Source organism: Paraburkholderia sp. BR14320, assembly GCF_040948665.1.
Lineage (GTDB): Bacteria > Pseudomonadota > Gammaproteobacteria > Burkholderiales > Burkholderiaceae > Paraburkholderia > Paraburkholderia youngii.
Genome location: NZ_JBFPKG010000049.1, coordinates 1 through 54,808 on the forward strand (window position 1 = coordinate 1; position 54,808 = coordinate 54,808).

The 54,808-nt window shown below is 64.2% G+C and carries 46 protein-coding genes and 1 tRNA gene; 30 read left to right on the forward strand and 17 right to left on the reverse strand.

Annotation, left to right across the window (positions count from 1 at the left end; genetic code table 11):
• Nucleotides 1-754 (forward strand): hypothetical protein (locus AB3X89_RS31305; protein ID WP_368586727.1); only part of this gene is annotated, 754 nt, incomplete at its 5' end.
• Complete coding sequence (locus AB3X89_RS31310; RefSeq protein WP_368586728.1) at nt 751-1,239, forward strand: metallophosphoesterase family protein; 489 nt, start codon at nt 751-753, stop codon at nt 1,237-1,239. The genes AB3X89_RS31305 and AB3X89_RS31310, both read left to right, overlap by 4 nt.
• A gap of 66 nt (nt 1,240-1,305) precedes the next feature.
• On the opposite strand, the gene proP is transcribed toward AB3X89_RS31310, so the two are convergent.
• The 3 genes from proP to argA all read right to left on the reverse strand — a co-directional run bounded on the left by proP (nt 1,306) and on the right by argA (nt 5,306).
• Nucleotides 1,306-2,775: a glycine betaine/L-proline transporter ProP gene (proP, locus tag AB3X89_RS31315; RefSeq protein ID WP_368586729.1), complete on the reverse strand. Its 1,470-nt coding sequence runs from the start codon at nt 2,773-2,775 to the stop codon at nt 1,306-1,308.
• A gap of 738 nt (nt 2,776-3,513) precedes the next feature.
• Complete coding sequence (locus AB3X89_RS31320; protein WP_026228676.1) at nt 3,514-3,786, reverse strand: oxidative damage protection protein; 273 nt, start codon at nt 3,784-3,786, stop codon at nt 3,514-3,516.
• Between the two features lie 131 nt (nt 3,787-3,917).
• Nucleotides 3,918-5,306, reverse strand: a complete 1,389-nt coding sequence (gene argA, locus AB3X89_RS31325; protein WP_368586730.1) for an amino-acid N-acetyltransferase — start codon at nt 5,304-5,306, stop codon at nt 3,918-3,920.
• A 210-nt stretch (nt 5,307-5,516) separates the two neighbouring features.
• On the opposite strand from argA, the gene AB3X89_RS31330 reads away from it, so the two are divergent.
• A complete protein-coding gene (locus AB3X89_RS31330; RefSeq protein WP_368586731.1) occupies nt 5,517-5,657 on the forward strand; it encodes a hypothetical protein in 141 nt (46 codons plus the stop codon).
• On the forward strand, nt 5,654-9,991 hold the full coding sequence (hrpA, locus tag AB3X89_RS31335; RefSeq protein WP_368586732.1) for an ATP-dependent RNA helicase HrpA: 4,338 nt from the start codon (nt 5,654-5,656) through the stop codon (nt 9,989-9,991). Before AB3X89_RS31330 ends, hrpA begins: the two co-directional genes overlap by 4 nt.
• 83 nt (nt 9,992-10,074) lie before the next feature.
• Here hrpA and AB3X89_RS31340 read toward each other — a convergent pair whose 3' ends face one another.
• Genes AB3X89_RS31340 through AB3X89_RS31355 form a run of 4 tightly spaced genes read right to left on the reverse strand, consistent with a single transcriptional unit; the run spans nt 10,075 to nt 12,172 of the window.
• Nucleotides 10,075-10,368, reverse strand: coding sequence for a YadA-like family protein (locus AB3X89_RS31340; RefSeq protein WP_368586733.1), 294 nt, complete (start codon nt 10,366-10,368; stop codon nt 10,075-10,077).
• Nucleotides 10,365-11,039, reverse strand: coding sequence for a hypothetical protein (locus AB3X89_RS31345; RefSeq protein ID WP_368586734.1), 675 nt, complete (start codon nt 11,037-11,039; stop codon nt 10,365-10,367). Before AB3X89_RS31345 ends, AB3X89_RS31340 begins: the two co-directional genes overlap by 4 nt.
• Nucleotides 10,966-11,481 carry a hypothetical protein gene (locus AB3X89_RS31350; RefSeq protein ID WP_368586735.1) on the reverse strand — a complete coding sequence of 172 codons (516 nt, stop codon included), beginning with the start codon at nt 11,479-11,481 and terminating at the stop codon, nt 10,966-10,968. The genes AB3X89_RS31345 and AB3X89_RS31350 overlap by 74 nt, the downstream gene beginning before the upstream one ends.
• A gap of 10 nt (nt 11,482-11,491) precedes the next feature.
• Complete coding sequence (locus AB3X89_RS31355; protein ID WP_368586736.1) at nt 11,492-12,172, reverse strand: hypothetical protein; 681 nt, start codon at nt 12,170-12,172, stop codon at nt 11,492-11,494.
• Between the two features lie 205 nt (nt 12,173-12,377).
• On the opposite strand from AB3X89_RS31355, the gene AB3X89_RS31360 reads away from it, so the two are divergent.
• The 5 genes from AB3X89_RS31360 to AB3X89_RS31380 all read left to right on the forward strand — a co-directional run bounded on the left by AB3X89_RS31360 (nt 12,378) and on the right by AB3X89_RS31380 (nt 16,584).
• Nucleotides 12,378-12,560, forward strand: coding sequence for a hypothetical protein (locus AB3X89_RS31360; RefSeq protein WP_368586737.1), 183 nt, complete (start codon nt 12,378-12,380; stop codon nt 12,558-12,560).
• A gap of 25 nt (nt 12,561-12,585) precedes the next feature.
• Nucleotides 12,586-13,605 carry a beta-propeller fold lactonase family protein gene (locus AB3X89_RS31365; protein WP_368586738.1) on the forward strand — a complete coding sequence of 340 codons (1,020 nt, stop codon included), beginning with the start codon at nt 12,586-12,588 and terminating at the stop codon, nt 13,603-13,605.
• Nucleotides 13,606-13,687: 82 nt separating this feature from the next.
• Nucleotides 13,688-14,686, forward strand: a complete 999-nt coding sequence (locus tag AB3X89_RS31370; RefSeq protein ID WP_368586739.1) for a sterol desaturase family protein — start codon at nt 13,688-13,690, stop codon at nt 14,684-14,686.
• 196 nt (nt 14,687-14,882) lie between these two features.
• Complete coding sequence (locus AB3X89_RS31375; protein ID WP_368586740.1) at nt 14,883-15,716, forward strand: EI24 domain-containing protein; 834 nt, start codon at nt 14,883-14,885, stop codon at nt 15,714-15,716.
• A 19-nt stretch (nt 15,717-15,735) separates the two neighbouring features.
• Nucleotides 15,736-16,584, forward strand: coding sequence for a competence/damage-inducible protein A (locus AB3X89_RS31380; RefSeq protein WP_368586741.1), 849 nt, complete (start codon nt 15,736-15,738; stop codon nt 16,582-16,584).
• Nucleotides 16,585-16,756: 172 nt separating this feature from the next.
• Here AB3X89_RS31380 and AB3X89_RS31385 read toward each other — a convergent pair whose 3' ends face one another.
• Complete coding sequence (locus tag AB3X89_RS31385) at nt 16,757-17,221, reverse strand: rhodanese-like domain-containing protein (protein WP_368586742.1); 465 nt, start codon at nt 17,219-17,221, stop codon at nt 16,757-16,759.
• A gap of 455 nt (nt 17,222-17,676) precedes the next feature.
• On the opposite strand from AB3X89_RS31385, the gene glnA reads away from it, so the two are divergent.
• From glnA to AB3X89_RS31405, 4 genes are all read left to right on the forward strand, one after another.
• The gene (gene glnA / locus AB3X89_RS31390) at nt 17,677-19,092 is read left to right on the forward strand and encodes a type I glutamate--ammonia ligase (protein WP_368586743.1); all 1,416 of its coding nucleotides are present in this window, start codon (nt 17,677-17,679) and stop codon (nt 19,090-19,092) included.
• A gap of 199 nt (nt 19,093-19,291) precedes the next feature.
• On the forward strand, nt 19,292-20,434 hold the full coding sequence (gene glnL, locus AB3X89_RS31395) for a nitrogen regulation protein NR(II) (protein WP_018435399.1): 1,143 nt from the start codon (nt 19,292-19,294) through the stop codon (nt 20,432-20,434).
• Nucleotides 20,435-20,470: 36 nt separating this feature from the next.
• Nucleotides 20,471-22,000, forward strand: a complete 1,530-nt coding sequence (gene ntrC, locus AB3X89_RS31400) for a nitrogen regulation protein NR(I) (RefSeq protein WP_368586744.1) — start codon at nt 20,471-20,473, stop codon at nt 21,998-22,000.
• Nucleotides 22,001-22,140: 140 nt separating this feature from the next.
• Entirely contained in the window at nt 22,141-24,258 is a 2,118-nt protein-coding gene (locus AB3X89_RS31405) for a prolyl oligopeptidase family protein (RefSeq protein WP_368586745.1), read from the forward strand.
• 51 nt (nt 24,259-24,309) lie between these two features.
• Here the strand turns inward: AB3X89_RS31405 and xth are convergent, their stop codons facing one another.
• Nucleotides 24,310-25,086 carry an exodeoxyribonuclease III gene (gene xth, locus AB3X89_RS31410; protein ID WP_368586746.1) on the reverse strand — a complete coding sequence of 259 codons (777 nt, stop codon included), beginning with the start codon at nt 25,084-25,086 and terminating at the stop codon, nt 24,310-24,312.
• 259 nt (nt 25,087-25,345) lie between these two features.
• Between xth and AB3X89_RS31415 the strand changes: the two genes are divergently transcribed.
• Nucleotides 25,346-25,422 (forward strand) — tRNA-Met (locus tag AB3X89_RS31415).
• A 148-nt stretch (nt 25,423-25,570) separates the two neighbouring features.
• Here AB3X89_RS31415 and AB3X89_RS31420 read toward each other — a convergent pair.
• Nucleotides 25,571-26,266: an aspartate/glutamate racemase family protein gene (locus AB3X89_RS31420; RefSeq protein ID WP_368586747.1), complete on the reverse strand. Its 696-nt coding sequence runs from the start codon at nt 26,264-26,266 to the stop codon at nt 25,571-25,573.
• Between the two features lie 163 nt (nt 26,267-26,429).
• Here AB3X89_RS31420 and AB3X89_RS31425 point away from each other — a divergent pair, with 163 nt between their 5' ends.
• Nucleotides 26,430-27,731, forward strand: coding sequence for an amidohydrolase family protein (locus AB3X89_RS31425; protein ID WP_368586748.1), 1,302 nt, complete (start codon nt 26,430-26,432; stop codon nt 27,729-27,731).
• Between the two features lie 88 nt (nt 27,732-27,819).
• Here AB3X89_RS31425 and AB3X89_RS31430 read toward each other — a convergent pair whose 3' ends face one another.
• From AB3X89_RS31430 to fixL, 4 genes are all read right to left on the reverse strand, one after another.
• A complete protein-coding gene (locus AB3X89_RS31430; RefSeq protein ID WP_368586749.1) occupies nt 27,820-29,925 on the reverse strand; it encodes a M3 family metallopeptidase in 2,106 nt (701 codons plus the stop codon).
• A 318-nt stretch (nt 29,926-30,243) separates the two neighbouring features.
• The gene (gene folD / locus AB3X89_RS31435) at nt 30,244-31,107 is read right to left on the reverse strand and encodes a bifunctional methylenetetrahydrofolate dehydrogenase/methenyltetrahydrofolate cyclohydrolase FolD (RefSeq protein ID WP_368586750.1); all 864 of its coding nucleotides are present in this window, start codon (nt 31,105-31,107) and stop codon (nt 30,244-30,246) included.
• 427 nt (nt 31,108-31,534) lie between these two features.
• The gene (fixJ, locus tag AB3X89_RS31440) at nt 31,535-32,179 is read right to left on the reverse strand and encodes an oxygen response regulator transcription factor FixJ (protein ID WP_008922736.1); all 645 of its coding nucleotides are present in this window, start codon (nt 32,177-32,179) and stop codon (nt 31,535-31,537) included.
• Nucleotides 32,176-34,692 carry a PAS domain-containing sensor histidine kinase gene (gene fixL, locus AB3X89_RS31445; RefSeq protein ID WP_217710116.1) on the reverse strand — a complete coding sequence of 839 codons (2,517 nt, stop codon included), beginning with the start codon at nt 34,690-34,692 and terminating at the stop codon, nt 32,176-32,178. Before fixL ends, fixJ begins: the two co-directional genes overlap by 4 nt.
• A gap of 275 nt (nt 34,693-34,967) precedes the next feature.
• Here fixL and aceE point away from each other — a divergent pair, with 275 nt between their 5' ends.
• The 4 genes from aceE to AB3X89_RS31465 all read left to right on the forward strand — a co-directional run bounded on the left by aceE (nt 34,968) and on the right by AB3X89_RS31465 (nt 41,639).
• Nucleotides 34,968-37,673, forward strand: coding sequence for a pyruvate dehydrogenase (acetyl-transferring), homodimeric type (aceE, locus tag AB3X89_RS31450; RefSeq protein WP_368586751.1), 2,706 nt, complete (start codon nt 34,968-34,970; stop codon nt 37,671-37,673).
• An 83-nt stretch (nt 37,674-37,756) separates the two neighbouring features.
• Nucleotides 37,757-39,406, forward strand: a complete 1,650-nt coding sequence (aceF, locus tag AB3X89_RS31455; RefSeq protein ID WP_368586752.1) for a dihydrolipoyllysine-residue acetyltransferase — start codon at nt 37,757-37,759, stop codon at nt 39,404-39,406.
• A 132-nt stretch (nt 39,407-39,538) separates the two neighbouring features.
• Entirely contained in the window at nt 39,539-41,311 is a 1,773-nt protein-coding gene (gene lpdA, locus AB3X89_RS31460; protein WP_368586753.1) for a dihydrolipoyl dehydrogenase, read from the forward strand.
• An 82-nt stretch (nt 41,312-41,393) separates the two neighbouring features.
• Nucleotides 41,394-41,639: a hypothetical protein gene (locus tag AB3X89_RS31465; RefSeq protein ID WP_368586754.1), complete on the forward strand. Its 246-nt coding sequence runs from the start codon at nt 41,394-41,396 to the stop codon at nt 41,637-41,639.
• Here AB3X89_RS31465 and AB3X89_RS31470 read toward each other — a convergent pair.
• Nucleotides 41,636-42,211, reverse strand: a complete 576-nt coding sequence (locus AB3X89_RS31470) for a phasin family protein (RefSeq protein ID WP_013089827.1) — start codon at nt 42,209-42,211, stop codon at nt 41,636-41,638. The two genes, AB3X89_RS31465 and AB3X89_RS31470, sit on opposite strands and share 4 nt — an antisense overlap.
• Nucleotides 42,212-42,991: 780 nt before the next feature.
• On the opposite strand from AB3X89_RS31470, the gene pbpG reads away from it, so the two are divergent.
• Nucleotides 42,992-44,206 carry a D-alanyl-D-alanine endopeptidase gene (gene pbpG / locus AB3X89_RS31475; RefSeq protein WP_368586755.1) on the forward strand — a complete coding sequence of 405 codons (1,215 nt, stop codon included), beginning with the start codon at nt 42,992-42,994 and terminating at the stop codon, nt 44,204-44,206.
• A gap of 129 nt (nt 44,207-44,335) precedes the next feature.
• On the opposite strand, the gene AB3X89_RS31480 is transcribed toward pbpG, so the two are convergent.
• On the reverse strand, nt 44,336-45,160 hold the full coding sequence (locus AB3X89_RS31480; protein ID WP_176126472.1) for an IclR family transcriptional regulator: 825 nt from the start codon (nt 45,158-45,160) through the stop codon (nt 44,336-44,338).
• Nucleotides 45,161-45,340: 180 nt separating this feature from the next.
• On the opposite strand from AB3X89_RS31480, the gene AB3X89_RS31485 reads away from it, so the two are divergent.
• The gene (locus tag AB3X89_RS31485; protein WP_368586756.1) at nt 45,341-46,063 is read left to right on the forward strand and encodes a (Fe-S)-binding protein; all 723 of its coding nucleotides are present in this window, start codon (nt 45,341-45,343) and stop codon (nt 46,061-46,063) included.
• Nucleotides 46,064-46,174: 111 nt separating this feature from the next.
• Complete coding sequence (locus AB3X89_RS31490) at nt 46,175-47,590, forward strand: lactate utilization protein B (RefSeq protein ID WP_368586757.1); 1,416 nt, start codon at nt 46,175-46,177, stop codon at nt 47,588-47,590.
• A 90-nt stretch (nt 47,591-47,680) separates the two neighbouring features.
• On the opposite strand, the gene AB3X89_RS31495 is transcribed toward AB3X89_RS31490, so the two are convergent.
• The gene (locus AB3X89_RS31495) at nt 47,681-48,187 is read right to left on the reverse strand and encodes a hypothetical protein (RefSeq protein WP_368586758.1); all 507 of its coding nucleotides are present in this window, start codon (nt 48,185-48,187) and stop codon (nt 47,681-47,683) included.
• A gap of 275 nt (nt 48,188-48,462) precedes the next feature.
• On the opposite strand from AB3X89_RS31495, the gene AB3X89_RS31500 reads away from it, so the two are divergent.
• From AB3X89_RS31500 to hscA, 8 genes are all read left to right on the forward strand, one after another.
• Nucleotides 48,463-48,702 (forward strand): hypothetical protein, encoded by a 240-nt coding sequence (locus AB3X89_RS31500; RefSeq protein WP_368586759.1) that lies wholly within the window; start codon nt 48,463-48,465, stop codon nt 48,700-48,702.
• 154 nt (nt 48,703-48,856) lie between these two features.
• Complete coding sequence (locus tag AB3X89_RS31505) at nt 48,857-49,354, forward strand: low molecular weight protein-tyrosine-phosphatase (protein ID WP_368586760.1); 498 nt, start codon at nt 48,857-48,859, stop codon at nt 49,352-49,354.
• Nucleotides 49,355-49,551: 197 nt separating this feature from the next.
• Nucleotides 49,552-50,082: a Fe-S cluster assembly transcriptional regulator IscR gene (gene iscR / locus AB3X89_RS31510; RefSeq protein WP_013089819.1), complete on the forward strand. Its 531-nt coding sequence runs from the start codon at nt 49,552-49,554 to the stop codon at nt 50,080-50,082.
• Nucleotides 50,083-50,166: 84 nt separating this feature from the next.
• Nucleotides 50,167-51,390, forward strand: a complete 1,224-nt coding sequence (locus AB3X89_RS31515; protein WP_368586761.1) for an IscS subfamily cysteine desulfurase — start codon at nt 50,167-50,169, stop codon at nt 51,388-51,390.
• Between the two features lie 72 nt (nt 51,391-51,462).
• Nucleotides 51,463-51,876: a Fe-S cluster assembly scaffold IscU gene (gene iscU, locus AB3X89_RS31520; RefSeq protein WP_013089817.1), complete on the forward strand. Its 414-nt coding sequence runs from the start codon at nt 51,463-51,465 to the stop codon at nt 51,874-51,876.
• Between the two features lie 79 nt (nt 51,877-51,955).
• Entirely contained in the window at nt 51,956-52,279 is a 324-nt protein-coding gene (gene iscA / locus AB3X89_RS31525; RefSeq protein WP_129959361.1) for an iron-sulfur cluster assembly protein IscA, read from the forward strand.
• Between the two features lie 138 nt (nt 52,280-52,417).
• Complete coding sequence (hscB, locus tag AB3X89_RS31530; RefSeq protein WP_368586762.1) at nt 52,418-52,945, forward strand: Fe-S protein assembly co-chaperone HscB; 528 nt, start codon at nt 52,418-52,420, stop codon at nt 52,943-52,945.
• A gap of 177 nt (nt 52,946-53,122) precedes the next feature.
• Nucleotides 53,123-54,808 (forward strand): Fe-S protein assembly chaperone HscA (gene hscA, locus AB3X89_RS31535; RefSeq protein WP_368586763.1); only part of this gene is annotated, 1,686 nt, incomplete at its 3' end.

Consider the following 54,808-nt stretch of genomic DNA (forward strand, 5'->3'; position numbering starts at 1 on the left):
CGTCTGGGGACCGTCGGTCGCGGGATGGCTCGCGGGGCTGCCGGTCGTCGCGGGACCGATCGTGCTGCTGCTCGCGCTCGAGCGCGGGCCGGCGTTCGCGGCGCAGGCGTCGGCGGCGTCGATTGCGGCGAACGCCGCGTTGGAGGCGTTCAATCTTGCTTATGGGTGGACCTGCCGGCGCTTCGACTGGCCGCTTGCACTGGTTGTGGGGATGGCCGGCTGGCTCGGCGCGGCGCTGCTGATCGTGCGGCTGCCCGGCTCGGCCGGATGGGCGCTGGCGGCGGCGTGCGTGGGCGTGGCGGTGTCGCAGAGCAGCTTGCCGCGCGCGACCGGTCATGTACCGGCGGCGCGCGTCGGGCACGCGGATCTGGCGGTACGCATGCTCGCGGGCGCGCTGCTGACGCTCGCGGTGACGACGGCCTCGGCATCGATGGGCGCGGCGTGGAGTGGCGTGCTGTCGGTGTTTCCGCTGCTCGGGATCGTGCTCGCGGTATCGGCGCAGCGTGCGCATGGCGCGGACTTCGTCGCGCTGCTGATGCGCGGCATGGTGGTCGGGCGCGGCTCGTTCGCGGCGTTCTTCGCGGTGACGGCGTTGCTGCTGCCGCAGTACGGTGTGGCGACCAGCTTTGCGTGCGCGGCGGTGGTGTCGGTCGTCGTGCAGGGCTTGACGCGGCGCATGCTGGCTGGGCAGCCGCGCGCTCAGGCGGCGGCGCGCGGGTTGGTGCAGCCGCAGACCGAGCGAGACTGCGCATGACTTCACGTCGCCCACCATCGACTGCTACCCGCATCGGGCTCATCTCCGATACGCACAACCTCGTGCGTCCCGAAGCGTTGCACTATCTCGACGGTTGCGACGCGATCATTCACGCGGGCGATATCTGCAACTCGGACGTGCTCGACGCGCTCGCGCGGATCGCGCCGCTGACCGCGGTGCGCGGCAACAACGATACCGGTGAATGGGCCGCGTCTTTACCGACGCATGCGCGGCTGACCGTCCAACAGGTGACGATTCTGGTCGTGCACGATATCGCCGAGCTGGGCTGCGTGCCGTACGACGAAGGTATTCGCGTCGTGGTGAGTGGCCACTCGCACAAGCCGTCGATCGCCGATCGCGACGGCGTGCTGTACGTCAATCCGGGCAGTGCGGGGCCGCGACGCTTCAAGCTGCCGGTGTGCGCGGGCAAACTGATCGTCGAAGGCGCGCAGGTCAGCGCCACGTTCGATGCGCTGCTGACGTAAAAAAACGGGCCGGCGAATATCGCCGGCCCGCTTCGAAACTACTCTAGCGAGGGATGGCTGCGCGGATCAGGCACGTGCGGTCGCAGCCGCTGCGAACCGCTCATCCATCTCCTCGGCCTCGCGTTCGCCGCGCAGCACCGCGTGCGCTTCGGCGCGCGTCGCGACGCACGGGCCCGAGCCGAGCAGCGGCTTGCGCGCGGTTTCGCGCAGCGCGAGCACCGACACAATGCCGATCAGCGATGCGCCCATCAGGTAGTACGCCGGCATCATCAGATTGCCGGTGCGGTCGACCAGCCATGCGGTCACGAGCGGCGTCGTACCGCCGAACAGCGACACCGAGATATTGAAGCCGATCGCGAGCGCACCGTAGCGGATCCGGGTCGGGAACAGCGCCGGCAGCGCCGACGGCATCACGCCGGTGAAGCACGACAGCAGCACGCCGAGGATCATCAGGCCGGCGAACACCGGCAGCACCGTGCCCATGCGAATCAGCAGCAGCGCCGGGATCGACAGCGCGAACAGACCGACGCAGCCGAGCAGCATCACCGGCTTGCGGCCGATCGCGTCGGACAGACGGCCGGCGGCGAGCGTCAGCGGCATCATCAGGATCATCACCAGCAGCACGAGGAACAGGCCGTGCGTTTCGTTGAAGTGCAGCGTCGCCGACAGATAGCTCGGCAGATACGACAGCGCCATGTAGTCGGTCACGTTGAAGATCAGCACGAGGCCGACGCACAGCAGCAGCGGCTTCCATTGCTGCACGAGCAACTGGCGGAACGACTGCTTCGGCACCGCGCGGTCCTCGGCTTCACGCTGTTCGGCCTGCTTCTTGAACGCGGGCGTTTCCTCGAGCTTCATACGGATGTAGAGACCCACGAGGCCGAGCGGACCGGCGATCAGGAACGGCACGCGCCAGCCCCAGGACAGCAGCGCGTCGCTCGACAGCGTCGCCGTCAACAACGCGACCGTGCCCGCGCCGAGCACGTAGCCGATCAACGTGCCGAACTCCAGGAAGCTGCCCATGAAGCCGCGGCGCTTGTCGGTCGAGAATTCGGCGATGAAGGTCGCGGCGCCGCCGTACTCGCCGCCCGTCGAGAAGCCCTGCACGAGGCGCGCGAGCAGCAACAGCGCCGGCGCGAGAATGCCGATCGTCGCGTAGTTGGGGATCAGGCCGATCGCGAAGGTGCCCGCGGCCATCATGATCATCGTCATCGCCAGCACGCGCTGACGGCCGATGCGGTCACCGAGCGGCCCGAACACCATGCCGCCGATCGGCCGCACGAGAAACGCCGCGGCAAACGTGCCGAAGGTCGCGATGAGCTGCGCCGACGGGCTCGACGAGGGGAAGAACACCTTGCCGAGCGTCACCGCGATGTAGCTGTACACGCCGAAATCGAACCATTCCATCGCGTTGCCGAGCGCCATGGCGCCGACGGCCCGTTTCAGGAGGGAGTGATCGACGACGGTGATGTCGTCGAGGGAAAGGCGTTGTTCTTGTTTGTGATGTCGCCAGAAGCCGTTGCTGGAAGCGGTCAAGGTTAAAAACTCCAATGACTGCGACGAAACTCGTGATGCGTTCCGCCTCGGTTGCTGGAAGTGCAATTTCGTGAGCGTGGCGAGGATATCCGCGGCGCTGGTTATCCGGCGGCGGAACAGTTGGCGAAAAGAAACAAACGCCCGTGCCTCGCGATAAGTTCGCGAAAAAACACTCGTCTAGATTGTGCTGACAGTTGCACCTGCGTGGCCGTGGAAGGGGGGCAGATGCATGAAGGACGCGGGGCTGGCGGAAGCCGACCCGTGCGCCACTGAAGGCTTGAAACGAAAAAGGCCGGTGTTGAATTTATCCGCTTCAGGCGGGGAAACGACCGACGAGCCTTCTTGTTTAAAAACAGCTCGATTCAGGATGATGCACGCGCGAAAAGCACACGGCGAGTCAACTTGAAAAGAACACGAATGAAGGTGATTTGCAGCTGAAACGCCGCACATGTTAGCACGATGACAGAGGATCGTGCAAACCGGGGGTGCGGGCGAAGGCCGCCGATGTGCCTCAATCCATTGCGGGGCGGGAGCTCTGGCGGGGTCGGAAGAGGTTCGAAAACGGACCGCTTAGAACAATCGCGGGGTGACTTTCGACGTGCAGACATGGTGCGCATGCGGACACGAGGCGCGGCCAACATCGGGGCGAAAAAAATCCGCGCTCGCGGCGCGGATTTTTGGCGTGTGTTCGCCCGGCTCGGGCGGCGCGTGTCTGGTGTCGTTCTCGACGTGGCAAGCTCAGGCCGACGGCGGCACGTAGCCCGATGCGGTATCCGCGCCTTCGCCAAAGAAGAACTTTTCGGTCTGCTTCATCAGATACTGACGCGCGCGCGGATCGGCCATGTTCAGGCGGTTTTCGTTGATTAGCATGGTCTGCTGCTTCAACCAGGCCTGCCAGGCTTCCTTCGAGATACTTTCGTAGATCCGCTTGCCGAGTTCGCCCGGCAGCGGCGGGAAATCGAGGCCTTCGGCTTCCTTGCCGAGCTTCGCGCATTGAACCATACGAGTCATGCTGTGCTTCTCCTGTGTCGACCGGAGTCGGTGCTTTTGCACTTAGTCCGGTCCCATGAAAAATAATTACTGTATCAATGTGGCGCGGGCCAACGCCAGTTCGGATCAGGTGGGGACGATCACCGGGTTACTCAAAGCTGTTTCATCAGCACGAGCGACTTGCGCTGCCAGTTATAGAGTCGGCGACGGTCTTCGGGCAGGTCGTCGACCGTAACCTTGACGAAGCCGCGTTTCAGGAACCAATGTTCGGTGCGCGTGGTGAGCACGAAAATGCGCGTGAGGCCGCGTGCCCGCGCGCGCTGCTCGATCCGCTTCAGCAGACGCTCGCCGTCGCCGGTACCCTGCGCTTCGGGCGCGACCGTCAGGCACGCCATTTCGCCGATGCGCTCCTGCGAATACGGATACAGCGCCGCGCAGCCGAACAGCACGCCGTCGTGCTCGATCACCGAGAAATGGTCGATATCGCGCTCGATCTGGTGACGGCCGCGGCGTACCAGCGTGCCGTCGGCTTCGAGCGGTTCGATCAGCGCGAGAATGCCGCCGACGTCGTCCGGCGTCGCTTCGCGCAGGCTCTCGAGATTCTCGTACGAGATCATCGTGCCGACGCCATCGTGCAGGAACAGTTCGAGCAGCAGGCTGCCGTCGAGCGCATAGGGGATGATGTGCGCGCGCGGCACGCCGCCGCGGCAGGCGCGGATCGAATGCTTCAGGTAGAACCCGGCGTCGCCGGTGACTTCGCCGCTTTCGTGCAGCTTGTAGGCGTCGTCGAGCGATAGTTCGCGGATCAGCTCCGTACCGCTTTCGCTGGTTTCCATCAAACCCGCGGTTTCGGTCAGGAAGACGATCTTGTCGGCGCGCAACGCGATGGCCGCGGCCGAGGCCACGTCTTCCATCGACAGATTGAACGCTTCGCCGGTGGGCGAGAAGCCGAGCGGCGACAGCAGCACGAGCTTGCGGCTCGCGAGCGAGTGTCGGATCGAATCCGCGTCGATCTTGCGCACGAGACCCGTGTGCTGGAAGTCGACGCCGTCCAGAATGCCGACCGGGCGCGCCGTTACGAAGTTGCCCGACACGACGCTGATGTGCGCGTGCGCCATGGGTGTGTTCGGCAGACCCTGGCTGATTGCGGCTTCGATGTCGAGACGCACTTCGCCGGCCGCTTCCTTCGCGGACTCGAGCGCGCGCGCGTCGGTAATGCGCATGCCGTGCGAAAACTCCGATTCGACGCCGTGCAGGCTCATCTGCTCCTCGACCTGCGGGCGCGAGCCATGCACCAAAACGATCTGGATGCCCATTGCCTGCAGCAGCGCGATGTCGGACACGAGCGCATTCAGCAGCCCCTGATGCACCACTTCGCCGCCGAAACCGACGACGAATGTCTTGTTTCGGAACGCGTGGATATACGGGGCGACTGAACGCATCCAGTCGACGAATTGCGCGTGCTGGGCGAGGGTTTCCGGCGAGTCGGCGGGGGCCGGAACGCTCGCGGGCGCGGGGACGAGGTCGGTTTGGGAATTCATGCCGGGGATTATAATGCGCCCCCATGTCGAATGTACCCAAAAGTCCCGCTGGGGCGAACGAGAAACCGGCGTCGGCCGGTGAGCCGGCCAAGCCCGGTGACACGATGCGCCACCCCGCGCAGGATGCGAGACCAGAGCAGGCGCGTGACGCGCGTCGGGAGGCGGGCGCGTCTGCGCAAAAAGTGTCGCCGCAAGGTGGCGGTGCAGGTCGTGAAGATCGCGAAGAGCACGCTCGCGCGCGAGGCGCGGCGCGTGATGAACGGCGCGGTGAATCTCGCGCTGAAGCGGGCGAAGCGTCCGGTGCGAAGCGGGGCGGTGGGGCTCGTGGAGTGCAGCGTGGCGCTTCGTTGAGCGAGCAGCTTGGCCAGTTCCGTTCCGCACTTCATAACGCGACCCGTGAACAGCAGAGCGGTGGGCCGCAAAGCGAGCGCCGCAGTACACCTTCGAGCGCGCCTCGCGGTGCGCATGGCCGGCAGGCTCGCGATGAGCGAGCTGGTGCGCAGCAAAGCGGGCAGCGTGGCGATGCCCGCCACGCGCGCTCGGACACACCACGCGTTGAACAGCATCGTGCGCCTCGCAACGAACAGCAAGAGCGCGGACCACGTAATGAGCAACTCGGGTCGACCCGCGGCGAGCAACGTCACGGTTCGCGCGATACGCACTCGCCGGACAAACCATCGGGCGAGCCGCGCAAGGAGCCTCGCGCGCCGCGCGAACCGCGACCGCCGCGGATTGTCGAGCCGAATCCGATTCCACCGATCACGTTTCCCGAGGCACTTCCTGTCTCCGGTCGTCGCGACGAGATTGCGCGGGCGATCGCGCAGAATCAGGTCGTGATCGTGTCGGGCGAAACCGGTTCGGGCAAGACCACGCAGTTGCCGAAAATCTGCCTCACGCTCGGCCGTGGGCTGGGCGCAGGCGGCAATGGTCTGATCGGCCATACGCAGCCGCGCCGGATCGCCGCGTCGGCGACCGGGCGCCGTATCGCCGAGGAACTCGGCACGCCGTTCGGTGAAGTGGTCGGCTACAAGGTGCGCTTCAACGACAACCTCGCGCCAGGCGCTTCGGTCAAGCTGATGACCGACGGCATTCTGCTTGCCGAAACGCAGACCGATCCGCTGCTGAAAGCCTACGACACGCTGATCATCGACGAAGCGCACGAGCGCAGCCTGAACATCGATTTTCTGCTCGGCTACCTGAAGGAGATTCTTCCGAAGCGTCCCGACCTGAAGCTGATCGTGACCTCGGCGACGATCGACGCCGACCGTTTCGCGCGCCACTTCGGCAGCGACGATAAGCCCGCACCGGTGATCGAAGTGAGCGGACGGCTTTATCCGGTCGAGGTGCGTTACCGACCGGTGGTCGAGGACAACCCGGCGGTCAAGGCGGCGCAAGGGACTACGGGTGTGGCGTCGTCTGGCCGCGAGCGCCCGAAGACGCAGCGTGAGACCGATCGCGATCTGATGGAGGCGATCGTCGAGGCCGTCGACGAACTGTGCCGCGAGGGTCACGGCGATGTGCTGGTGTTCCTGCCCGGCGAGCGCGAGATTCGGGACGCCGCCGAGGCGTTGCGCAAACATCATCCGCCGCATACGGAGATTCTGCCGCTGTTCGCGCGGCTCTCGGCCGCCGAGCAGGAGCGCGTGTTCCGTGCGTCGAACGCGCGTCGCATCGTGCTCGCGACCAACGTCGCCGAAACTTCGCTGACGGTACCCGGCATCCGCTACGTGGTCGACACGGGTCTCGCGCGCGTGAAGCGCTACTCGTATCGCAACAAGGTCGAGCAGCTGCAGGTCGAGTCGATTTCTCAAGCCGCCGCAAATCAGCGAGCGGGGCGTTGCGGCCGGGTTGCCGATGGCATCTGCATTCGTCTGTACGAGGAAAGCGACTTCCAGGGCCGCGCGCGCTTCACCGATCCGGAAATTCTGCGCTCTTCGCTCGCTTCGGTGATTCTCCGCATGAAGTCGCTGCATTTGACGGCGATCGAAACGTTTCCGTTTATCGAGCCGCCGCCGGGCCGTGCGATTTCCGACGGCTACCAGTTGCTCAACGAGCTCGGCGCCGTCGACGACGACAATCACCTGACGCCGCTCGGCCGCGAACTCGCGCGATTGCCTCTCGATCCGCGCGTCGGTCGCATGATCCTCGCCGCGCGCGACCAGCAGGCGCTGAAGGAAGTGCTGATCATCGCGAGCGCGCTGTCGGTGCAGGACCCGCGCGATCGGCCGATCGAGGCGCAGGAGCAGGCCGACCAGGCGCATCGCCGGTTCGCCGACGAGCGCTCCGAATTCCTGCAGTGGCTGAAGATCTGGAACTGGTTCGACGAAGCGATCGCGCACAAGAAATCGAACCGGCAGTTGCAGGACGAGTGCCGCAAGAACTTTCTGTCGCAGTTGCGGCTGCGCGAGTGGCGCGATGTCCATTCGCAACTGCTGACTGTCGTGCGCGAGCACGGCTGGCGCCTGAACGAAGCGGAGGCTACGTTCGAGCAGATCCATCTTGCGCTGCTGACTGGCCTGCTCGGCAACATCGGCCTGAAAGCCGACGATGAGCCGTACTATCTCGGCGCGCGCGGCATCAAGTTCTATTTGTGGCCGGGCTCTGCGCTCGTGAAGAAAGCGGGCAAGTGGGTGATGGCTGCCGAGCTCGTCGAAACCAGCCGGCTTTACGCCCGCTGTATCGCGAAAATCGAACCTGAATGGGTCGAGAAGGTCGGCGCGCATCTGCTGAAAAAGTCGCTGTCGGAGCCACATTGGGAAAAGCGCGCGGCGCAGGTGTCCGCGTTCGAGCGCGCGATGCTGTACGGCCTGCCGATTTATCACCGGCGGCGCGTCGCATTCGGCAAGCAGGACCCGGCGCGGGCGCGCGAGCTGTTTATTCGCGGTGCGCTTGTCGAAGGGGAGTTCGACACGAAGCTTGCGTTCTTCGCGCACAACCGCAAGCTGCTTGCGGATATCGAACAGCTCGAGCACAAGTCGCGCCGCCAGGACGTGCTGGTCGACGACGAATTGATCTACGCGTTCTACGATCAGGCGCTGCCCGATGGCGTCTATACCGGCGCGTCGTTCGAGCGCTGGTATCGCGACGAAGTCAAAAAGAGCGGCCAGGCGGAGGACAAGCTGCGGCTGTTGTATTTGTCCCGCGACGATCTGATGCGGCACGAAGCGGCAGGTGTCACGACGGATCTGTTCCCGAAGCGGTTGACGATGGCGGGCATCGAGATGGCGCTGACCTATCACTTCGAGCCGGGTACGCCTCGCGACGGCGTAACGCTCGCGGTACCGCTGTATGCGCTGAACCAGGTCGACGCGCGCCGTTGTGAGTGGCTCGTGCCCGGCATGCTGAAAGAAAAGGCGCAGTTGCTGCTGAAGTCGCTGCCGCAGAAGCTGCGTCGGCATTGCGTGCCGCTCCCTGAATACGCGGCGGGCTTCGCCGAACGGCACAGCGCCCAGCGCTTCGGAGCAGGGGGCCTGCTCGAGGCGCTGATCGCCGACGTGCGCGAGCAGACCCAGGTCGCGATGAAGCAGTCCGACTTCAAGCTCGAGACGCTGCCCGCGCATCTGTTCATGAACTTCAAGGTCATCGACGAACATGGCCGGCAGCTCGCAATGGGGCGCAATCTGTCGCAACTGCGCGCCGAGCTCGGCGGTCAGGCGCAGCAGCATTTCCAGAAACTCGTTTCGGGCGCGGCAGGCGCCGCCCTGGCCGATGCGGGCGGCGGCGGTGTCGCGACACCTGGGCGGCCTCCCGATCTGGGTGCGAGTGGCCCGGCGCGCGGCAAAGGCGCGGCCACGCCACAACCCGCGTCGCCGGATGGCGCACCAGCCACCGCGCTGTATGAAAACCTGACCACGTGGAATTTCGGCAAGCTGCCCGAGTTGCTCGAAATTCGCCGTGGTGGCCAGACGTTGTTTGGCTACCCGGCGCTAGTGGACCGTGGCACTCATTGCGACGTCGAGGTGTTCGATTCGCCGGAAGAGGCCGCGCGGATTCATCGGGCGGGCCTGCGTCGGCTTTTCGCGCTGCAGTTGAAGGAGCCGATCAAGTATCTGGAGAAGAATCTGCCGGGCCTGCGCGAAATGGCCATGCAGTTCATGCCGCGCGGCACGCAGGAAGAACTGCGCGATCAACTGATCGACACCGCACTCGACCGCGCGTGTCTTCAGGACCCTCTGCCCGACGACGATGCGAGCTTCCATACCCGACGTGACGAAGGGCGTAGCCGCCTCACGTTGCTCGCGCAGGAAATTTCGCGGCTGGTCGGCCAGATCCTCGGCGAGTACGCGAGCCTGACGAAGAAGCTTCTGCAGGCGAAGCCATTCGCGGCCGCGTACACCGATCTGCAGAATCAACTCGATGCGCTGATCGGCAAGCGTTTCGTCGTCGATACGCCGTATGCCCAACTCGCACATTTCCCGCGTTATCTGAAAGGGATGGCGCTGCGTATCGACAAGCTGCGCGCGGACGCCACCCGCGACGCACGGCAGTTCGCCGAATTCCAGCCGCTGCTGCAGCACTATCAGCGGGCGGTGTCGCAGCGCGGCGGCGTCATGGATCCGCGGCTTGCGGAATTCCGCTGGCTGCTCGAGGAGTTGCGCATCTCGCTGTTTGCGCAGGAGCTGCGCACCCCAATGCCGGTTTCGGTGAAGCGCCTGTACAAGGTGTGGGAGTCAATGCAGCGGTAAAGCCAAGCCGTTCGCACGCGGACGCTGGACACCAGGTCTGCACGGCGGCCGGGCTTTGCCCGACACGATCGCCCGCGCTGATTTCACCAATGCATCCCCGCGCCGATCGATGCGCCGAACTGCCCGCGCGAGCCGGTGCTGCGTTGGGCCTTGTAGATCCATTTGCCGGTGTCCGACAACTGCGACACGCTAGTCGCGAGCGCGGATTGACCGCCGTACGTGCCGCCCGCCGTCGCGACCATGCCGTGTCCGGGCAGGACCGCTTGCGGCGAGCCCGCCATCGCGAGCGCCGATGCCGTGCCCCCGTAGCTGTCCCGGCGAACGGAACGGATCTGGTCGTCGGCATGGCGATTCGCCGCGCTGATCGCGCCGCTCATGCTTGCTGCAACTGATTGACGTTGACCGCGTCGGTGTCAGCGGTGCCAGCCGCGACGTTGGTGATCTGGCGCTCCTGGCCCGCCGAGCCAATCGATACCGAGTTCGCTCGGTCTGCGATGGAGCGTTGGCCCAAGGCCACCGAATTGTCGGCGCTCGCGCTGGCCGCGGCGCCGAGTGCCCGTCGCGTTGTTGCCGCTGGCGATGGTATTCGCGCCGATGCTTGCCGCGTTAGCGCCGCTTGCCTGCGCGTTCGCCCCGGCCGCAATCGCGTGTGCGCCGGATGCTTGCGCGGTTTCAGTCGCGCTATCACCCGCAGCACTGAACAACGCGCTGACCGAACCGATCGCCGCGTTATTGACCGCCCTTCGAGCGCCGCGTTCAGCTGACCGAGGTTGACCGCGTCGGACGCCAGCACGCCGTTCGCGACGTTGTGGATGGCGGTGCCCTCCGTGGTATCGCCGCCGAGCGTAATGTTGTTCCGATTGATGCGGCCGTCGGCGTTCGTGTCGTACATGACTGCGCCGTCGAGTTTCGCCGCGCTCGCTTTGCTCTGGTCGCTCACCGCTTTCAGTTGGGCGACATTGACCGCGTCGGTGTCAGCCGTGCCAGCCGCGACGTTGGTGATCTGGCGCTCGTTGCCCGACCGATACGGTCCCCGCGCGATCGGCAATCGAGCCCTGACCGTGCGCGACGGAGTTTGCGGGTAGCGCGCTCGAGTGATAGCCGAGCGAAGGTGCGTTGTCGGCGGCTGCGCTGGCACCGGAGCCGAGCGCGAGGGTGCCGTCGCCGTTTGCCGTCGCGCTGGCCCCGAGCGCCGTGGCCCCGGAGCCGTAGGCCGACGCTGACGCGCCCAGCGAGGTCGCGCCGGAAGTGCCGGCGACCGCGCCCGCGCCGATCGCGGTCGAGTCGGTTGCGCTCGCGCTGGCGCTCGTGCCGAATGCGCTTGCGTTGGCGCCCATGGCGCGAGCGTTGCTGCCCGCGGCGAGCGTGTGCGTGCCTTTTGCGAGTGCGTCGTTGGAGCCGTCGGCCGGGTCGGCAGCGCTGAGGTAATGCAGCGCGCTGCTTTCAGCGAGTGCATCGACCTTGTTGTCGACCGCGCTCAACTGGCTCACGTTGACCGCGTCAGTGCGCGCAGCGCCCGCGGCGACGTTGGTCAGGCACTGCGACCGAGTCGAGGCCGAGCGCCGACGTGTTCAGACCGACCGCGGTCGCGCGTTCCGCCTGCGCATTCGCATAGGGCCCAAAGGCGCTGGCGCCTTCCCCTTGTGCCGAAGAGGAGAGACCCATGGCGACTGCGCTGTCGCCCTGTGCCGTGGCGCCTGCCCCTACCGCGAGCGCGCAGTCGTTTTGCGCGTTCGCCTGCGAGCCGATCGCCAGCGATGAGTTGCCGCTTGCGATGGCCTGTGCGCCTATTGCGGCAGCGGCGTCGCCGGGCGCGCTGGCCGTGCCTAGCTCGACCGAATCGACGCCGGCGCCGTTCGCTTCCGTGACGTAAACGGCCGCCGCTATGGCAACACCCGCAGTACGTCGAACTGCCCGGGCGATGGTTGGCTGGCGCGCGGAAGCACGATGTGTTTGCAGGCAGGCAGTTTGCGGCGCTGCGACTTTTCTTTGAGATGCGGTACGGCCAATTATCGAAATCTCCTTGTTTATCAATTTAAAACCCTCCGCATAATTGTAGTTTGTGGCGTGTACTGCGTAATTCGGGATTGGCGTGACGTTATTGCTCACGTAAGTTGAAAATCTCGAAAATAAAAAGGGCTTGCGTTCTTTGGTCGGGTGCGCGTCGTCCCCGCGTTCCACGCACGGCTTTCATGGGTGAGGCACTGGGGGCCACGCGTAAGAAGAATTCTCTGATGTCCCCGCGGAACTGAGATATCAGCGAACTCCGAAATTCAATTGGGCTAAAAAATATATTAATACAGGTAGATTTTTATTCGCGAGAAAAAATGGAATATTCCTATTGGTTTGGTTATTGCTTTAGGCGATATTAGCGTGTGGCCGATGCATGATTGATTCTGACAAGGAGAGCACATTGATTCATTACTCGAAAACCCGCGGCGCGAGCATCGAACGGGACGTGTCAGACGAACTCTCCGGCGCGCGGCCGCACTTCATCGCTTCCGTCATTTTTCGCGCGCCGCCCGGTGACTTACGTCAACCGCTGGGACCGGCAAACGTTCTACAATGACCGTTGTTCTCCGAAGCGAGTTTTCATGCGTAAATTTCTTCTTCCCGGCTTGACTGCCACGTTCGCCGCAACCGCGGTGCTGGTCGCCGCCGCAGGCCTTTTTTCTCCGGCGGCGCACGCCAACAACGTGATCGTGCTCAATTCCGGTGAGGCCACGCTGAGCCTGATCGACGAGAGCAGCCGCCAGGTCATCGGCACCGTGCCCACGGGCAAGGAACCGCATCACCTGATGGTCACACCGGACAATTCCTCGCTGATCGTCGCCAATTCGGTGTCGAACAACCTGATGTTCGTCGATCCGAAAACCGGGCAGTTGCAGCGCTGGGTCGAGAACATCGAAGATCCCTATCAGATCGGTTTCTCGCCGGATCGCAAGTGGCTCGTCACTACGGGCCTGCGGCTCGACCGCCTCGACATCTACCACTACGACAACCAGAAAAACCAGATGTCGCTGGCTTCACGGCTGCCGCTCGCGGTGATGCCGAGCCATATGGCGTTCACGAATGACAGCAAGACGGTGTTCGTTTCGCTGCAGATCTCGGGCGAACTCGCCGCCATCGACCTGTCCACGCAAACCGTCAAATGGAAGATGAAGGTCGGCAAGGTGCCCGCGGGCCTGTGGATGACGCCGGGCGAAAAGTACCTGCTCGTCGGCATGACCGGCGAGGACTACGTCGCCGTCGTGGATTGGCGCAACCAGAAGATCGTCAAGACGATTCACACGGGCAAGGGCGCCCACAACTTCCGCTCGCTCGCCGACGGCAAGCATGTCGCGGTGTCGAACCGCGTGGCTAGCACGATCAGCATCATCGACGAAGACACGCTCACCAACGTCGGCGACATCACCGGCCTGATGCCGGGACCGGACGACATGGAACTTTCCGCCGACAAGCGCTATCTGTGGGTGACCTTCCGCTTCGCGAAGCACATTGGCATCATCGATCTCAACACGCGCAAGCTGATCCAGACGATTGCGGTGGGCCGCTCGCCGCATGGCATCTATTTCTTCAACCGCGCGCCGGTCACGGCGCCGAACGGTGCTTGAGGGATTTCACGGTGTGCGTGACGGCAACGCAGCAGAGCCCGGGCGCCACGAGCCATCAAGGATGAAGTAACAGGCCAGGATCATGTTCCATCTGATTTTCTCCACACTCGACAGCTTCGTTTCAGCCACCCAGACGTGGCTGTACGTCGACGTGGTACAGCCGCTGCTGTTCCGGTTCAATCTGATGGACTACGACGAGGACACCTACGATAGCCTGTACTGGGTCATCGTCGGTGTGCTCGAGGTGCTCGCGATGTACGCGATCCTGCGTCCGCTCGAGGCGCTGCGCCCGGTCGAGCAATGGGAGAACCGCAAGGCAGTGCGCGTCGACGTGCTGTACACGTGGATCGCCAAGCTCGGCATTCTGAACCTGTTCTTTTTCTTCGCACTGCAGCCATTTTTTGACAACGTGCAAGGCTGGCTCAGGCTTCACGGCATCGCGAACCTGAACTTCGACAACCTGTGGCCTGGCGTGACCACGCAGCCGCTCGTCACATTCGTCATGTATCTGCTCGTGCTCGATTTCGCCGGCTACTGGTATCACCGCGGGCAGCACCGCTTCGGCGTGTGGTGGGAACTGCATGCGGTACACCATAGTCAGCGGCAGATGTCGCTGTGGTCCGACGATCGTAATCATCTGCTCGACGATTTGCTGCAGGCGTCGTTCTTCGCGGTGATCTCGCTCGCGATCGGTGTTCCGCCGTCGCAGTTCGTCGTGCTGGTCGCGATCACGAACCTTGCGCAAAGCGTGCAGCACGCGAACATCCGCCTGTATTACGGCTGGCTCGGCGAGCGGCTGCTCGTTAGTCCGGCATTCCATCGCCGTCATCATGCGATCGGCTTAGGTCATGAAGGGCTCAAGTACGGCTGCAATTTCGGCGTGCTGTTCCCTTGGTGGGACATGCTGTTCCGCAGCGCGTCGTGGAGCCGCGACATGGAGCCGACCGGTATCAGCGATCAGCTCGAAGGCCGGCGCTATGGCGACGGCTTCTGGGCGCAGCACTGGTTCGCCTTCGTGCGCATCGCGCATCGCCTCGCATCGAAGCGCCGTGCAACCGGCAACGACACCGCTGCCGTTTGAGTCCATTCAGAGTTCATTCCGAGCTCATTGCGGATCCTCTCGAGCACGCACTGCGCCGCAACGCCCACTTCCGCCGGCGGCGGGTCCGTTGGTTTATGCTGTGCACGTTCGTGCGCACCTCCGGTGCCCCAGCATGCCAGGCCGGCGCGCGGCGCGTTTTTCCTGTCCATCGTTTCGTTCGCAGGCATTGGCTCGCATGAATGATCTGTTGCGCTCGTTTGGGCGTGCACTCGCAAGCGCGTTGCATCCGCGCATGCTCTGGCTGACCTTCAAACCGTTTATCGTTGCGACGGTCGGTTGGGGCTTACTCCTGTGGTTCTTCTGGCAGACGCTGACCGGCGCGACCCGCATCTGGCTCGACGACTGGTCTTTCACCGCCACGCTTTATCATCTGTTCGACGTGCTCGGTTTTTCGACGCTGCACGCGGTCATCGCGCCGTTCATCGTGATTGCAATGGCGATCCCGTTGATCGTCGTCACCGTGCTGCTGCTGATCGCCATGCTGTCGATGCCGGCCGTGATCCGCTTTCTCGCGGCGCGCCAGTTCGCCGGGCTTGAGATACGCCGCGGCGGAACATGGTACGGTAGCCTCGGTCAGGCGCTCTGGACCACGCTGCTGTGTCTCGTGCTGTTGATCGTCACGTTGCCGCTGTGGCTCGTACCGCCGTTCTTCGCGCTGATTCCGCCGCTGCTGTGGGGCTGGCTCACATATCGGGTGATGACATACGACGCGCTCGCGTTGCATGCGACACGCGATGAGCGGCGCGAACTCGTGCGGCGCCACCGGTTGCCGCTGCTGCTGATCGGGGTCGTGAGCGGCCTGCTAGGTTCGCTGCCGACACTGCTGTGGGCGTCGTCGGTATGGCTGATCGTGCTGTTCCCGGTCATCACCACGGTGACGATCTGGATTTACGCGTTCATCCTCGTGTTCTCGGCGCTATGGTTCGGCAACTACTGCCTGCGCGCGCTGCAGCGTATGCGGGCGGAAGCGTCTGGCGGCGCGCGCGAGGTCGCGCCGGTTCCCTATTGATCAAACGAAAGAGGCGGCAATGGCATTTGGCGTCATCATCATCGGCGATGAAATCCTGTCGGGCAGGCGCGTCGACAAGCATCTACCGAAGGTCATCGAATTGCTCCAAGCGCGCGGGCTGTCGCTCGGCTGGGCGGAGTACATCGGCGACGATCCGGAGCGCATCACGGCGACGCTGCGTCGGACATTCGCATCGGGCGACATCGTTTTCTCGACGGGCGGCATCGGCGCGACACCTGACGACCACACGCGCCAGTGCGCGGCGGCCGCGCTCGGCGTGCCGCTCGAACTGCATCCGGAGGCCGCGAAGCTGATCCAGGAGCGCATTCGCGACATGTATCCGGCGACTTCAACGACGCCGCTCGATCTGAACTCGCCCGAGAACCGGCATCGCCTGAACATGGGCACGTACCCGCAGGGCGCCGGCATCATTCCGAACGGCTACAACAAGATTCCGGGCTTTTCGATCCGCCAGCACCATTTCGTGCCGGGTTTCCCGGTGATGGCCTGGCCGATGATCGAGTGGGTGCTCGACACGCAGTACGCGCATCTGCATCACACCACGCCGCACGCTGAAAAGTCGCTGCTGGTGTTCGAGCTGCCGGAGTCGCGCGTGACGCCGCTGATGGAGAAAATCGAGCGCGATTTTCCGGGCGTGCGGGTGTTCAGCCTGCCGAGCGTCGGGGATGCGGAGCGCGGCGGTGTGTATGCGCGGCATCACATCGATCTCGGTGTGAAGGGTGAGCCGGAGGCCGTCGCCGCCGCGTTCGTGAAGCTGCGCGAAGGGGTGCATCTGCTCGGTGGCGATATCGTCGAGCCTGAAGTCGCGCAAGCGGCGGCAGCCGCCACGGGCAAGCCGCGAAACTGAGCGGATGGCAGCGGTTCGCGCAGGAGGATTGGCGCGAGCCGCGACATCGCAGTGTCACAACCCGCGCCGACGATGCAATCAATACGTGGTCGGCGCGTCCCCTTTGCGATTAGCCTGCCTCAGCCTCGCGCGACGGGGCTTGCGCATGTGAGGGTAGTGCGTCGCCTCGCCATCAGGCGCCGATCCACGGCAAGCCGCGAAAACACCATCCCGACACCGTCTTCCGATGCCCCTGGCCGTCCTTGTCGCCTTCGAAGCCTTCCAGCAGGTCGTACGCCTTCGTGAAGCCGGCCTTGGTCGCGGCGATCGCGGCGAGCTTCGAGCGCGCCGCGCTGCGGCACAGGAACAGCACCGGCGTGTCGGGCGAGGCGACCTGCGCGAGTTGTTGCATGAACTCCTGATTGGGCACTGCACCCGGATAGCGCGTCCATTCGACGTGCGCGTATTGACCATCGCCGATCACCGGCCGGCCGACCCAGTCGAGTTCGGCGCGGGTACGCACGTCGACGAGACGCGTGCGCGGATCGAGTTCCAGCAGTTCGAACGCCTCGGCCGGCGATACCGCGCCCGCGTAGGGCAGTTGGTTCTCGGCGCGACGGGCGTCCGCCTTCGCGTAAAGCTGTTCGAGCGTGCTCATGAGCGTCAATCTCCTTCGGACCAAATGATCATTCTAGCGCGCGGCAGGCACCGCGCAGACGTGTGTAGACTGGGCGTCGTCGGGCCATCGGCGGGCGCCGCCCCAAACTTGATGCGCAAATATGGTGCACTTTCGCTCGAATGCACCAAAATGGAAGATAACGCGATTTCCAAACCTATGAATGCACGAAATTGGTGCGTGAGGATGCTCAGGCATTGCTTCGTGACGCCGCTCGCGCTCCGCGCGTAGCCCGCAAACGCAAGCGCAGTAACGATCTGCGCCGCATTGGCTCATACTGGGCTGAAAGATGGCACGCTATCTGCTTTATTGGTGCCGATCGATTTGTCCCGCAGAATTTTCCGTCTGTGACGCCGTATAAGTGGACGTTGCGGGACGGGTCAGCTAGATTGGGCGGCGGCAGAAATCCGCCGAAATTGTTAATCAGGAGATAGGTTATGAGTAAATCCGTGGCCGACGTCGTTCAACTCGTCAAAGACGAAGACGTCAAGTTTGTCGACTTCCGCTTCACCGACACGCGCGGCAAAGAGCAACACGTTTCGGTGCCGGTGTCGGCATTCGATGAAGACAAGTTCGAAAGCGGCCATGCGTTTGACGGTTCGTCGATTGCCGGCTGGAAGGGCATCGAAGCATCGGACATGTTGCTGGTCCCGGACGCGAACACGGCGTTCATCGACCCGTTCTTCGAAGAATCGACCCTCGTGCTGACCTGCGACGTCGTCGAACCGGCTGACGGCAAGGGCTATGAGCGCGACCCGCGCTCGCTCGCGAAGCGCGCCGAAGCGTACCTGAAGAGCTCGGGCCTCGGGGACACCGCGTACTTCGGTCCGGAGCCGGAATTCTTCATTTTCGACTCGGTCCAGTGGAACACGGACCAGTCGGGCTGCTTCATCAAGATCGGTTCGGAAGAAGCGCCGTGGTCGTCGGCGAAGGAATTCGAAGGCGGCAACACCGGCCACCGTCCGGGCACCAAGGGCGGCTACTTCCCGGTCGCGCCGGTCGACACGTTCCAGGACATCCGCTCGGAAATGTGTCTGCTGCTCGAACAGATCGGCATTCCGGTCGAAGTGCACCACCACGAAGTGGCGGGTCAGGGCCAGAACGAAATCGGCACCAAGTTCTCGACGCTCGTGCAGCGCGCGGACTGGCTGCAGCAGATGAAGTACATCATCCACAACGTCGCGCACACGTACGGCAAGACGGCGACGTTCATGCCGAAGCCGGTCGTCGGCGATAACGGCTCGGGCATGCACGTTCACCAGTCGATCTGGAAGGACGGCCAGAACCTGTTCGCAGGCAATGGTTACGCAGGTCTGTCGGAATTCGCGCTGTTCTACATCGGCGGCATCATCAAGCACGCTCGCGCGCTGAACGCGATCACGAACCCGGGTACGAACTCGTACAAGCGTCTCGTGCCGCACTTCGAAGCGCCGGTCAAGCTGGCTTACTCGGCTCGCAACCGCTCGGCATCGATCCGTATTCCGCACGTGTCGAACCCGAAGGGCCGCCGTATCGAAACGCGCTTCCCGGATCCGCTGGCGAATCCGTACCTGTGCTTCTCCGCGCTGATGATGGCGGGTCTGGACGGCGTGCAGAACAAGATTCACCCGGGTGAAGCCGCTGACAAGAACCTGTACGACCTGCCGCCGGAAGAGGATGCAAAGATCCCGACCGTGTGCGCCGGCCTCGACCAGGCTCTCGACGCACTCGACGCGGACCGCGAGTTCCTGACGCGCGGTGGCGTGTTCACGGATTCGATGCTCGACGCGTACATCGAACTGAAGACGGGCGAGCTGCAACGCTATCGTCAGTCGGTGCACCCGATCGAATTCGAAATGTACTACTCGCTGTAAGCGGCGATGGCGCTTCGCCCTTCACGCGGCGAAGCGCTTTGCCCGACGCTCGCGATCGGTCACGAAGGGACGGCGGCGCCGTCCCTTTTTCGTTAGACCGTACGCACGGCCGGCCGCGCGCGGGCGACATGCAATTCGACGAATCACCAACAGCCCGCACTCCTGAATTACCACCATCTCCTACCGGCCACACTGCAAGATGGTTCTCAAGAATCTGATCAAGGCAAGGAAAGGACACGAACAGACGCTGTCGGATGACGTGCAGCTCGTGAGTTCTGGCTTGCTGCCAGGCTTCGAGGCGTTGCCGACCGTCGTGCTGGTGCTCGAGAAGCGCACGCTGCGCGTCGCGTTCGCGAATCCGTCGGCGGAATCGATGCTGGAGATGTCGCGCAAGCAACTCACGCAGATGGCGTGGCCGGACATCTTCTCGAATGCGGACGAACTGGTCGCGACGATCACCGCGATCGCCGCACACCGTTTTCACGCGACGCATCTGGACGCCGTGCTCGAGCGTCCCGGCCACGAGCCGCTGCACGTGCATGCGATCGTCGGCTTTCTGGAAAGCGCGCAGGACTACGTGTTGCTCGAACTGTTCGAGAACGAGCGGCATCTGCGCACCGACCGCGAAGAGCGCATCAACGACCTGACGGCCGTCAACAAGCATCTGATCCGCAATCTCGCGCACGAAATCAAGAATCCGCTCGGCGGTATTCGCGGCGCCGCGCAGTTGCTCGAATTCGAACTCGGCGAGCGTCAGCGCGACGAGTTGCGCGAGTACACCCAGGTCATCATCAAGGAATCGGACCGCCTGCAGACGCTGGTCGACCGCCTGCTCGAACCGCACCGTCATCCGCATATCGTCGGCGACGTGAATATTCACGAGGTGTGCGAGCGCGTGCGTCAGGTGATTCTCGCGGAATTTCCGCGCGGCCTGACGATCGAGCGCGACTACGACGTCAGCGTGCCGGATCTGCGCGGCGACAAGGAGCAGCTGATCCAGGCGCTGCTGAACATCGTGCGCAACGCGGCCGAGGCATTGCGCGAACGGATCTCGCAGGGCGATGCGCGCATCGAGTTGCGCACGCGCATCGCGCGCAAGGTCACGATTTCAAAACGCCTGTGCAAGCTGGCATTGGACTTGCATATCGTCGACAACGGCCCAGGCATTCCCGAAGAGATTCGCGACCGCATTTTCTATCCGCTCGTATCGGGGCGCGAGGATGGCAGCGGTCTCGGTCTAACGCTCGCGCAGACCTTCGTGCAGCAGCACGAAGGTCTGATCGAGGTGGACAGCCGGCCGGGCCATACCGAGTTTCAGATTCTGCTGCCGCTCGACCTCTAGCTACCACAAGCACCTCAAGACTTCTGACCGAACTATATGAAGCCGATCTGGATAGTAGACGACGATCAATCAATTCGCTGGGTGCTCGAGAAAGCGCTGGCGCGCGAGAACTTCGCGACGCGCAGCTTCGCGAACGTGCGCGAAGCGTCGGCCGCGCTCGATCACGACAGCCCGCAGGTGCTGGTCTCCGATATCCGCATGCCCGGCGGCTCCGGGCTCGAGTTGCTGCAAACCGTCCGCGACAAGGTGCCGGGCTTGCCGGTCATCATCATGACCGCGTTCTCGGATCTCGATAGCGCGGTCGCCGCATTCCAGGGCGGTGCGTTCGAGTATCTGGCGAAGCCGTTCGACATCGACAAGGCCGTCGAGCTGATTCGCCGCGCGGTCGACGAAAGCATGCGCGGCGAGCAGACATGGGACGAACGCGTCGCCGAAGCGCCCGAGATGCTCGGCCAGGCACCCGCGATGCAGGACATGTTTCGCGCGATCGGTCGCCTGTCGCATTCGGCGGCCACCGTGCTCATTACCGGCGAATCAGGCACCGGGAAGGAACTGGTCGCGCGTGCGCTGCACCGACATAGCCCACGCGCGAACGGCCCCTTCATCGCGTTGAACACGGCCGCGATTCCGAAGGATCTGCTGGAGTCCGAGCTGTTCGGTCATGAGCGCGGGGCGTTCACCGGCGCGCAGGCGATGCGCCAGGGGCGCTTCGAGCAGGCCGAGAACGGCACGCTGTTTCTCGACGAAATCGGCGACATGCCGTTCGATCTGCAGACGCGCCTGTTGCGCGTGCTGTCGGACGGACAGTTCTATCGCGTCGGCGGCCACAATCCGCTGCGCGCGAATGTGCGCGTGATCGCGGCGACGCACCAGAACCTCGAAGCGCGCGTGCGGCAGGGTTTGTTTCGCGAGGACTTGTACCACCGTTTGAACGTGATCCGCTTGCGCTTGCCCGCATTGCGCGAGCGCAGCGAGGACATTCCTCTGTTGACGCGGCATTTCCTGCAGAAGAGCGCGCGCGATCTCGGCGTCGAACCGAAGCGCGTGTCCGACGAGGCGCTCGCGTATCTGGCGTCGCTGCCGTTTCCGGGCAACGTGCGGCAACTCGAGAATCTCGCGAACTGGCTCACGGTGATGGCGCCGGCGCAGACGATCGAGATCAAGGATCTGCCGCCCGATCTCGGTCCCGCGCACGGCGGCGGGAGCGAGCCCGGTGCGGGCGCCGCCGCGGGTGCGACGACGGATGGCGCCGTCGCGACCAATGGGGGATTCACGGTCGGTGCGCCGCTCGCTGGCGCGAACGCCAGCACGTTCGTCCATCCGGTCGGTGCGTCGGTCGCCACCGCGCTGAGCGCATGGGAAGGCGGCTTGCGCACCGAGGTCGCGCGCATGCTGCGCGAGAACGCGGCCGACGTGATGGACGAACTCGCGCGCCGCTTCGAAGCGGCCGTGATCCGCGAGGCGCTCGACTTCACGCGCGGCCGCAAGGTCGAGGCTGCCGAGCGGCTCGGTATCGGGCGCAATACGATTACGCGCAAGATTCAGGAGCTCAATCTCGAGCCTTGATGCGGTCGTATTCAGCGATCCTGCATCGCAGGCGAGGGCGGCTCCGGCCGCCTTCGTCGTTTTTGCAGCGCGCGTCGCGGCAAACCGGCAACTACCGTGCACGAGGCATAATCAACGCTGTTCCGATCCGACAGCTAACGATGCCAGCTTCTCCCGCTTCTCCCGCCCCGTTCGAGTGGCCGCTTTCCCCCGATCCTTTCCTGTCGCTCGAAGAGCTGTACGACACCGACGCACTCGCATGGGTCGACGCGCAAAATGCGCGCACCCGCGCGGCGTGGTGCAGTGGCGCGTCGTTCGACACGCTCAAACGCCGGCTCGCCGATGCGTATCTGCCGCGCGAGCGTCCGGTGATTCCGGATCGCTGGAAGGACTGGGCCTACGATCTGTGGCAGGACGCGAGCAATCCGCGCGGCATCTGGCGACGCACCGCGTGGACCGCATGGCGCGCCGGCGCGCCGGTCTGGCAGAACCTGCTCGACTTCGACGCGCTCGGCGCGGCCGAAGGCACGCCGTGGGTGTGCGTCGATCTCGACATCCTTTATCCGGACGGCGACCGCGCGCTGATCACGATGTCGCCGGGCGGCTCGGACGCGCTCGTCGTGCGCGAGTTCGATCTCGACGCGGGGCGTTTCGTCGATGATGGTTTCGCGATTGCGAAGGCGGGCAAGCACACGGTGTCGTGGATCGATCGCGATACGCTGTACGTCGGCTGGGACAACGGGCGCAAGACGCTGACGCGTTCCGGTTATCCACGCGACGTGCGGCGCTGGACCCGCGGCACCGCGCTCGCCGACGCGCCGATCGTGTTTCGCGGCGAGTTTGACGACATCGGCGTGGAGGCGAATTACGATCCGGTCGATCGCCGGCATACGGTGACGAGCAGCGTCGACTTTTTCGATTCGCACACCTATTACCTCGACCATGCCAGCGATGCCTGGCATCGTTATGAAGTGCCGTCGCATGTCGCGGTTGGGGCGTGGCAGGGCTGGCTGCTGCTCGAGCCACGGCTCGACTGGGACTGCGAGTGGGACGGCAATCGCGCGCGCTATCCTGGCGGCGCGCTGCTCGCGATTCGCGAGGACGCGTTTTTGCGCGGCGAGCGCGACGTGACGCGGCTTTTCACACCGACGCCGCTGACCTCGGCCTGCGAGTGGTCGCATACGCGCCATCATCTGATCGTGTCGTACCTCGACGACGTACGCGGCAAGACGCTGATCTGGACGCCGTGGCAACGCGAGGACGGCACGTGGCACTGGCGCGAGCGCGTGTTCGCGTCGCGCGGCGATGCGCAAGTGGACGTGTCGCCGGTCGAGTCGACGCTTAACGACGAAGTGTTCGTCGACACCGACGATTATCTGCAACCGCCCGCCTACTGGCTCTCCGATCTCGCGCGCGACGAGCCCGGCGAATGGGAGTTGCTCGACCGTTGGCCGACGCAGTTCGACGCGACGAGCGTTGCCGTGACGCGTGGACATGCGGTATCGGCCGATGGCACGCGCATACCGTACACGGTGATTGGGCCGAAGGAAGCATCGTCATCGCTGGGCGATCGACAACCGACGCGTCCGTGTCTGCTGAGCGGCTACGGTGGCTTCGCGATTCCGCTGCTGCCGAGCTATTTGACGGGGCAGGGTATCGGCTGGCTCGAACGCGGCGGCGTGTACGTGGTCGCGCATATCCGCGGCGGTGGCGAGTTCGGCACGCGCTGGCACACGGCGGCGCAGGGAGAACATCGCCAGCGCGCGTTCGATGATTTCATCGCGGTCGCCGAAGCGCTGATCGCGAGCGGCGTGACGAGCGCCGCGAAGCTCGGCATTCAGGGCGGCAGCAACGGCGGTCTGCTGGTGGCCGCGTGCATGGTGCAGCGGCCGGAGCTATTCGGCGCGGTCGTGTGCGAGGTGCCGTTGCTCGATATGAGCCGCTATCACCTCCTGCACGCGGGAGCGTCGTGGATCGACGAGTACGGCGACCCGGACGAACCCGATGAAGCGCGCGCGCTCGCCGCGTATTCGCCGTATCACAACCTCGCGGCCGGCGTCGCGTATCCGCCGGTGCTATTCATGACGTCGACCGCCGACGATCGCGTGCATCCCGGCCACGCGCGCAAGATGGCGGCGCGCATGCAGGCGCTGGGCGCGCAGAACGTGTGGTACCGGGAGAATACGGAAGGCGGACACGGCGGCTCCGATGAGCTCGAGCAGGCCGAGCATGATGCGATGGTGTTCGAGTTCTTGTGGGGTGTGTTGGGCGGCGCTTGAAGCACCAGGAAGGCGAGGCCGCACTGCCTCGCTTCGTGGCTGTGTTCCGGATCAACCGAGCTGCGCGAACACCGGCGCGTGATCCGACGGCTGATCCCATTTGCGCGGCACCTTGTCGATGTCGCACGCCTTGCAGATGTCGGACAGCGCCTTCGACAGCAGGATGTGATCGATGCGCAGCCCCGCGTTGCGACGGAACGCCATCATCCGGTAGTCCCACCACGAATAGATCTTTTCCTGCTGCTCGAACTGGCGGAACGCGTCGAGCAGACCGAGGCCGATCAGCCGCACGAACGCCGCGCGCTCTTCGGGTGACACCAGATTCTGACCTTCCCATGCCTTGGGGTCGTGCACATCGCGATCTTCGGGTGCGATGTTGTAGTCGCCGAGCAGCGCGAGCTTCGGATGCAGTGTCATCTCGGTTGCCAGCCAGTCGTGCAGCGCGTCGAGCCAGCGCAGCTTGTATGCGAACTTGTCGGTGCCGGGTGCCTGACCGTTGGGGAAGTACGCGGAGATGATGCGCACGCCGTCGATGGTCGCCGCGATCACGCGCTGCTGCGGATCCTCGAAACCGGGGATGTTGCGCACGATGCTGGTTTCGTCGACGTTCAATCCTTCGCGCACCAGAATGCCGACACCGTTATAGGTTTTCTGACCCGCGTACCAGCTTCGATAGCCGACCGCCTCGAGTTCGGCGCGCGGAAACTTTTCGTCGGGGAGCTTCAGTTCCTGCAGGCACAGCACGTCGGTGCCGCTGCTCGCGAGCCAGTCGATGACGTGCTGCTGGCGGACTTTGAGGGAGTTGACGTTCCAGGTGGCGATTTTCACGAAAATATCCGATGCGTGCGTGATGAGAGCAAGGCGATTATAGCGGGGGCCTCGCCGGTCAAAGTCGGCGACATTCTACTTGCTGGGTGCGTCGCGTCTCGCGTGGAATGCGAGGCTGGCTCGCGTGTCTTGCGCTTACGGCGCAAGCTCATGTGTGTTCATCGAGGCTCGGGTTTCATGGCGACGACGTCGTTCGAGAAATGTTCCGCGCTTAAGTTTGACGTTTTGCTAGCAAGCTTATATAATCTTTTTTCTCTGACGCGGGGTGGAGCAGTCTGGCAGCTCGTCGGGCTCATAACCCGAAGGTCGTAGGTTCAAATCCTACCCCCGCAACCAAGCTTTGTTGAAAGCCCGCATCGCGCAAGCCATGCGGGCTTTTTGACTTTCAGCGCTTCATTTTGCTTTGTGCCGCTCGCTGCATATGCTGCGAGCGCGTGAACTGGCGCAACATGATTCGCGCTCGATCGAAGCCTCTAACCCATCATCACGCCCCGATCGCCCACTCCACCGCGGCCTGCGCATGTAACGCGGTGGTATCGAACACAGGCAGCACCGAATCTTCCGGCTTGATCAGCAGCGTGATCTCCGTGCACCCGAGTATTACCGCCTGCGCGCCACGCGCGGCCAGATGTTCGATCACGCGTTGATAGACCTTGCGCGACGCGTCGTCCACGTTACCGTGGCATAGCTCTTCGTAAATGATGCGGTGCACGTCCGCGCGTTCGTCGTCATCAGGCACGAGCGTGTCGAGTCCATAGCGCTCGCGCAGCCGGCCCGTGTAGAACGTCTGCTCCATCGTGTAGCGCGTGCCGAGCAGACCAACGCGCTCGACGCCCGCCGCGCGCAACGCCGCGCCGGTCGGATCGGCGATGTGCAGGAACGGCACCGTGATGGCCTGCTCGATCGATTCGTACACGCGATGCATCGTGTTCGTCGCAAGAATCACGAGATCGGCGCCGCCGCGTTCGAGCTGGCGTGCGGCGTCGGCCATCTGTTCGCCGAGCGCGTGCCAGTCGCCGGCGCGCTGGTTCGCCTCGATCGACGCGAAATCGACGGTCAGCAGCAGACTGCGTGCGTTGTGATGGCCGCCGAGCCGCGCCTTCGCATGGCGATTCAGCAGCCGGTAATACTCGCTTGACGACTCCCAGCTCATTCCGCCGATCACGCCGATCGTTTTCATCTGTACGCTCCGTGAATGCATGGCCGAAACGGCGAGTATAGGCGCGTCGCATCGCATCGAGCCGGTACGGATTGCGGCCTGCACGCCGGTACGCATCGGCGCGCGCATTATTCTGGCGTCGATAGAATCGTAGCGAGTCCAAACGCGATCAACCGGAGCGAACATGGATCTGATCATCCGCCGCGCGACGCTGCCGCGCAGTGCCGCCCAGCAGTTCACGCAGCAGCAGTCCCCAGTCGACATCGGCATCGCCGCGGGTCGCATCGTCGCGCTCGGGCCGAACCTGGCCGCGAGCGCGCGCGACGAAATCGACGCGGCCGGTTCGCTCGTCACGCCGCCGTTCGTCGATCCGCATTTCCACATGGACGCGACGCTGTCGTACGGTTTGCCGCGCGTGAACGCATCGGGCACGCTGCTCGAAGGCATCGCGCTATGGGGCGAGCTGAAGCCAGAGCTCACGCAGCAAGCGTTGATCGAACGCGCGATGCAGTATTGCGATTGGGCTGTCGCGCGCGGCCTGCTCGCGATCCGCAGCCACGTCGACGTGTGCGATCCGCGTCTGCTCGCGGTCGAAGCGTTGCTCGAAGTGAAGCGCCGCGTCGCGCCGTATCTCGATCTGCAGCTGGTCGCGTTTCCGCAGGACGGTCTGCTGCGCAGCGCCGGCGCGTTCGACAACCTTAAGCGCGCGATCGGCATGGGCGTCGACGTGGTCGGCGGCATTCCGCATTTCGAGCGCACGATGGCCGACGGCGCGCAGTCGGTGCGCATGCTGTGCGAGTACGCGGCTGGGCAGGGTCTGCGCGTCGACATGCATTGCGACGAATCGGACGATCCGCTGTCGCGTCACATCGAAACGCTCGCGGCCGAAACGCATCGGCTCGGCCTGCACGGACGCGTCACCGGTTCGCACCTGACGTCGATGCATTCGATGGACAACTACTACGTGAGCAAGCTGTTGCCGCTGATGCGCGAGTCCGGCGTCGCGGCGATCGCCAATCCGCTGATCAACATCACGCTGCAAGGCCGCAGCGACACCTACCCGAAACGGCGCGGCATGACGCGGGTGCCGGAGATGCTGGCCGCGGGCATCACGGTCGCATTCGGCCACGATTGCGTGATGGACCCGTGGTACAGCCTCGGCTCGGCCGACATGCTCGAAGTCGCGCAGATGGGCCTGCATGTTGCGCAGATGACCAGCGTCGACGGCATGCGCGCCTGTTTCGACGCGGTGACCGTGAACGCGGCACGCATTCTCGGTCTGGAAGGCTACGGCATCGCGCCCGGATGCGCGGCCAATCTCGTCGTGCTCGATGCGCGCGACGAGATCGAGGCGATCCGTCTACGCGCCGCGCGGCTCGCGGTGGTGAGCCGGGGCAGGGTGGTGAGCCGCGCGCCGGCGGCGCGCGCGTCGTTATCGCTCGAAGGGCGGCCCGAGCAGGTCGATTTCAAGCTGCATCGCGCGTAGCGCGGTGTCTCGCGCATGAATGAAAAAACCGGCGGCCTGCTCGCGCAGACCGCCGGCTTTTCTATTGGCATCGCGACGCTCGAATCGCTCAGTGTGCGGCACCCGGCGCCATGCCGTTATGCCGCAGCAGCGCATCGATATTCGGCTCGCGGCCGCGGAACGCCTTGAACGATTCCATCGCCGGACGGCTGCCGCCCACTTCCAGAATCTCGCGACGATAGCGCATGCCGGTCGACTGATCGAGCACGCTGCCCGCGGCTTGCGCGGCTTCCTCGAACGCCGCGTACGCATCGGCCGACAGCACTTCCGCCCACTTGTAGCTGTAGTAGCCGGCCGCGTAACCGCCCGCGAAAATATGGCTGAACGTATTCGGCCAGCGCGAGAACGGCGCTTGCGGCACGACGTGGAAGCGTTCGTTGATTTCGCGCGCGAGTTCATTGGCGCTCTTCGCACCGTTCGCGTCGAAGCCCGTATGCAGTTGCATGTCGAACATCGAGAACACGATCTGCCGCAACGTGCCGAGACCGCTCTGGAAGTTCTTCGCGGCGAGCATCTTGTCGAACAGCTCGCGCGGCAGCGGCTTTCCGGTATCGACGTGCGAGGTCATGTCGGACAGCACGTCCCATTCCCAGCAGAAGTTCTCCATGAACTGCGACGGCAGTTCGACCGCATCCCATTCGACGCCGTTGATGCCCGACACGCCGAGCTCATCGACGCGCGTAAGCATGTGATGCAAGCCGTGGCCGAACTCGTGGAACAGCGTGATCACTTCGTCGTGCGTGAAGCAGGCGGGCTTGCCGCCGACCGGCGCCGAGAAATTACACGTCAGATACGCGACCGGCGTTTGCACCGCGCCGTGCGCGAGCTTGTGACGGCCGCGTGCGTCGTCCATCCAGGCGCCGCCGCGCTTGCCTTCGCGTGCATACAGGTCGAGATAGAACTGCGCGACGAGGCCGCCGTCCTGATTCTCGACGCGGAAAAAGCGCACGTCCGGATGCCAGACGGCTGCATCGTCGCGGCGGATGCGCACGCCGAACAGCGTCTCGGTGACCTTGAACAGACCTTTGAACACCGCGTCTTCGGGGAAGTACTGCTTCACTTCGTTTTCCGAGAACGAATAGCGCTTCTGGCGCAGACGCTCGGCGGCGAACGTCATGTCCCACGGCTGCAGATCGGTCATGCCGAGTTCGCTCGCGGCGAATTCGCGCAGCTCCTTCCAGTCCTGCTCCGCATGCGGACGCGCGCGCGTCGCAAGGTCTTCGAGGAAGGCCATCACCTGAGCCGGCGATTCGGCCATCTTCGGCGCGAGCGACACTTCGGCGAAGTTGCCGTAGCCGAGCATCTGCGCTTCTTCGGCGCGCAGCTTCAGTTCGTCCGCGAGCACCTGGGTGTTGTCCCACTCGCTCTTGCCGTTGCCGTACTGTGCGCCGAGCTCGGACGCGCGCGTCACGTACGCGCGATACATCGCTTCGCGCATCGGACGGTTTTCCGAGTACTGCATGACCGGGAAATACGAAGGGAAGTGCAGCGTGAACTTGTAGCCGGTCTTGCCGTCGCGCCCGGCGGCTTCCTTCGCGGCTTCGATCACGTCTTCGGGAAGGCCCGCCAGTTGCGCCTCGTTGCCCGCATCCACGAGGTACGCATAGGCGTTGGTCGCATCGAGCACGTGATCCGAAAACGCCTTCGACAGCGCCGCTTGGCGCTCCTGCAATTCGGCGAAACGCGGCTTCTGGTCTTCCGGCAACTCGGCGCCGGACAGGCGGAAGTCACGCAGCGCGTTGCTGAGGATCTTCTTGCGTTCGCCGTTCAGCGACGCAAACTCGTCGCTCGCGTTCAGTGCCTTGTACTTCTCGTAGAGCGCGAGATTCTGGCCGACGCTCGACCAGAACTCGGTCACGCGCGGCAGGTTCTCGCCGTACACGGCACGCAGCTCGGGCGTATCGGCAACGGCATTCAGATGGCCGATCACGCTCCACGCGCGCGACAGGGGCTCGGTGGCGCGCTCGACCGGTTCGACGACGTCGGCCCACGACGCGGGCGTGACCGGCAGCGCGGCACGCTCGACGGCGGCCGCCGCGTCGGCGAGCAGCACGTCGAGGGCGGGCGTCACGTGCTCGGGTCGGATGGAGCCAAAGCGCGGCAGATCGGAAAAATCGAGGAGCGGGTTGTCTTGAGGCGTGGCGGTAGTGGACATAGGGCTTCCTGTCTGACGCGGGTGAAGGGGGCGGTGCGGCGGCGTTCGCGCGAATCGTCTGGTGGCGTGTCGCTCGACGATCGGCGCGCGGCGGCACCGGCTAATGACAGTATTGGGGCGGGAGACGCCGATTCCAATCCATCGGCTGACAAATTAACAGATGTTGCGGTGCGCTGGCGCGCGTGCGGTGGGGCGTGGGCCGCGGGGTCCGGCGGCGCGGTGATGATGGGGGGGTCTGCGAGAGAGAAGGGCGGGAGACGACCCGGTGCGCGAGACGGATGAGTCGCCTCACTCCGCCTCGCACTGACCGCGCGGCGATTACGCCTTGGCCGCGTTCGCCTCGCGCTCGGCTGCTTCGATCGTGTTAACGAGCAGCATCGTGATCGTCATTGGGCCGACGCCGCCCGGCACCGGCGTGATATGGCCGGCCACTTCCTTGACGCCCGCGAAGTCGACGTCGCCGCACAGCTTGCCGGCGTCGTCGCGATTCATGCCGACGTCGATCACGGTCGCGCCCGGCTTCACCATGTCCGCGGTCAGGATGTTACGCAGACCGGTCGCGGCGACCACGACATCGGCGTTGCGGGTGTGCGCGGCCAGATCGCGCGTCTTGCTGTGGCAGATCGTGACGGTCGCGCCCGCTTCGAGCAACAGCAGCGCCATCGGCTTGCCGACGATGTTCGAGCGGCCGATCACCACCGCGTTGGCGCCCTTCAGCTCGATGCCGTAGGCCTCGAACATTTTCATCACGCCGTACGGCGTGCACGGACGGAACAGCGGCTGGCCGGTCAGCAACGCGCCCGCATTGGCGACGTGGAAACCGTCGACATCTTTCTCGGGCGCGATCGCCTCGATCACCTTGTGGCTGTCGATGTGCTTCGGCAGCGGCAGCTGCACGAGGATGCCGTGGATGGCCGGATCGCGGTTCAGCTCGTCGATGCGCGCGAGCAGCTCGGCTTCGGGCAGGTCGGCCGGATAGCGGTCGAACGACGAGCCGAGGCCGTTGTCGTGGCAGGCTTTCACCTTGTTGCGCACATACACTTCGCTGGCCGGATTGTCACCGACCAGAATCACGGCGAGGCCCGGCTGATGGCCGCGGGCGGTCAGGGCTGCGGCGCGCGCCGCGACGTCGGCGCGCAGGGTCTTGGAGAGGGCGAGGCCGTCGATCAGTTTGGCAGTCATGGTCGGTCGAACGTTGAGTCGAGGTTGGAGATCGGGAATCGATTCGGGGCAGGCGGTTTGGGCTGGCGGGGCGAAGCGCTCGCGCGGAGGGGGCGCGCGACGGCGTGCTTCGGCTGCTTGACGAAGCCGGGTCGCCCGCGACAGGCGCGTTGCCGGTTCGGGCAACGCGCCGCTGCAAAGTCCGACATTATACCGGCGCGACGGGCGTGCTTCCGCAGGGGATTCGCGGCGCGTGGAAGCGTACGGGAGGAGAGGGGCGGGACGTGTGACGGCAAGAAAGCGCAACGCGGGCGGCGGGGCAGGCCGCTCGAACGCCACGCGCACGCCGGACTCAGCGACGCTCACGCCGTCGCGAACCGGCGACGCAACCGCCGCATGGCGGTCACTTAGAGACGGCCCTCCGAGCGAAGGGCCGTCCATACCAACGTTACTGCGCCGTTTGCGGCTTGTTCGACAGCGCGAGTCGCAGCAGATCGGCGACCGTGTTGACGTTCAGCTTTTCCATGATGTTCGCGCGATGCGCTTCGACCGTCTTGATGCTGATGCCGAGGTCGTCGGCGATCTGCTTGTTCAGGCGGCCCGCGATGATCCGCTCGAGCACCTGATGCTCACGCGCGGTCAGCTTGCCGAGGCGCTCGGCCGCGGCACGCTGCTGCTGGACGCTGGTGCTTTCACTGCGCGCCTTGTCGAGCATGCGCTCGACGAGCTTGCGCAGTTCGGCTTCGTCGAACGGCTTTTCGATGAAGTCCATCGCGCCTTTTTTCATCGTCGACACGGCCATCGGCACGTCGCCGTGGCCCGTCACGAAGATGATCGGCAGCGAAGCGTTGTCGGCGATCAGGCGTTCCTGCAACTCGAGCCCGCTCATGCCGGACATCCGCACGTCGAGGATCAGGCACGCGATCTGGCCCGGATGCTGATGCGGCTGCCATGCGTCGAGGAACTGTTCTGCGCTCAGGAAGCATTGAACGCGGTAGCCGTTCGCCTCCAGCAGCCAGCGCAGCGAATCTCGCACGGCCTCGTCGTCGTCGACGACAAAGACGGTTTCCTGGGTGGTGACTGGGCTGTTCATAGCTCTCCCGTAACGGTTTGTGGTGTCGGCGCCTCGGACCCGCCGTTGCTCGGGCCGTCAGGCTCCCCAATAGGCAGACTGCAATGGAACGTGGCACCCGTGATGTGGCCGTCGGACTCGACATTGTTGACCACCCACAGACGCCCGCGATGCGATTCGATAATCGAACGGCAAATGTTCAGCCCCATGCCCATGCCATCGGACTTGGTGCTGTAAAACGGTTCGAACAGACGCTCGGCGGTCGTTTCGTCGACGCCCGGCCCCTGATCGACGACGCTGATGCAAACGAAGCCGCTCTCCAGCCGCACGACTACGCGGATCACTGGGTCGACCGCGTTCGGGCGCGCTTCGGCCATCGCCTCGACGCCGTTCTTCAGCAGGTTCACCAGGACCTGCTCGATCAGCACCGGATCGACGTAGATCACCGGCAGCCGCGAGCGCAGATCGGTGACGATGCGAATCCGCCGCTTTCTTGCCTCGATTTCGGCGAGACCCACCGCGTCGGCGACGATATCCGCGACCCGCGTGGCCTGACGCTTCGGCTCGCTGCGCTTCACGAACTCGCGGATACGCTTGATGATCATGCCGGCGCGCACCGCCTGCTGTGCGGTCTTTTCGAGCACCGGCAGCAGATTGTCGGGCGTCGTCCGACCGGATTTAACCAGTGCGACGGTCCCGGAGCAATAGTTGTTGATCGCGGCGAGCGGCTGGTTCAATTCGTGCGCGAGCGACGAGGCCATTTCGCCCATCGTCATCAGGCGGCTCGTGAACTGCAGCTTCTCGTCCTGCTGGCGCGCCAGCTCCTGGGCGCGCTTGCGGGTCGTGATGTCGGTTGCGATCTGCATCTGCGCGAGATGGCCGTCGACCCACTGGATGTACTGGCGCCGCACCTCGAACCACTTCTGGATGCCGGGGATGTAGATTTCCTGCGCGTCGGCGGTGCTTTCGGTCAGCGCCGCGGCGGGCAGGCCGACGAAGGTGTCGACCATGTCGATCGAATCGGACGACGCCTGCGAGCTGTCGAAGCCGCCGCCCGCGAGTTCGAGGTGACCGTCCGGGCGGATGCCGAACAGATGCCGGTAGTAGCGGTTCGCGAACAGCAGTTCGGCTTCGTCGGCGGCGAGCACCGACACCGCCGCATCGAGGCTTTCGAGCACGGTCGTGAAGCGCTCATGGGCGGCGGCGAGTTCTTCGCGCGCGCGCTTCGGCTCGGTGATGTCGGTCATCGACGACATCCAGCCAGTCTGGCGGCCCGAGCTGTCGATCAGCGGCGACACGTAGAGCCGTGCGTGGAACGTCGAACCGTCCTTGCGCCGCACGCGCAGCTCGAAGCCGGACGAGGGCGCCTTGCCGCGCAGCGTCATGTCGAGCTGGCGCTGCATCTCCGGGTACGCGTCGCGCGGCCAGTACGCGAACGGCGCGCTCTTGCCGACGAGGTCGCTTTCGTCCCAGCCGGTCATGCGGCAGAACGCCGGGTTCACGTGCGTGATGCGGCCGTGCATGTCGAGCACGCGCATGCCGATCAGCACCGAGTTTTCCATTGCGCGGCGGAAAAACGCTTCCGCGTAAAGCGCCTGCTGCGCCTCGAAGCGCTGCCGGGTGTGCTTCCACAGACTCCACAGGCTCCACAGCACGAAGCAGGAGAGGCCGGCGACCAGCCACACCAGCGTGTTGTTCGTGAAGTTGGTGATCTGCGGGAACGCGTATACGCGCACCGAGATGCCCTGGCCCGGCGGGTCGAGCGGCAGGTCGTAGAACATGTCGCGCGGCAGGCGCGGGCGGGTCGACGTGGTGGTCAACTCGCGGTTGTTCACGTCGATGATCGAGATCTTGTATTTGGCCGACAGCTCGGGCGGGATGTCGCGCTTCAGAATGCCTTCCACCGAGAACACCGCGGCGATCGTGCCGAGGAAATCGCGGTCGCGGAAGATCGGCGTTTGCAACGTGATGAAGCCGTTGCCGAGGTCGTCGTAGATGAGCGGCGAGTACACCTGGCGGCGCGTGTTGCGCGCCTCGGCGAAACCAGCTTTGACCGCTTCGTCCATTTGTGCGTCGTTGGGCCGCGCGAGCCGCTGGCCTAGCACCGGCGGCGCGGCATTGGGCCAGCGCGGCTGCTGCTGAGCGGTGTACCAGTTCATGTAGAGGATCTCGGGATGCCCCTGCATGATGTCCGTGGTGTTCACCTGGAACGAATGCTCGTCGGCATGGCCGGCGGCGAGGTCGCGCGCGAGAGCCTGAATCTGTTCCTGCGCGCCTGTCATCGACAGCCGGATCTGCTGCTGCGCCCACGCGACGTTGCGGTACAGCGTGTCTTCCTGCTGCTGCTGTTCGCGCCGGTTCAGACTCCAGAGAATCAGGCTCATGACGACCAGGAATACCAGGATCGACAGCAGCGGCGTCAGCAAATAGGAATTGGACCACCAGGGTCCGTGGTGCCAGCGCGGGGACGGCGACGAATCCGCCGGCGAACCCGCGGTGCGCGCCGAGCGAGAGAAAAGCCGTTCGGTCAACATGCGTGGCATTGTAGCTCAGCACGTCCCCGACAAATGACGCAAAAAAGCGCGGAAAGTGCAGTTAATCGGCGCAAACTAGCCGACGGATCGGTCTAACGGCAGTCAAACCAGGTTGCGTTGCAGCAATTTTCCGTATTGTGAGAATTGATCTCGTAATTTGAAAATTTGATTGCGTTGACGTCGGGACCCTTATTACAATCAGCCGGTGCTGCCGCGGCCTATCCTGCGTCCGCGTGATCTGTTCAAAGTGCGTTCCCCATACCCAGGAGACGAGCATGTCCGCTGTACCCGACGAAGTCATGAAATATGTCGCCGCCGAGAAAGACGACGATCCCCAGGAAACCGGCGAATGGCTGGAAGCGCTGGATGGCGTGATTTCTGCTGTTGGCCCTGACCGTGCCCACTACCTGATCGAAAAGCAGATCGAATTTGCACGGGTGCACGGCGAACATCTGCCGTTCTCCGCCAACACGCCTTACATCAACACGATTCCGGTCGCGCGCCAGGCCAAGAACCCCGGCGACCAGGACATCGAACACCGCATCCGCTCGTACACCCGCTGGAACGCGATGGCAATGGTGCTGCGCGCGGGCAAGGAAACCAACGTCGGCGGCCACATCGCGTCGTTCGCGTCGGCCGCCACGCTGTACGACGTCGGCTACAACCACTTCTGGCACGCACCGTCGGCCGAGCACGGTGGTGACCTCGTGTTCGTGCAAGGCCACTCGTCGCCGGGCGTCTACTCGCGCGCGTTCCTGCTCGGTCGCCTGACCGACAAGCAGCTCGACAACTTCCGCCAGGAAGTCGGCGGCGAGGGCATCTCGTCGTATCCGCACCCGTGGCTGATGCCGGACTTCTGGCAATTCCCGACCGTGTCGATGGGCCTCGGCCCGATCATGGCGATCTACCAGGCGCGCTTCATGAAGTACCTGCAGGCGCGCGGCATCGCGAAGACCGACGGCCGCAAGGTCTGGGCCTTCCTCGGCGACGGCGAAACGGACGAGCCGGAATCGCTCGGCGCGATCGGCATGGCCGGCCGCGAGCGGCTGGACAACCTCGTGTTCGTGATCAACTGCAACCTGCAGCGTCTCGACGGTCCGGTGCGCGGCAACGGCAAGATCATCCAGGAACTCGAAAGCGAATTCCGCGGCGCCGGCTGGAACGTGATCAAGGTCATCTGGGGCAGCCGCTGGGATGCCCTCTTCGCGCGCGACAAGTCGGGCGCGCTGATGCGCCGCATGATGGAAGTCGTCGACGGCGAATACCAGACGTACAAGTCGGAGTCGGGCGCGTTCGTGCGCGAGCACTTCTTCAACACGCCGGAACTGAAGGCGCTGGTCGCCGACTGGTCCGACGACGACATCTGGAATCTGAACCGCGGCGGCCATGATCCGCACAAGATCTACGCGGCGTTCACGGAAGCGACCAATTCGAAGGGCCAGCCGACCGTCATCCTCGCGAAGACGATCAAGGGCTACGGGATGGGCGAAGCCGGCCAGGCGATGAACATCACCCACCAGCAGAAGAAGATGCAGGTGGAGCAGCTGAAGAAATTCCGCGACCAGTTCCGTCTGCCGATCACGGACGAGCAGATCGTCGACGTGCCGTACCTGACCTTCGAGGAAGGCTCGAAGGAACTCGAATACATGCGCCAGAAGCGCATGGACCTCGGCGGTTATCTGCCGGCGCGTCGTCAGAAGGCCCAGTCGCTGCCGGTGCCGGAACTGTCGGCTTTCGAGCCGCTCCTGAAGGGCACGGGCGAAGGCCGCGAGATCTCCACGACGATGGCGTTCGTGCGGATCCTGAACATACTGCTGAAGGACAAGGCGCTCGGCAAGCGCGTCGTGCCGATCGTGCCGGACGAGTCGCGTACGTTCGGTATGGAAGGTCTGTTCCGTCAGATCGGCATCTGGAATCAGGACGGCCAGAAGTACGTGCCGGAAGATTCCGACCAGCTGATGTTCTACCGTGAGTCGGAAACCGGTCAGATCCTGCAGGAAGGCATCAACGAAGCCGGCGGCATGGCCGACTGGATCGCAGCCGCGACGTCGTACTCGACGCACGGCGAGATCATGATCCCGTTCTACATCTTCTACTCGATGTTCGGCTTCCAGCGCATCGGCGACCTCGCATGGGCCGCGGGCGACATGCGCTCGCGCGGCTTCCTGCTGGGCGGCACGGCCGGTCGCACGACCCTGAACGGCGAAGGTCTGCAACACGAAGACGGCCACTCGCTGCTGTGGGCGGCTTCGGTGCCGAACTGCATCAGCTACGACCCGACGTTCGGCTACGAACTCGCGGTCATCGTGCAGGACGGTCTGCGCCGCATGGTCGCCGAGCAGGAAGATGTGTATTACTACATCACGGTGATGAACGAGAACTACGAGCACCCGGCGATCCCGCAGGGCGCGGGGCTGGAAAGCGTGGCCGAGGACATCATCAAGGGCATGTACTCGTTCAGCAAGACCGCTGCCGACAAGAAGGCGCCGCATGTACAGCTGATGGGCGCGGGCACGATCTTCAACGAAGTGATCGCCGCGGCCGACCTGCTGAAGAACGACTGGGGCGTCAACGCCGACCTGTGGAGCGTGCCGAGCTTCACCGAGCTCGCGCGCGAAGGTCACGAAGTGCAGCGCTGGAACCTGCTGCACCCGACCGAAGAGAAGAAGCTGTCGCACGTCGAGAAGCTGCTGAAGGACGCGCCGGGTCCGGTCATCGCATCGACCGACTACGTGCGTGCGCTGACCGAGCAGATCCGCGCGTTCGTGCCGCAGAAGTTCGTCGTGCTGGGCACCGACGGCTACGGCCGTTCGGACACGCGCGAGAAGCTGCGTCACTTCTTCGAAGTCGATCGCTACTGGGTCACGGTCGCCGCGCTCAACGCGCTGGCAGACGAAGGCACGATCGAACGCAAGGTGGTCGCCGAGGCGCTCAAGAAGTACAACCTTGATCCCGCCAAACCCAACCCGATGACCGTCTAAGGCATCACCCGTGTGCCACGATGCACGCGCCTGCTCCTCGTCGCGAGGGGCAGGCGGCGTGCGCGGCCCAGGAGACACTAACAATGAGTCAAGCGATCGAAGTCAAGGTGCCGGACATCGGCGATTACAAGGACGTCCCTGTGATCGAGGTGCTGGTAAAGGCGGGTGACACCGTCGAAAAAGAGCAATCGCTCGTTACGCTGGAATCCGACAAGGCGACGATGGACGTGCCGAGCTCGGCTGACGGCGTCGTCAAGGAAGTGAAGGTCAAGGTCGGCGATGCGGTGTCCGAAGGCACGCTGATCGTCGTGCTGGAAGGCGCCAACGCGGCAGCCGCGGCGCCCGCGCCGGCGGCGGCTCCTGCAGCGGCACCGGCACCGGCGGCAGCTCCGGCCGCGGCGCCCGCGCCCGCGGCGGCAGGCGGCGTGCAGGAAATCAAGGTGCCGGATATCGGCGACTACAAAGACGTTCCCGTGATCGAGATCGCGGTGAAGGTCGGCGATCGCGTCGAGAAGGAACAGTCGCTCGTCACGCTCGAATCTGACAAGGCGACGATGGACGTGCCGAGCTCGGCCGCCGGCGTCGTCAAGGAAGTGAAGGTCAAGGTTGGCGATACCGTGTCGGAAGGCTCGGTCATCGTCGTGATCGAAGCGGAAGGCGGCGCTGCTCCGGCACCCGCGCCGGCACCGGCTGCGAAGGCGCCGGCCGAAAAGCCGTCCGACGCACCGGCCACGCCGACCCCGGCACCGGCCGCGCCGTCCGCGCTTGCACAGGCGCCCCTGATCCCGGCCGGCGAAGGCGGCACGCGTCATCCGAGCCACGCTTCGCCGTCGGTGCGCAAGTTCGCACGCGAACTCGGCGTCGACGTGAGCCAGGTGAAGGGCACGGGTCCGAAGGGCCGCATTACGCAGGCCGACGTGACCGCGTTCGTGAAGGGCGTGATGACCGGCCAGCGCGCGGCGCCGGCAGGAGCCGCCGCGCCGGCCGCCGGCGGTGGCGAGCTGAATCTGCTGCCGTGGCCGAAGGTCGACTTCACGAAGTTCGGTCCGATCGATCCGAAGCCGCTGTCGCGCATCAAGAAAATCTCGGGCGCGAACCTGCATCGCAACTGGGTCATGATCCCGCACGTCACGAACAACGACGAAGCGGACATCACCGAGCTCGAAGCGCTGCGCGTGAAGCTGAACAAGGAACACGAAAAGGCGGGCGTCAAGTTCACGATGCTCGCGTTCGTGATCAAGGCCTGCGTGGCGGCCCTGAAGAAATTCCCGACCTTCAACGCGAGCCTCGACGGCGACAACCTGGTGTTCAAGCAGTACTACCACATCGGTTTTGCCGCGGACACGCCGAACGGCCTCGTCGTTCCGGTGATTCGCGACGCGGACAAAAAGGGTCTCGTCGACATCGCGAAGGAAATGGCCGACCTGTCGAAGGCCGCGCGCGAAGGCAAGCTGAAGCCGGACCAGATGCAAGGTGGCTGCTTCTCGATCTCGTCGCTGGGCGGTATCGGCGGCACGCACTTCACGCCGATCATCAACGCGCCTGAAGTCGCGATTCTCGGCCTGTCGCGCAGCGCGATGAAGCCGGTGTGGGATGGCAAGCAGTTCGAGCCGCGCCTGACCATGCCGCTGTCGCTGTCGTATGACCATCGCGTGATCGACGGAGCGGAAGCCGCGCGCTTCAACGCATACCTCGGTTCGATTCTTGCCGATTTCCGGCGTGTGATTCTTTGACCGGCTGGGTGAGGTCCGCCGGCGCGGGCGCGGATAGTTCCAACTGATCCGCGCCGCGCCGTCCGCGCGTTCGCGTGCGCCGTGCGCGCCGAACGCGCCGCTCATCATCGATCAATAAGAGAAGGGGACACCATGAGTCTCGTCGAAGTAAAAGTGCCGGACATCGGTGACTTCAAGGACGTCGACGTCATCGAAGTCAACATCAAGCCGGGTGACGTCATCGAGCAGGAGCAGTCGCTGCTGACGCTCGAATCCGACAAGGCGTCGATGGAAGTGCCGAGCGATACCGCCGGCACCGTCAAGGAAGTGCGCATCAAGCCGGGCGACAAGGTTTCGCAGGGCACGGTGATCGCTCTCGTCGAGGCAGCGGCGGGCGGCGCGGCTGCGGCCGCGCCCGCGGCGAAGGAACCGGAAAAGGCGGCGCCCGCACCGGCGCCTGCCGCGCCGAAGGCCGCCGCACCGGCGCCGCAGGCCGGCAGCTATGCGGGCAGCGCGGACATCGAGTGCGACATGCTCGTGCTCGGTTCGGGCCCCGGCGGCTATTCCGCCGCGTTCCGCTCCGCCGATCTCGGTATGAAGACCGTGCTGGTCGAGCGTTATCCGACGCTCGGCGGCGTGTGTCTGAACGTCGGCTGTATCCCGTCGAAGGCGCTGCTGCACACCGCGCTCGTCATCGACGAAGCGGCAGATCTCGCGTCGCACGGCATCACGTTCGGCAAGCCGCAGATCGACCTCGACAAGCTGCGCGATTTCAAATCCGGCGTGGTCAAGAAGCTGACCGGCGGTCTCGCGGGCATGGCCAAGATGCGCAAAGTCGAAGTGGTGACGGGCACCGGCGCGTTCGTCGATCCGAACCACATGGAAGTGCAGACCGAGGGCGGCAAGAAGGTCGTCAAGTTCAAGCAGGCGATCATCGCCGCGGGCTCGGAAGCGGTGAAGCTGCCGTTCATTCCGGAAGACCCGCGGGTCGTCGATTCGACCGGCGCGCTCGAACTGCGCCAGATTCCGCAGCGCATGCTCGTGATCGGCGGCGGCATCATCGGTCTCGAAATGGCGACCGTGTACTCGACGCTCGGCGCGCAGATCGACGTCGTCGAAATGCTCGAAGGCCTGATGACCGGCGCGGACCGCGATCTGGTCAAGGTCTGGGAGAAGTACAACAGCAAGCGTTTCGCGAACGTGATGCTGAAGACCAAGACCGTCGCGGCCGAAGCGAAGGACGACGGTATTTACGTGTCGTTCGAGGGCGAGAAGGCGCCGGCCGAGCCGCAACGCTATGACCTCGTGCTGGTGGCCGTGGGCCGCTCGCCGAACGGCAAGCGGATCGGCGCGGAAAAGGCCGGGGTCGCGGTGACCGATCGCGGCTTCATCGAAGTCGACAAGCAGCAGCGCACGAACGTGCCGCACATCTTCGCGATCGGCGATATCGTCGGTCAGCCGATGCTCGCGCACAAGGCCGTGCACGAAGGCCACGTGGCGGCGGAAGCCGCGCATGGCGAGAAGGCGTATTTCGACGCGATGCAGATTCCGTCGGTGGCTTACACCGATCCGGAAGTGGCATGGGCCGGCAAGACGGAAGACCAGCTGAAAGCCGAAGGCATCAAGTTCGGCAAGGCGGTGTTTCCGTGGGCCGCGTCGGGCCGCGCGATCGCCAACGGCCGCGACGAAGGCTTCACGAAGCTGCTGTTCGATGAGGAGACGCATCGCGTGATCGGCGGCGGTATCGTCGGTCTGAACGCGGGCGACCTGATCAGCGAGGTCTGTCTCGCGATCGAGATGGGCGCGGACGCCACGGATATCGGCAAGACGATCCATCCGCATCCGACGCTCGGCGAATCGATCGGCATGGCGGCCGAGTTGTATGAAGGCGTCTGTACCGATCTGCCGCCCGTCAAGAAGAAGTAAGGCGGTGCGCCGGGCCTGCATCGCGACATGCGGGCCCGGCGAAGCGGGTCAGGCTGTGGCGCAAAGAAAAACGGCGCGCTCCATGTCGGAGCGCGCCGTTTCTGTTTTCCTGGCGCCCGGTAGGCGGGCAAAAAAATCCCGGCTTGGCGGCCGGGCAAACGATACGTCATTGCAACGTATCGGAGCGTTCGGCCCATCAAACCGTATAAGCGGCAACGGCACGACGCTGTTGCTTGCGATAACGCCGGCGCAGCGCGAAGGCTGGGCCGGCGTGAAAGACGACGACGCCAGGTATTTAAAGCCTGGCGTGTTGATGCGTGAAGCTTAGACTGCCTTCTTGGCGGCAGCGCGCGATGCTTGTGCAGCGGCTTGCGAAGCTGCCTTCGAAGCAGCCGTTGCAGCTGCATTGAAGTTGCTTTCGGCGATTTCGACAGCCTGGCGGGTTGCCTTGTGGACCGTTTCGTACGTGGTGTTGGCCGCGGTGATAGCCGACTTCATCACGGCGACAGCGGTTTCCGAACCAGCCGGTGCGTTCTTGGCGACGTTTTCGACGAGCGCCTGAACCTTGCGGTTTTGCTCTTCGAATTGTGCTTCCGCGACGCGGGTGAATTCACCTTGCGTTGCCGAAACGATTTCGTACACGTGGCGGCCATACGACAGCGCCTTTTCAGCGACCGGCTGTGCAAGGCTTGCTTGCAGTGCCAGCAGTTCCTGCGCGTCCTTCACGGACAGCGCGCGTTGGGCATTTTCCTGGCTTTCGGCGAGCGTCGACTTCACAACTTGCAGGTTCAGCTCAACCAGCTTTTCGACGCCTTCAAATGCTTTGGTCGTCAGGCCGAACAGGGTTTCGAAGTTGGCTTTCTGGGCTGCGGCGAATTGCTCAGGGGTCAGCAGAGTCATGGTTTACGCTCCTGGATCGCGGCCGGTCTGTGCGGACCGCATTGGGTGGGTGGCAAGACGCCGATTAATCGTCCGCCAGGACTGCGATGTATTGTGCATCGCAGCAATGGTTCCCATTTTAGGATGGTCACAAAGAATGTCAAGCGTTTTTTGTGCGTCGCACAATGTTAAGAAAGCGCCGATAAAACAACAGGTTATGCAGTAGGCATGTTATTAATATGACGCGGAACGATTGGGTCCTTGCACCTTGCTGGTGCGAGGTAAACGACCCGCTCAACAGGCAGTCAGGAGATTATTTTCCCTGTCAAAACCTTTTTGCGGGCCCGGCACGCGTAGCATCGCAGCGCTTCGTCCCTGAAAAACCAATCATCATCGATTCGATGTAAACCACCCGATGACAAGGAACGTTAAAGAACGAAGGCAGTCGAACGCGCGTTAGCGACTTTCGTTAGACACTTAAAAGTCTGTCGCACGCTCGCAACGCCCGCACGGCGCGGCGCAGTAGTGTGCGCCGGCGCTCTGACAGTATTTCCCCGGATCAAGGTTGTCTCAAAATTGCCGTTATCCTGCAAGGATCTGCTCGGTTGGGCTGGGCGGCAGCAATGGCGAGGCTTGCTGGCGACGATCGTTTTTTTCGATCGAGGCGCGGCACTTATTTGTGTTTTCGCGATCGGAGCTGACAAGCCGGTTTAAGGACCGCGTATAAGTGCTTCAAATTGCTAATTTTTCGTTGCTTTACTACACTTGCGGAAACCTCTCGCCGCTCCCTATCGAACACCCATGAAAACCGACATGTTTTCGTCGCTAAAGGCGCTCCACGGCGCGGCGCGCAGCACCGCTCTATCGGTGGCCGTCTCGCTGGCCGTCACAGCTGCGTTCGCTACGCCTGTCAGCACTTTTGCAGCTACGTCTGCTGCATCCGCAAAAACTTCCAAACACGCAAAAACCGCCAAAAAGCCGGCGCAAGCGGCCGCCCCTGAAAAAGTGTCGAGCCGTGCGGCGAAAGCCGGCAAGGCTGAGGCAGCGAAAGCCGGCAAGGGCGAGGCCGTGAAAGCCGCTGCCGCCGACGAAGATGCGCCGCGCGCCAACGTCAAACGTAAGCGTGTGACGTTCGCGGTGAACGGCCGACACCATTCGGTGATGCGACGCGTCGCGTACGAGCCGCGCCAACCGAGCGTCGGCCAGGCGTTTGGTTTGCACGAGACACCGGACGCGCTGATGCTGCGCTCGAGCGTCGCCTACGTAGTCGACCAGAACAGCGGCGAGACGCTGTTCGACAAGAACTCGCGTGCCGTGGTGCCGATCGCGTCGATCAGCAAGCTGATGACCGCGATGGTGGTGCTCGATTCGAAAGAGCCGATGACCGACCAGATCGAAGTCACCGACGAAGACCGCGACTACGAGAAGAACACTGGTTCGCGTTTGGCGGTGGGCTCGGTGCTCTCGCGAGAAGACATGCTGCACATCGCGCTGATGGCGTCGGAAAACCGCGCGGCGGCGGCGTTGTCACGCTACTACCCGGGCGGCCGCCCGGCGTTCCTGGCGGCGATGAACGCGAAGGCCAGGCAACTCGGCATGAACGACACGCACTTCGAGAACCCGACCGGTCTGACGAGCATGAACGTGTCGAGCGCGCGCGATCTGGTGAAGATGGTCAACGCGGCGTATCAGTACCCGTTGATCCGCAAGTTCTCGACCGATCACAGCTACGAGGTGTACACCGGCAAGCGCACGCTCGCGTATAACAGCACGAACGCGCTGGTGCGCAACCCGACGTGGGACATCGGTCTGCAGAAGACCGGCTTCATCAACGAAGCGGGCGAGTGTCTCGTGATGCAGGCGACCATCCACGGCCGGCCGATGATCGTGGTGCTGCTCGATTCGTCGGGCAAGTACTCGCGTTTCGCGGACGCGACGCGTCTGCGTACATGGCTCGACAACGGCGGCGACCAGGCGCGTATCACGAGCGCGGATGCCGGCGGTCCCGGTACCTGAAGCCGGAACGATTTGCCGGCTGCGGTTATCGCAAAGAAAAAGCCTCGCGGATGCGAGGCTTTTTCTTTGGCGTCGAAGAGAGCGAGCGCAAGGGTGCAACGGCGGCCAAACGGCCGCTGCGCGTGCGGCCTACGAATGCTGGCCGTGTGAACTGTGCGAGCCGTGCGAATGATCCTGCTGCGCCTGCGGCCGGTACCCTAGCGACTCCGAAATCATCAACGCGGTCTGGCTCAACTGCCCGAGCCACGAATCCTGCAAGCGATCGGCCGGCGCCGACAGCGACAGCCCCGCGACCAGCTTGCCCGTATCGTCGTAAATGCCGGCGGCGATGCAGCGCACGCCCAACTCCAGTTCCTCGTTGTCGCGCGCGCAGGCCTGCTGGCGCACGTGCGACAACTCGCGCTCGAGTTTCGCGAGATCGGTGATGCTGTTCTGCGTGTGGCCCGACAGACCGGTGCGGGTTGCATAGGCCCGCACGCGGGTGGCTTCGTCGGCGGCGAGAAACAGCTTGCCGACCGAAGTCAGATGGAGCGGCGCACGCCCGCCGATCGCCCGCACCACCTGCATGCCAGAGCGCTCCGAATACGCGCGTTCGATATACACGATTTCGTCGCCCTGACGCACCGACAGGTTCACGGTCTGCCCGGTCTGACGGTGCAGCTCGCGCATCGGCGTAAGCGCCGCGTCGCGCACGGACAGGCGCGCCTTGACGAGATTGCCGAGTTCGAGCAGGCGCATGCCGAGACGGTAGGTGCCGGGGTCCGAACGGTCGACCAGCCGGCACATCACCATATCGTTCAGGATGCGGTGCGCGGTGGAGGGGTGCAACTCCGTGCGGAGGGCAAGTTCTTTCAGGCTGACCGGGTCGCTATGTGCCGCCAGTGCGTCGAGCAGGCGCATCATGCGTTCGATCACCTGGATCGAGGTTTTGGGATCCGGGTTCGTATCGCTCATATGAGAATCGGTGGATGCATCAAACAGCGAAAACTGATTGTATCTCGTATTGTGAAAAAAGCGAACGCGCTTCGAGGCGCGCTTCCAATCCGACGGTGCGTGCTTCCTATGCCTTCCGGCCGTTGGTATTGCACCGGCAAACAGCGGATAATCAGGGACGTTTCCCCGAAAGGAGGGCTCATGCGAGTCGGATTGTTCGTCACGTGCCTGATCGACCTGATGCGTCCCGAGATCGGTTTTTCGGTCATCAAGCTGATCGAAGGCGCCGGTTTCGAGGTCGTGGTGCCGCCTGCGCAAACCTGTTGCGGGCAACCCGCCTACAACTCCGGAGACCGCCGGCTCGCGCGCGAACTCGCCGAGAAAACGCTGCGCGAGTTCGAACAGTTCGACTACCTGGTGGTGCCGTCGGGCTCGTGCGGCGGCATGATCCGCGCGCACTACGGTGACCTGTTCCGCGACGATCCCGAACTGATGAACCGTTTCGGCCGCCTGCGCGGCAAGGTGTTCGAACTGACGGACTTCCTCGTCAATGTCGCAAAGGTGCAGCTGCAACCCTGCGAGTTCCCAGGACAGGTGACTTATCACGACTCATGTTCGGGCTTGCGGGAACTGGGCGTCAAGGCGCAGCCGCGCGAACTTCTCGCGCAGGTCGGCGTCTCGGTCACCGAGATGAAGGACTGCGAACATTGCTGCGGCTTCGGCGGCACGTTCGCGGTCAAGTACGGCGATATCTCGACCGCGATCGTCGACGAAAAGTGCGCCAACATCGCGGCGAGCGGCGCCGGTACGGTCGTGCTCGGCGACCTCGGCTGCATGTTGAATATCGAAGGGCGGCTGCGCCGTCAGGGCGACTCCACGACGCGCGTGCTGCACATCGCGCAGGTGCTGGCCGGCGACGTGTAAGCCCCGCGCGGCGAACCCGGCCATTGGTCGCGTCGCGTGTCTCTCGTCTTTCACGCATTGCGTCGCGCGCGGATACGCCGCGCGTTTCAATCCGATCTCATCAGGGCCGCCATGCAAGTCCAATCGATGCAGTTCAAGGCTCGCGCCGGTCAGAAACTCGCCGACCAGCGCCTGCAGCAGAACCTGACCAAGCTGTCCACGAAGTTCGTGTCGGCGCGCGCGAGCGCGATCACCGCGATCGACTTTCCGGCGACCCGCGCGGCGCTCAAGGAGCGTCGCAATCGCGCGCTCGAGAATCTCGACGTGTGGCTCGAAACCTTCGAGCGCGAGGCGACTAGGCGCGGCGTGACGGTGCTGTTCGCCGAGACCACGCAGGAGGCCGCACGGCTCGTCGGCGACATCGCCCGCAGGCACGACGTGAAGAAGGTGATCAAGACGAAGTCGATGGTCACCGAGGAAATGCGCCTGAACGAAGTGCTTGGGCAGATGGGCGTGCAGTCGATCGAAACCGATCTGGGCGAATACATCCTGCAGATCAACGACAACGAGCCGCCGAGCCACATCATCGCGCCGGTGGTTCACAAGGATAAGGACGAGATCGCCGATCTGTTCGCGAAGACCCACGGTCGGCCGCGGCTCACCGAGATTCCCGACATGACGCGCGAGGCGCGCGAGATGCTGCGGCCGCACTTTCTGAGCGCGGACATGGCCGTGACGGGCGGCAATTTCGTCATCGCGGAAACGGGCTCGGTGGCGATCGTGACCAACGAGGGCAACGAGGGCATGTGCACGGTGATGCCGCGCGTGCACGTCGCTGTCACCGGCATCGAAAAGGTTCTGCCGACGCTCGAGGATCTCGCGACCGCGATGCGCCTGCTGCCGCGCTCGGCAACCGGGCAGGCCACCTCGAACTATTTTTCGGTGCTGACCGGGCCGCGAGGCGCGGGAGATCAGGACGGGCCCGAGCATATGTACGTGGTGCTCGTCGACGGTGGCCGAACTGGGCTGATCGGCGGAGACTTTCAGGAGATGCTCCGCTGCATCCGCTGCGGCGCGTGCATGAATCATTGCCCGGTGTATCAGAAGGTCGGCGGCCATGCGTATGGGTGGGTGTATCCGGGGCCGATGGGCTCGGTGCTGACGCCGAGCTATGTCGGCATCGACAAGGCGCTCGATTTGCCGCAAGCAGCAACGCTGTGCGGCGAATGCAATAGCGTGTGCCCGGTCGGTATCCCGTTGTCCGATCTGTTGCGCAAGCTGCGCGAAAAGCAGATGGAGCGCCACCTGCGGCCTTGGAAGGAGCGCGCCGGGTTGGCGCTGTGGGGTTGGCTCGCGCTGCATCCCGATGCCTATGCGCTCTTCACGAAACTCGCCGTGCGGGTGCTGGAGCGCCTGGGTGGGCGCAATCGGTCGATTGCAAAGCTGCCGCTGGGGGGCGCGGGCTGGACCGATACGCGCGACATGCCAGCGCCGGTGGGTCGTACGTTCCGGGAGTTGTATGCCGCGCAGCGCAGCCATCTTGGCTGAGCCGGCGGCAGCGGGAGTGGTTTGACGGCTGCGAGCTCACGCTGCCGTCACCGTGGGCGCGGGCGAGACTAGCTCAGCGCCGGACGGTCCTCAATGTTCCGTCGGTTGCCCCGGGTGACGGGCGGGCGGATTTCGCGCCCAGTCGTTGCCCCGACCGCCGTTGCCTGCTTGCGGCTGTGGCTGCGGCTGGGACGGCGGCGGGCCACCTGCGCCGGGGCGCGGGCCGCCATTGGCGCCGCTGGGGCCGTGCGGACCGCCCGCTGCGCCCTGCGGCGGTGGCCCGCCGTGCGGCTGTCCAGGGCCGCCACCATTGTTGCCCCGATCGTCGCCGTGATTGCCGTGGTGCCAGTCGTTATCGCCCGGATGACCGCGAAAGCCCGGGCCCGGCGGCGGGCCGTAGTAGCGTCCTGGTCCGTAATCGCTGTAGCCGAGGTACACATTGGTTTGCGGCACGACCGCGGCGCCCGGCGCGTAACCGTCATAGCCGCTATAGGCGCCGTAGCCGTTGCCATACATCGGCGTGCCGTCCGGATAGACCGCGCAGCCGCCGACCAGCGCGGCGGCCACGAGACCAGCGAGAGGTGCAATGCGTTTCATTTTGTAGGACCAGTTGCAAGTGCAAAGAAATGTCGATGTAAGAATAAGACCATCATTATCGCTTTCCGTCGCGCCGGTTTTGTATGAGTTTGTAAGCTCTTCTTTTTCGTGCCAGCGGTGCCCAGTCGCTCCTCGCAGCGCTCTCAATTGACTGTTCCATTTCGAGCAACGATCTATCCCGCGCGCGCGGGTTTTTCCTGATTGTGAATTCCTATAGGATTTCGGCTGGGCATAGTGCGCCAAAAGCTCATGCGCCCCTAATTGGAAAACACATCATGAAAAAGACAATAGCGGTGTACTGGCCTCTTGCCATCGTTGTATCGCTCGCGGTGCTCGCGTATCAGCACGTCAACGGCCATACCTCGTCGCGCGCTTCGCAGATGCCGCTCGACGCCAACCATCTGACCGCCGAACTCGCACGCGCCGTGTCGTACGGCATGATCGACACCGCGTCGGCACTGCCGGCCAAACCGTTGCCTGCCGCCGCGGCGACCCCGTTGGCCGAGGCATCGTAAGCAGGACGGCGAACTGTGGCGGTACGAAGCCCGCTGCGCGTGCGCGGCTGTACCACACCCGGCGCGAATCCGTCGAGGTTTGTATAATCGCGGCGCAGTCCGCTGACTGGCTGACGACCTCACGCCCGGCGCCTGGAGCGTCGAAGAATCCCTGATGAAAACTGTGTCCATCTGTTTCGTTTGCCTCGGGAATATCTGCCGTTCACCGACGGCGGAGGGCGTGATGCGTCATCTGGTCGACGAGGCGAAGCTCGCGGACCGCATTCTGATCGATTCGGCCGGCACTGGCGATTGGCACATCGGCGCGCCGCCCGACGAACGCGCGCAACACGCGGCGCGCCAGCGCGGCTATACGCTCGACGCGCTGCGCGGCCGCCAGATCACGGTCGCGGACTTCGAGCGCTTCGATCTGCTGATTGCCATGGACGACCGCAACGTCGCCGCGTTGCGTCAGATCTGCCCGCCCGCTCAGCGCGACAAGATCCGTCTGCTGATGGAGTTCGTGCCGGAGTCGGATGGGCGCTGGAGCGGCGCGCGAGAGGTCGTCGACCCGTATTTCGGTGGCGCGGAAGGCTTCGAGTTGGTGCTCGATCAGTGCGAAGCAGCTTGCCGCGGGCTGATCGCCGCGCTGCGCCCGCAATTGCTCGCGTAGGTATCGGGGCGAACAACCCGGGCGATGCACGCGTGCGGACAAACGCGGACATGTCGGGAACGTCACGCGTGCGGCCTGGCGCCGAAGTAGGGCAATCAATTAAGCAGCTGACACAAAATTTACCGCCCATACTTGACTAAATCGGTCATGTATTTATACTTGACCAAACTTGTCGAGAATTGCGGTTCCCACATCATATGAGACTCACCACGAAAGGCCGTTTCGCCGTCACGGCGATGATCGACCTGGCGTTGCGCCAGGAGCAGGGCCCGGTGACGCTTGCGGGCATCAGCCAGCGCCAACACATCTCCCTGTCGTATCTCGAGCAGCTGTTTGGCAAGCTGCGCCGTCATGAAATCGTCGAGTCCGTGCGCGGACCCGGCGGTGGCTACAATCTCGCGCGCCGTGCCGAAGAGGTGACGGTGGCCGACATCATCATCGCGGTCGACGAGCCGCTCGACGCCACCCAGTGCGGCGGCAAGGGCACGTGCGAAGGCACCAAGCAGCACGATGGCCACTGCATGACGCACGAGCTGTGGTCGACGCTGAACCAGAAAATGGTCGAATACCTCGATTCGGTCTCGCTAAAGGATCTGGTCGACCAGCAGCGTTCGCGCGAAGGCGCGCCGGCGGTGCTGCGCGACAGGCGCAGCGACGCGCCGGCGGTCGAACCCGTCCGCGTGGCGCCCAAGGGTCCCAATTCCGTTTTCAACATGGCCGGATCGTGAAGCGCGGCGCGCAATAGGAAATCTTCCGCCGCAGCCCCATATCGAATCCAGAAGCCAGAGCACATGACGTCCCCGGAGCAATTGATGAACAACGACTCTCTCCATCTGCCCATCTACATGGACTACAGCGCCACGACGCCGATCGATCCGCGTGTGGTGGACAAGATGATTCCGTATCTGCGCGAGCAGTTCGGCAACCCCGCGTCGCGAAGCCACTCTTATGGCTGGACGGCCGAGCGCGCGGTCGAGGAAGCGCGCGAGCAAGTCGCCGCGCTCGTGAATGCCGATCCGCGCGAAATCATCTGGACCTCGGGTGCGACGGAGTCGGACAACCTCGCTCTGAAAGGTGCCGCGCACTTCTACAAGAGCAAGGGCAAGCACATCGTCACGGTGAAGACCGAGCACAAGGCCGTGCTCGACACGACCCGCGAGCTCGAGCGCGAAGGCTTCGAAGTTACGTATCTCGATGTCAAGGACGACGGTCTGATCGACCTCGACGCATTCAAGGCGGCGCTGCGCCCGGACACGATTCTGGTGTCGGTAATGTCGGTCAACAACGAGATCGGCGTGATCCAGGACATCGAGGCGATCGGCGAGATCACGCGTGAAAAGGGCATCATTTTCCACGTCGACGCGGCGCAGGCCACCGGCAAGATCCAGATCGATCTGCAGAAGCTGAAGGTCGACCTGATGTCGTTCTCGGCGCACAAGACCTACGGCCCGAAGGGCATCGGCGCGCTGTACGTGCGTCGCAAGCCGCGTATCCGTATCGAGGCGCAGATGCACGGCGGCGGCCACGAGCGCGGTATGCGTTCGGGCACGCTCGCCACGCACCAGATCGTCGGCATGGGCGAAGCGTTCCGTATCGCGCGTGAAGAGATGGCGACCGAAAACGAGCGCATCCGCATGCTGCGTGACCGTTTGCTCAAAGGCTTGTCGGAAATCGAGGAAGTGTATGTGAACGGCGACATGGAAAAGCGTGTGCCGCACAACCTGAACATCAGCTTCAATTTCGTCGAAGGCGAATCGCTGATCATGGCGGTGAAGGACGTCGCGGTGTCGTCGGGCTCGGCGTGCACGTCGGCGTCGCTGGAGCCGTCGTACGTGCTGCGCGCACTTGGCCGCAACGACGAACTGGCGCACAGCTCGATCCGCTTCACGGTGGGACGCTTCACGACCGAGCAGGAAATCGACTACGTGATCAACCTGCTGAAGACGAAGATTTCCAAGCTGCGCGATTTGTCGCCGCTGTGGGAAATGCACAAGGACGGCATCGATCTGTCGACCATCCAGTGGGCCGCGCACTAACGCGCCCGCGGAACGAAATCGACGTCGAACGTTCATCGGATTGCAGGTTGAAACGAATCAAGGAGTGTAATCATGGCTTATAGCGACAAGGTCCTCGACCACTACGAAAACCCGCGCAACGTCGGTTCCTTCGCCAAGGACGACGATACGGTCGGTACCGGCATGGTCGGCGCGCCGGCCTGCGGCGACGTGATGAAGCTGCAGATCCGCGTTGGTGCGGACGGCATTATCGAAGACGCGAAGTTCAAGACCTACGGCTGCGGCTCGGCCATCGCGTCGAGCTCGCTCGTCACCGAATGGGTGAAGGGCAAGACGCTCGACCAGGCCATGTCGATCAAGAACACGCAGATCGCCGAAGAACTGGCACTGCCGCCGGTGAAGATCCATTGCTCGATTCTCGCGGAAGACGCGATCAAGGCAGCGGTCGCCGACTACAAGCAGCGCCACGGCGAAGCGGCGGTTGCCGAAGACGGCAAGGCCGCCTGAGCGGCAACAAGGTAAGAACGAAGCAACCGGTGAGCGGGGCGCGAATACGCGCCGCGCACTCCGGCAACTGAGAAACGTTATGGCAATTACGTTGACCGAAAAGGCAGCACAGCACGTCCAGAAGTATCTGACCCGTCGTGGTAAAGGCATCGGGTTGCGCGTCGGCGTGCGCACCACCGGTTGCTCGGGCCTCGCCTACAAGCTCGAGTACGTGGACGAACTCGCGCCGGAAGATCAGGTGTTCGAGACAGGCGGCGTGAAGGTCGTCGTCGACCCGAAGAGTCTCGCGTATATCGACGGCACGGAACTCGACTTCGCGCGCGAAGGGCTGAACGAAGGCTTCAAGTTCAACAACCCGAACGTGAAAGACGAATGCGGCTGCGGCGAGTCGTTCCGCGTCTAGATTCGTTACTTTCCGCGTGCGGCGGATCAAAGGCGGCGCGGGCCGCCTTTTTAGTTTGATCCGCACGCGTGCGAAGCGCTCACGCCTGACACGGCCCAACGTTTCCCCACCAGGTTTTCATCAACGGACTTTAATCCGATGGCATCGCTGAACGACAGCCACTTCGATCTGTTTGGTCTGCCGGCGCAATTCGCGCTCGACGCGAGCACGCTCGATCATGCGTACCGCACCGTGCAGGCGCAGGTGCATCCGGATCGCTTCGCGGCGGCCGGCGATGCGCAAAAGCGCATCGCGATGCAATGGGCGACGCGCGCGAACGAGGCGTATCAGACGCTGCGCGATCCGCTCAAGCGCGCGACCTATCTGCTGTCGCTGCGCGGCATCAACGTCGGCGCGGAGAACAACACGGCGATGGAGCCCGCGTTCCTGATGCAGCAAATGGAGTGGCGCGAGAACATCGAGGATGCGGCAGCGGCGAAGAACGTCGACGCGCTCGACGCGCTGCTCACGGAGTTGCGCGACGAGGAACGTCAGCGCTTGGACAAGCTCGGCGCATCGCTCGACAGCGGTGCGAATCAGGCGGCGGCCGAGGCGGTGCGGCAGATGATGTTCATCGAGCGCGTCGCGTCGGAAATCGACGCGCAGATCGAGCGGCTCGAAGGCTAGCGCGGTTTCGTGCGACGCGGGCAAAGAGCGCGGCGCAGGCAAGCAGCACCACGCCGAAGCAGCACCAGCAGGCAGCGATGTAGCAAGCGACAAACAAAAACCCGGCCGCGAGCCGTGGCATCACCCCCAGCAACGCGAACATTCAGGACGGGGCACAACGTCCCCGAGAAGATCCAGATGGCCTTATTGCAAATCTCCGAACCCGGCATGGCGCCGGCGCCTCACCAGCGGCGTCTGGCGGTCGGTATCGATCTCGGCACCACCAACTCCCTCGTCGCCGCCGTGCGCAGCGGCGTGCCCGATGTGCTGCCCGACGAAGACGGGCACGTGCTGCTGCCGTCGGTGGTGCGCTACCTGGAACAGGGCGGCCGTCGCATCGGCCGCCGGGCGAAGGCCGAGGCCGCCAGCGACCCGCGCAATACGATCGTGTCGGTCAAGCGCTTCATGGGCCGCGGCAAGGCCGAGGTGGAAGGCGCCGAAAACGCGCCGTACGACTTCATCGACGCACCCGGCATGGTGCAGATCCGCACCGTCGACGGCGTGAAGAGCCCGGTGGAAGTATCGGCTGAAATTCTCGCGACGCTGCGCCAGCGCGCCGAAGACACGCTCGGCGACGAACTGGTCGGCGCGGTGATCACGGTGCCCGCTTACTTCGACGAAGCGCAGCGCCAGGCGACGAAAGACGCTGCGCGCCTCGCGGGGCTGAACGTGCTGCGGCTGCTGAACGAACCGACCGCGGCCGCGATCGCCTACGGTCTCGACAACGGCGCCGAAGGTCTGTACGCGGTCTACGACCTCGGCGGCGGTACCTTCGACCTGTCGATCCTGAAGCTCACCAAGGGCGTGTTCGAAGTGCTGGCGGCGGGCGGCGATTCCGCGCTCGGCGGCGACGACTTCGATCATGCGCTGTACCGCCATGTGCTCGAACAGGCCGGCATCGCTCCGCAGACGCTCGCACCGCACGACGTGCGCCTGCTGCTCGATAGCGTGCGCGAGGCCAAGGAGGCGTTGTCGAGCGCGCCGAAGGCTGACCTCAAGCTCACGCTTGCCAACGGCACCGCGCTCGATCTGACGATCGACGAAGCCACCTTCGAGACCATCACGGCCGAGCTGGTGCAACGCACGCTGGGTCCGACGAAGAAGGCGCTGCGCGACGCGAAGGTCACCACGAAGGACATCAAGGGCGTCGTGCTGGTCGGCGGCGCGACGCGCATGCCGGTGATCCGCCGCGCGGTCGAGGCGTTCTTCGGCCAGCCGCCGCTCGTCAATCTCGATCCGGATCAGGTCGTCGCGCTCGGAGCGGCGATCCAGGCCGATCTGCTCGCCGGCAACCGCGGCGCGGAAGGCGACGAGTGGCTGCTGCTCGACGTGATTCCGCTGTCGCTCGGCGTCGAAACGATGGGCGGTCTCACCGAGAAGATCATTCCGCGCAACTCGACGATTCCGGTCGCGCGCGCGCAGGATTTCACGACCTTCAAGGACGGCCAGACCGCGATGGCGATTCACGTCGTGCAAGGCGAGCGCGAGCTCGTCAGCGATTGCCGGTCGCTCGCGCGCTTCGAGCTGCGCGGCATTCCGCCGATGGCCGCGGGCGCCGCGCGAATTCGCGTGACCTATCAGGTCGACGCCGACGGCCTGCTGTCCGTGTTCGCGCGCGAACTCGCGTCGGGCGTGGAGGCGTCGGTCGTCGTGAAGCCTTCGTATGGCCTTGCCGACGACGACATCGCGCGCATGCTGGAAGACAGCTTTTCGACCGCTGAAGTCGATATGCGCGCGCGCGCTCTGCGCGAGGCGCAGGTCGAAGCGCAGCGTCTCGTCGAAGCGACCGACGCGGCGCTCGCCGCCGACGCCGAACTGCTCGAC

What these genes read in the sequence shown, in the direction of transcription:
- aceF (WP_368586752.1), top strand. Translation starts at nt 37,757, where the DNA reads ATGAGTCAAGCGATCGAAGTCAAGGTGCCGGACATCGGCGATTACAAG.
- glnA (WP_368586743.1), top strand. Translation starts at nt 17,677, where the DNA reads ATGAGTAAATCCGTGGCCGACGTCGTTCAACTCGTCAAAGACGAAGAC.
- AB3X89_RS31310 (WP_368586728.1), top strand. Translation starts at nt 751, where the DNA reads ATGACTTCACGTCGCCCACCATCGACTGCTACCCGCATCGGGCTCATC.
- AB3X89_RS31490 (WP_368586757.1), top strand. Translation starts at nt 46,175, where the DNA reads ATGCAAGTCCAATCGATGCAGTTCAAGGCTCGCGCCGGTCAGAAACTC.
- AB3X89_RS31425 (WP_368586748.1), top strand. Translation starts at nt 26,430, where the DNA reads ATGGATCTGATCATCCGCCGCGCGACGCTGCCGCGCAGTGCCGCCCAG.
- AB3X89_RS31380 (WP_368586741.1), top strand. Translation starts at nt 15,736, where the DNA reads ATGGCATTTGGCGTCATCATCATCGGCGATGAAATCCTGTCGGGCAGG.
- AB3X89_RS31480 (WP_176126472.1), bottom strand. Translation starts at nt 45,160, where the DNA reads ATGAGCGATACGAACCCGGATCCCAAAACCTCGATCCAGGTGATCGAA.
- pbpG (WP_368586755.1), top strand. Translation starts at nt 42,992, where the DNA reads ATGAAAACCGACATGTTTTCGTCGCTAAAGGCGCTCCACGGCGCGGCG.
- AB3X89_RS31365 (WP_368586738.1), top strand. Translation starts at nt 12,586, where the DNA reads ATGCGTAAATTTCTTCTTCCCGGCTTGACTGCCACGTTCGCCGCAACC.
- AB3X89_RS31430 (WP_368586749.1), bottom strand. Translation starts at nt 29,925, where the DNA reads ATGTCCACTACCGCCACGCCTCAAGACAACCCGCTCCTCGATTTTTCC.
- AB3X89_RS31340 (WP_368586733.1), bottom strand. Translation starts at nt 10,368, where the DNA reads ATGAGCGGCGCGATCAGCGCGGCGAATCGCCATGCCGACGACCAGATC.
- lpdA (WP_368586753.1), top strand. Translation starts at nt 39,539, where the DNA reads ATGAGTCTCGTCGAAGTAAAAGTGCCGGACATCGGTGACTTCAAGGAC.
- AB3X89_RS31470 (WP_013089827.1), bottom strand. Translation starts at nt 42,211, where the DNA reads ATGACTCTGCTGACCCCTGAGCAATTCGCCGCAGCCCAGAAAGCCAAC.
- AB3X89_RS31495 (WP_368586758.1), bottom strand. Translation starts at nt 48,187, where the DNA reads ATGAAACGCATTGCACCTCTCGCTGGTCTCGTGGCCGCCGCGCTGGTC.
- AB3X89_RS31465 (WP_368586754.1), top strand. Translation starts at nt 41,394, where the DNA reads ATGTCGGAGCGCGCCGTTTCTGTTTTCCTGGCGCCCGGTAGGCGGGCA.
- ntrC (WP_368586744.1), top strand. Translation starts at nt 20,471, where the DNA reads ATGAAGCCGATCTGGATAGTAGACGACGATCAATCAATTCGCTGGGTG.
- AB3X89_RS31515 (WP_368586761.1), top strand. Translation starts at nt 50,167, where the DNA reads ATGAACAACGACTCTCTCCATCTGCCCATCTACATGGACTACAGCGCC.
- fixL (WP_217710116.1), bottom strand. Translation starts at nt 34,692, where the DNA reads ATGTTGACCGAACGGCTTTTCTCTCGCTCGGCGCGCACCGCGGGTTCG.
- AB3X89_RS31505 (WP_368586760.1), top strand. Translation starts at nt 48,857, where the DNA reads ATGAAAACTGTGTCCATCTGTTTCGTTTGCCTCGGGAATATCTGCCGT.
- argA (WP_368586730.1), bottom strand. Translation starts at nt 5,306, where the DNA reads ATGAATTCCCAAACCGACCTCGTCCCCGCGCCCGCGAGCGTTCCGGCC.
- AB3X89_RS31500 (WP_368586759.1), top strand. Translation starts at nt 48,463, where the DNA reads ATGAAAAAGACAATAGCGGTGTACTGGCCTCTTGCCATCGTTGTATCG.
- folD (WP_368586750.1), bottom strand. Translation starts at nt 31,107, where the DNA reads ATGACTGCCAAACTGATCGACGGCCTCGCCCTCTCCAAGACCCTGCGC.
- hscB (WP_368586762.1), top strand. Translation starts at nt 52,418, where the DNA reads ATGGCATCGCTGAACGACAGCCACTTCGATCTGTTTGGTCTGCCGGCG.
- AB3X89_RS31370 (WP_368586739.1), top strand. Translation starts at nt 13,688, where the DNA reads ATGTTCCATCTGATTTTCTCCACACTCGACAGCTTCGTTTCAGCCACC.
- glnL (WP_018435399.1), top strand. Translation starts at nt 19,292, where the DNA reads ATGGTTCTCAAGAATCTGATCAAGGCAAGGAAAGGACACGAACAGACG.
- iscA (WP_129959361.1), top strand. Translation starts at nt 51,956, where the DNA reads ATGGCAATTACGTTGACCGAAAAGGCAGCACAGCACGTCCAGAAGTAT.
- fixJ (WP_008922736.1), bottom strand. Translation starts at nt 32,179, where the DNA reads ATGAACAGCCCAGTCACCACCCAGGAAACCGTCTTTGTCGTCGACGAC.
- AB3X89_RS31375 (WP_368586740.1), top strand. Translation starts at nt 14,883, where the DNA reads ATGAATGATCTGTTGCGCTCGTTTGGGCGTGCACTCGCAAGCGCGTTG.
- iscR (WP_013089819.1), top strand. Translation starts at nt 49,552, where the DNA reads ATGAGACTCACCACGAAAGGCCGTTTCGCCGTCACGGCGATGATCGAC.
- AB3X89_RS31420 (WP_368586747.1), bottom strand. Translation starts at nt 26,266, where the DNA reads ATGAAAACGATCGGCGTGATCGGCGGAATGAGCTGGGAGTCGTCAAGC.
- aceE (WP_368586751.1), top strand. Translation starts at nt 34,968, where the DNA reads ATGTCCGCTGTACCCGACGAAGTCATGAAATATGTCGCCGCCGAGAAA.
- iscU (WP_013089817.1), top strand. Translation starts at nt 51,463, where the DNA reads ATGGCTTATAGCGACAAGGTCCTCGACCACTACGAAAACCCGCGCAAC.
- AB3X89_RS31485 (WP_368586756.1), top strand. Translation starts at nt 45,341, where the DNA reads ATGCGAGTCGGATTGTTCGTCACGTGCCTGATCGACCTGATGCGTCCC.
- AB3X89_RS31360 (WP_368586737.1), top strand. Translation starts at nt 12,378, where the DNA reads ATGATTGATTCTGACAAGGAGAGCACATTGATTCATTACTCGAAAACC.
- AB3X89_RS31385 (WP_368586742.1), bottom strand. Translation starts at nt 17,221, where the DNA reads ATGAGCACGCTCGAACAGCTTTACGCGAAGGCGGACGCCCGTCGCGCC.
- AB3X89_RS31405 (WP_368586745.1), top strand. Translation starts at nt 22,141, where the DNA reads ATGCCAGCTTCTCCCGCTTCTCCCGCCCCGTTCGAGTGGCCGCTTTCC.
- AB3X89_RS31320 (WP_026228676.1), bottom strand. Translation starts at nt 3,786, where the DNA reads ATGACTCGTATGGTTCAATGCGCGAAGCTCGGCAAGGAAGCCGAAGGC.